We start from the raw sequence: 56,294 nt of genomic DNA, 5'->3' as shown, positions 1-56,294 counted from the left end.
ACACCGCGTTTCTCGATGCACAGGGTGATGACGTTGCCCAGGTGCTCCTGGGGCACAAGGATGGTCGCCCGGCAGATCGGCTCGCGCATCTCGTCGATGGACGAAAGGTCGGGAAGCTTGGACGGGTTGTCGACGTAGAGGATCTCGCCGTTCTTCTGCACGATCTCGAAGATCACCGTCGGCGCCGTGGTGATCAGGTCCAGGTCGTATTCGCGCTCCAGGCGCTCCTGGATGATCTCCATGTGCAGCATGCCGAGGAAGCCGATGCGGAAGCCGAAGCCCAGGGCCTCGGAGCTTTCCGGCTCGTACTGCAGGGCGGCGTCGTTCAGGGTCAGCTTCTGCAGCGCTTCGCGGAAGTCCTCGAAGTCGTCGGAGCTGACCGGGAACAGGCCGGCGTAGACCTGCGGCTTGATGCGCTTGAAGCCCGGCAGCACGTCCACGTCGGGGGTGTTGCTGAGGGTCAGGGTGTCACCCACGGGGGCGCCGTGGATGTCCTTGATGCCGGCGATGATGAAGCCCACTTCGCCGGCCTTGAGGTCGGGCATCTCGGTGTGTTTCGGGGTGAATACACCGACGCTGTCCACCTGGTGCAGCTTGCCGGTGGACTTCACCAGGATCTTGTCGCCCTTCTTCACCCGGCCGTGCTTGACGCGCACCAGCGAGACCACGCCCAGGTAGTTGTCGAACCAGGAGTCGATGATCAGCGCCTGCAGCGGCGCGTCGATCTCGCCCTCGGGGGCCGGGATGGTCGTCACCAGGCGCTCGAGCACCTCGTCCACGCCCATGCCGCTCTTGGCCGAGCAGGCCACGGCGTCGGTGGCATCGATGCCGATGATGCTCTCGATCTCGTCCTTCACGCGGTCCGGGTCGGCCTGCGGCAGGTCCATCTTGTTCAGCACGGGCATGACTTCCAGGCCCTGCTCGATGGCGGTGTAGCAGTTGGCCACCGACTGCGCCTCGACGCCCTGGCCGGCGTCCACCACCAGCAGCGCGCCCTCGCAGGCGGCCAGGGAACGGCTGACCTCGTAGGTGAAGTCGACGTGGCCGGGGGTGTCGATGAAGTTCAGCTGGTAGGTCTTACCGTCCTGCGCCTTGTAGTGCAGGGTGACGCTGTGGGCCTTGATGGTGATGCCGCGCTCGCGCTCCAGGTCCATGGAATCCAGGACCTGAGCCTCCATCTCGCGGTCGGAAAGACCACCGCACATCTGGATGAAGCGGTCGGCCAGGGTCGACTTGCCATGGTCGATGTGGGCGATGATGGAGAAATTGCGGATATGACTCAGGTCACTCACGGCTTGACACACTCGGAAGGCTGAAGGCGGCGATCCGCCGAAAAATAGCCGGGGAGTTTACCTGAATCCGCCGCCACGCGTCACCCTGCGACGCAGCGCAGCCGACGCCCAGTGGCCGCCATCCAGTACGTTGGTACGAGCCGTCCGCCTCCAACGTAGGATTTTCCCACCCCGCCCACGGCCCTAGTGTCCTTCGTGCAGCCGCACGCCGACCAAGGCCACCCTCCCCACCGAGCGATTCCGCACCTGGCCCAGGCGCGGCGGAGCGATTCGGCCGCGCCGCCCCACAACGCCAACAAGAACCAGGAAGCACCGCCATGCCCAGACGCCACCCCTTCGGCCCGAGCGCCCTCGCCCTGCTCGTGGCCCATGCCGCCGGCCTCGCCCTGCCCGCCCGGGCCGCGGACGGCACCGAGCCCCTGTCGCTGGGGCAGACCGAGGTGATCAGCAGCCTGCCGCTGCCCTCCCAGGGCGTTTCCCGCGACCAGATCGCCGCGCCGGTACAGACCTTCACCGGCGCGGACCTGCAGAAGAGCCAGGCGCTGGACCTGGCCGACTACCTCAAGCGGCGGAGCGCCGGGGTCTACGTCAACGAGATCCAGAACAACCCGCTGCAGCCGGACATCAACTACCGCGGCTTCACCGCCTCGCCGCTGCTCGGCACGCCCCAGGGGCTGTCGCTGTACCTCGATGGCGTGCGCATGAACCAGCCCTTCGGCGACGTCGTCAGCTGGGACCTGATCCCCGACAACGCCATCGCCAGCGCCCAGCTGATGCCCGGCAGCAACCCGCTGTTCGGCCTGAACACCCTGGGCGGCGCGCTCGCGGTGCAGACCAAGAACGGCCGCGACAACCCCGGCGGCGCCGTCCAGGCCACCCTGGGCTCCTACGGGCGCAAGATCGGCGAAGCCGAGTACGGCGGCAGCGAAGGGCAATGGGACTGGTTCTTCGCCGCCACCCACTTCGAGGAGGATGGCTGGCGCGAGCATTCCGACTCCGACGCGCAGAACCTCTTCGGCAAGCTCGGCTGGCAGGGCGAGGCCACCGACCTGAAGCTGACCTACAGCTTCGCCGACACCGACCTCAACGGTAACGGCATGGTGCCCGAGAGCTTCCTACGCCGCGACCGCGACAGCGTGTACACCTACCCGGACAACACGCAGAACACCGCCAGCTTCCTCAACCTGCAGTGGAACCACGACTACAGCGACGACCTGAGCGCCTCCGGCAACCTCTACTACCGCCATATCGATACCGACACCTTCAACGGCGACATCAACGACGAGTCCCTGCCCGAGGGCATCGGCGAGCCCGGCCAGAACATCCTGCCGGCGGCCGGCGGCTACACCACCGCGGCGAACCTGGCGGCCTGCGTCGCGCAGTTCGAGCCGGGCGGCGAACCCGGCGAGAAATGCACCGGGATGATCAACCGCACCCGCACCACGCAGAGCAACATCGGCCTGTTCGAGCAGTTCTCGCTGCGCAACCGGCTGTTCGGCAAGGACAACCTGCTGTCCCTGGGCGGCGGCTTCGACTACAGCCAGGTACGCTTCCGGCAGTCGGCCGAATACGGCGCGCTCACCGCCGACCGCGGCATCGTCGGCACGGGCATGTACGCCGAGGCCGGCAACGCCTTCAACCTGGACGGCGAGCTGGACGACCGGGCCGCGCGCCTGAAGGGCAACACCCGCACCTGGAGCCTCTACGGCAGCGACACCCTGAGCCTGGCCCCGACGCTCGACCTCACGCTGTCCGGGCGCTACAACGCCATCTCGGTGCGCAACCACGACCAGCTCTCCCACTACGAACTCGATGGCGACGCCCTGGGCGACAGCGTCGACGAGAACGCCTCGCTCAGCGGCAAGCACAGCTTCAACCGCTTCAACCCGGCCGTCGGCCTGACCTTCCACCCGACCCGCAGCCTGACCGCCTATGCCGGCTACAGCGAAGGCAGCCGGGCCCCGACCACCATCGAGCTGGGCTGCGCCAACCCGGAATCGCCCTGCCGCCTGCCCAACTCCATGGCCGGCGATCCACCGCTGGAACAGGTGGTGACGCGGACCTGGGAAGCCGGCCTGCGCGGCCTGATCGGCGACAACGTGCAATGGAACGCCGGGCTGTTCAGCGCGCGCAACAGCAACGACATCATGTTCGTGTCCTCCAGCACCAGCGGCAGCGGCTACTTCGCGAACTTCGGCGAAACCCGCCGGCGCGGCATCGAAACCGGTATCTCCGGGAGCTGGGGCGACTGGGCGCTGGCCGCCAACTACACCTTCGTCGACGCCACCTACCGCTCGGGCGAGACCTTCCTGGGCGAGGCCAACAGCAGCGCGGACGACGGCAACATCAGCGTGAAGTCCGGCGACCGCATTCCGCTGGTGCCGCGCAACATCCTCAAGCTGTCGGCCGACTACGCGGTGACCGAGCGCCTGAGCATCGGCGCCGACGCCATCAGCGTCTCCGGCTCCTACGTGCGCGGCAACGAGAACAACGACCATCAGAGCGGCGGCCTGTACCAGGGCGGTGGCGAGATCGGCGGCTACACCGTGTTCAACCTCAACGGCGCCTACCAGCTCACCCCGGCCTGGCGCATCTTCGCCCAGGTCGACAACCTGTTCGACCGCGAGTACGCCACCGCCGGCATGCTCGGCGCCAACCCGTTCGACGCCAATGGCGTGATGCGCACTGACGGCGCCGCCGGCAACGGCACGGTCAACGGCAGGCGCAGCAACTCCGTGGGTGAAACCTTCGTCGCCCCGGGGGCGCCGCGCACCGCCTGGCTGGGCGTGCGCTGGGCGTTCCTCTGAGCCGCGCTGAATGCACCCAAGAAAAAACGCCGCTTCCTGATGGGGAAACGGCGTTTTCGTGGGGGTCAGCTCGGTGTAACGCGCCGCTCCGGATGCTCGAATGTTGCTCCGGCGTTATCCGCCGAATCGCGGACAGAGTCCGCTCCTACGCTTACAGGGAAGCACGGGCGTAGGAGCGGACTTTGTCCGCGATTGGACTCACCGACCACGCCGGACACTCCCGCGGCACGGCCGACGGCGGATAACCGCGAACGGTTATTCGCCCTACACGGGAATGACATACGGTTCCAGGCAAGCACGGGTGTAGGAGCGGGCCCTGCCCGCGAATCGCGCGCAGGGCGCGCTCCTACAGGTGGGCAGCGGTGGTTGGGGTAGGAGGACCTTGTCCGCGATTGGATTCACCGGCCACGCCGGACACTCCCGAGGCACGGCCGACGGCGGATAACCGCGAACGGTTATTCGCCCTACGCGGGAATGACATACGGTTCCAGGCAAGCACGGGTGTAGGAGCGGGCCCTGCCCGCGAATCGCGCGCAGGGCGCGCTCCTACAGGTGGGCAGCGGTGGTTGGGGTAGGAGGACCTTGTCCGCGATTGGATTCACCGGCCACGCCGGACACTCCCGTGGCACGGCCGACGGCGGATAACCGCGAACGGTTATCCGCCCTGCCTACCCCTACCCGCCGGTCATTCGTCCAGCTTGAAGGTGATGAAGCTGGCACGGCCCTGGCGCAGAACGCGCATGGACACCGACTTGCCCTTCGGCAGCGCCTTGGCGATCTCGGAGAAGGCCTTGGCGGATTCCACCGTGCGGTTGTTCAAGTGGGTGATGACGTCGCCCGGACGCAGGCCGATCATCGCCGCCGGACCGTCCTGGACGTCCTTGATCACCACGCCGCCCTTGATGTCCAGCGACTTGCGCTGCTCGGCGGTGAGGTCGGCGACGGTCACGCCCATGCGGTTGCTGCTACGCTCGGCGCCCTGCCCTTCGACGGCGGCGACTTCCTCGTCCTCGTCCGGCAGGTTGCCGATGGTCATGTTCAGGGTCTTGCGCGAGCCATCGCGGAACACGTCCAGGGCCGCCTTGTCGCCCGGCTTCATGCCGCCGACCAGGTGCGGCAGGTCGGCCGACTCGTTGATGGTCTGGCCGTTCAGGCTGAGGATCACGTCGCCGACCTGCAGGCCGCCCTTGGCCGCCGGGCCGTCCTGTACCAGCTGGGCCACCAGGGCGCCGGCCGGCTTGTCCAGGCCGAGGGATTCGGCGAGGTCCTTGCTGACTTCCTGGATCACCACGCCCAGCCAGCCGCGGCTGACCTTGCCGCCTTTCTTCAGTTGGTCGGCCACGTTCATGGCGACGTCGATCGGGATGGCGAAGGACAGGCCCATGAAGCCGCCGGAGCGGGTGAAGATCTGCGAGTTGATGCCGACCACCTCGCCCTGCAGGTTCAGCAGCGGGCCGCCGGAGTTGCCCGGGTTGATGGCCACGTCGGTCTGGATGAAGGGCACGTAGTTCTCGTTGGGCAGGCTGCGGCCCTTGGCGCTGACGATACCGGCGGTCACCGAATGGTCGAAGCCGAAGGGCGAGCCGATGGCCAGCACCCACTCGCCCACCTTCAGCTTGTCCGAATCGCCCAGCTTGAGGGTCGGCAGGCCCTTGGCGTCGATCTTCAGCAGGGCCACGTCGCTGCGCGGGTCGGCGCCGATCAGCTTGGCCTTGTGCTCGCTGCGGTCGGACAGGCGCACGACGATCTCGTCGGCGTCGGCGACCACGTGGTTGTTGGTGAGCACATAGCCATCATCGGAAATGATGAACCCCGAACCCAGGGACTGTGCCTCGCGCTGCGCCCCACGCGGCGGGCGCTGGCCACGCGGCATGCTGCGCTCGATGAAGTCGCGGAACATCGGCGGCAGGCCTTCCAGGTCGGGCATCTGCCCGCTGGCGACCTGGTCCGGCACTTTCTGGGTGGTACTGATGTTCACTACGGCCGGCGAAGCCTTCTCCACCAGCGGGGTGAAATCCGGCAATTCGGCGCGGGCGACCACCGACAGGCTCAAGGCCAGCAGGGCGACCATCGCGGCCATACTGCGTTTCAGGGTTTGCATGGACTACTGCTCCCGTATTCAAAGGGAAGTGGACTTAGGCGGGACCTTCGGCCCCTGTGACCAGCGTACGCAACACAACCGGCTGCAACGCCGGGTCATCCGAATGGCGCCGGGCGTGGCGCCGTACCCACAGCCAGGTCGCCAGGAAACCCGCGAGGCCGGCCAGGATCAACCAGGGCTCGGCGAGGCCGGCGCACCACGCCAGCAGCGTAGCGGCGAACAGGCCGAGCAAGGGGAATAGATAGAACATCAGGGCGCATTTCAACAAGAGGTCCTCGCGCACGCCGAGCACCACCTCGTCACCTACCCCGAGCGGGAAATCAGAAAGGGCGCGGACTTCGCCGCGCCCCGTGGTGGAGCCCAATTGCTGCAGCAACCCCTGGCCGCATCCGGCTTTGGCGCTACAGGCCGAGCAGGTGCTCTGGCGCAGCGTCTGGACCCGCACCGCTGCGGTTTCGACGCCGATCACCCGCCCCCGCTCTTCGATCACTGCGCGGCGGCTCCCTGGGCGGGCGCCTGCGGCCGCACCGACATGGCGATGCGTTCGGCGGTCCCCGTGGGGATCTCGCCGACAACGGTGACCATCATGCCGCCATCCTCGGTACTGAGGCGCTTGGACACCACCGAGGTCGGGCCCAGCTGGGTGCGCGCGTCGTCGATCCTGGCGCCGTGCAGCGGCTCGATGAAGATCGAGAAACGCGCCAGGCCGTCGCCGTAGTCCATGCTGACGACCCGATCGTCCGATACCGGGCTGCGGCGCTCGTAGGTGTTGTTGAGGGTGAAGCCCGGCGGCACCCATTCCGAGCGCCAGCTGCTGGCCACCGGGGCGTCCGGCTTGCCGGCGGGGACCGCCTGGCAGGCGTCGGAGGGCTGCAGGCCGCCGTCGTCCGGCGCCGCGGTGCTGAACTGGGTGAACTGCAGGCGCTCCAGCGCCTGGCCCTTCTCGTTGAGCAGCAGCGACTTCAGCGGCAAGCCGGTTTCCTGGTCCAGGTGCAGCTCGAAGCCGTAGCGGTACTGGTCGCGGGGGATCAGCCCGATCACCGTGGCCTCGCGCCCGGCGATGCGGGACTGGCCGACCACGCGGATGTCGTACCAGGAGCCGAGGTCGCCCGAGGCCAGCTTGCGCACCGGCCACAACTGCCCGGCACCCAGTTGCCCGGCCATGCCGCCGGCGATGCACTGGGTCACGCCATCGAGCTTGACCACTTCCTGGCGCGGGCCATCGAGTTGCAGCCAATGCTCGCGCACCGAGCCGTCGGGCTCGACCAGGCGCCAGACTTCATGGGTGGAGAAGATGCCGTTGCGCTCGTAGACGAAGGTACCCTGGAAGCTTTGTCGCTGCTGGCCCTCGGTCAGCCGCTTGACCCACGCCTGGACGTCGGCGGCCTGTACTGGCATTGCCAGCAGACCGCCCAGGAAAAACAACAGGAAAGTGGCGCGCATGACGCTCCTTAACGGGTTTCAGCGACTTTCCAGGCTGGCGGCTCGCGCGTAAGGCAGGGCGCTGTCGGTACCGTTCACCGCCGACTGCTGGGCATGCTGGCGGAGATACCCCGGAAGACGCTGTTCATGCCAGGTGGTGGGGCTGCCCGAACCACCAGTGATGACCTGCGGTGCATCCTCGTCCTGGTTGTAGCCGGCCAGTACCGCCGGGCCCTGCACCTGCGGCAGGGTGATCTGCGGCGTGGCGCCTTGCTGGGCCAGGCTCGGAGCAACGCTATCATTTTGATGGTATAGACGAACACCCGCCAGGACGGCCAGTGTCACCGAAGCGGCGACCGCCACGCGCCCGACGTTGCGCCACGGATTGCGCCGCGGCTGGGCCGGGGCGGCCTCCTCGGCCAGCGCCGCCGATACCGCCGCGGCGATATCCAGCTTGGGCAGTACCGGCTCGCGGTGCATCACCGACCGGGCCAGTTGATAGCGCGACCAAGTGGCACGCATTTCCGCATCTTCACCGCAGGCTGCGAGCACCCGGCGCAGTTCGAGTTCGTCCGCTTCGTTATCCATCAGTGCGGACAGCGACTCCTGCAGGGCTTCACGACTCATGGCGTACCTCTCTTGGCTGTTCCGCCGTATTCAGGGCTGTTCATCATGCAGCAACGGCTGCAAGGCTTTGTCTATCGCTTCCCGCGCACGGAAGATCCGTGAGCGGACCGTACCCACCGGGCATTGCATCACGGTGGCGATATCCTCGTAGCTCAATCCCTCGAATTCACGCAGGGTCAATGCCGTGCGCAGGTCCTCTGGCAGTTGCTGGATGGTGCGATGGACCGTTTCCTCGATCTCGTCCCGCAACATTGCCCGTTCCGGCGATTCGATGTCCTTCAGGGCGTGGTCGCCATCGAAGAACTCCGCATCCTCGGCTGTCACATCGCTGTCCGGAGGCCGCCGACCGCGCGCCACCAGGTGGTTCTTCGCGGTATTGATGGCGATCCGGTACAGCCAGGTATAGAAGGCACTGTCACCGCGGAAGTTGCCCAAGGCGCGATAGGCCTTGATGAAAGCTTCCTGCGCAACGTCCTGGGCTTCCTGGGCGTCGTGCACGAACCGCACGATCAGCCCGAGTATCTTGTGCTGGTACTTCAGCACCAGCAGATCGAAAGCCCGTTTGTCTCCGCGCTGTACCCGTTCAACCAGTTGCTGATCCTGTTCCTGGGTTAGCATGCATGCTCCTCAACAAGCCCGGAGGAGCTGCGAGCACCCTGCAGAATCGCTCTGCCAAGATAGACTCGGATGTCTTGCAAAAGTTCTCCCCTCCAAGCGTACGCCGCACAGTTTTTTTGTCGCTTTGCCGCGACTCGGCCGGACCCATTGTCCAAGCCCTTGAAAATCCACTGCAATCGGCGAACAACCACTGCCTTCTCGCCCTTCGGGAACCCCGCTGGAAGAAGGCTTCGGACATTCACCGTTAGAACCGGAAAGACTGAAATAGTTCCGCCTGCCGCCCCTGGCGCATGAACGCCGGGGCTTGCGCCAGAAATACGGCGGCAGGCACAGGGCCGCTATTGTGCCGATCCCCCCTTCTATATACTAGGCCGCCACCAATCGGAATCCGGGCATGAGCGAGCACTTTCATCACGACGTCCTAGTGATCGGCAGCGGGGCCGCGGGCCTCAGCCTGGCCCTGACGCTGCCGCAGCACCTGCGCATCGCCGTGCTGAGCAAGGGGGAGCTGTCCCAGGGCTCGACCTTCTGGGCCCAGGGCGGCGTCGCCGCGGTGCTGGACGACACCGACACCGTCGAGTCCCACGTGCAGGACACCCTGGACGCCGGCGCCGGCCTGTGCCGCGAAGACGCCGTGCGCTTCACCGTCGAGCACAGCCGCGAGGCCATCCAGTGGCTGATCGACCAGGGCGTGCCCTTCACCCGCGACAACGAGGCCGGCCGCGAGGACAGCGGCTTCGAATTCCACCTCACCCGCGAGGGCGGCCACAGCCACCGGCGCATCATCCACGCCGCCGACGCCACCGGCGCCGCCATCTTCAACACCCTGCTGGAACAGGCCCGGCAGCGCCCGAACATCGAGCTGCTGGCGCAGCGGGTGGCGGTCGACCTGATCACCGAACGCAAGCTCGGCCTGCCCGGCCAGCGCTGCCTCGGCGCCTACGTGCTGAACCGCGACAGCGGCGAGGTGGACACCTTCTCGGCGCGCTTCACCGTGCTCGCCTGCGGCGGCGCCAGCAAGGTCTACCTCTATACCAGCAACCCGGACGGCAACTCCGGCGACGGCATCGCCATGGCCTGGCGCGCCGGCTGCCGCGTCGGCAACCTGGAGTTCAACCAGTTCCACCCCACCTGCCTGTACCACCCGCAGGCCAAGAGCTTCCTCATCACCGAGGCGCTGCGCGGCGAAGGCGCCTACCTGCGCCTGCCCAGCGGCGAGCGCTTCATGAAGCGCTTCGACCCGCGCGCCGAACTGGCCCCGCGGGACATAGTCGCGCGCGCCATCGACCACGAGATGAAGCGCCTGGGCGTGGACTGCGTGTACCTGGACATCAGCCACAAGCCGGCCGAGTTCATCAAGGAACACTTCCCCACGGTGTACGAGCGCTGCCTGACCTTCGGCATCGACATCACCCGCGAGCCCATCCCGGTGGTGCCGGCCGCCCACTACACCTGCGGCGGCGTGCTGGTGGACGAGCACGGCCACACCGACGTGCCGCACCTCTACGCCATCGGCGAGACCAGCTTCACCGGCCTGCACGGCGCCAACCGCATGGCCAGCAACTCGCTGCTGGAATGCTTCGTCTACGCCCGCTCCGCCGCCGCCGACATCCAGGCGCGCCTGGAAAGCACGCCGGCCACCCCGGCGCTGCCGAGCTGGGACGCAAGCCAAGTCACCGACTCGGACGAGGACGTGATCATCGCGCACAACTGGGACGAACTGCGGCGCTTCATGTGGGACTACGTCGGCATCGTGCGCACCAACAAGCGCCTGCAGCGCGCCCAGCACCGGGTGCAGATGCTGCTCAGCGAGATCGACGAGTTCTACAGCAACTACAAGGTCAGCCGCGACCTGATCGAGCTGCGCAACCTGGCCGTGGTCGCCGACCTGATCATCCGCTCGGCCATGCAGCGCCACGAAAGCCGCGGCCTGCACTACACCCTGGACTACCCGGGGCTGCTTCCCGAGGCGCGCGACACCCTCCTCAGCCCCCGCTAGAGCGCCCCGCCCGCCACCGCGGGCGGCCTTCGCAGCGGCCAGCCGGCAGCCCCGACAACCCCGCGAGACCGCCATGAAACCGACCGACCGCCAGCGCGCCATCCTCGACCTCGTTCGCCACCGCGACACCAGCGTGGAAGAACTGGGCGCCGCCCTGGGCGTTTCGGAAGCCACCGTGCGCCGCGACCTCAGCCTGCTGGCCCGGCAGCGGCGGCTGGTGCGGACCCACGGCGGGGCCACCGCGCTGATCGGCACCCACGAGCCGGAAGCGACCCTGGAGCAGCGCAACGCCAGCCACCGCGAGGAAAAGATGGCGATCGCCCGGGCCGCGGCCGCGCACATCCGCGAGGGCGACAGCATCTTCCTCGACAGCGGCACCACCTGCGCGGCGCTGGCGGCGCACCTGCGCGCGCTGCAGGACGTGCACGTGATCACCAACAACCTGCTGGCGGTCGGCGCGCTGGCCAATGCGCCGGGCGTGCGGATCACCCTGATCGGCGGCGACCTGCGCAGCACCGGCATGAGCACCTTCGGCCCGCTGGCGGAACTGTCGCTGAGCCGGCTGAGCTTCGACCGCGCCTTCCTCGGCGCCGACGGCGTCGTCGCCGAGCTGGGCCTCTGCGAAGCCAGCGCCCAGCAGGCCTACCTCAAGGAATGCGTGATCAAGCGGGCCGCCGAAGTGTACATACTGGCCGACGCCGAGAAGCTGGGGCGCGCGCGCCAGCAGCACTGGACGCCGCTGGAGCGGGAATGGCGCCTGATCACCTCGGCACCGGACGACAGGACGCTCGAACCCTTCCGCCTGCTCGCCACGGCCACCGTCGAACTGGCCCCCGTCGCCGGCGCCTGAGCCAGCCCGCCCGCCGAGGCGGGCCCCTCCCTCTTCGCCCCCGCAGTCCACCAGCCCTCTTCCCTTGATCGAAATGCGCAAACTCATGATTGACTTGCGCAGTTCTTGTCCTTTAAATCGCATCTTGATGATCGATTCGATCAAATGCATGAGCGTTTCGATCAAACACTCCCCATAACAAGTCGAACAAGAACGAACAGGTACCTGCCCATGATCCAGATCCCGATCAAGCGCACGATCGAGCGCATCCCCGGCGGCATGATGATCGTCCCGCTGCTGCTCGGTTCGCTGGTGGCCACCTTCGCGCCGGACACGCCGAAATTCTTCGGTTCCTTCACCAACGCCCTGTTCACTGGCGCGCTGCCCATACTCGCGGTGTTCTACGTCTGCATGGGCGCGAGCATCAACGTGCGCACCACGCCCTACCTGCTGAAGAAGGGCGGCGCGCTCTTCGCCACCAAGGTCGGCACGGCGATGCTCCTGGGCATCCTGCTCGGCCAGTTCCTGGGGGAACAGCCCGTCTCGGCCGGGTTCTTCGCCGGCCTGTCCACATTGGCCGTGGTGGCGGCGATGAACGACACCAACGGCGGCCTGTACATGGCGCTGATGGGGCAGTACGGCCGCCCCGAGGACGTCGGCGCCTACTCGGTGATGTCGCTGGAGTCCGGCCCCTTCCTGACCATGCTCACCCTGGGCGTCGCCGGGCTGTCGGCGTTCCCCTGGCCGACCTTGCTGGGGGCGATACTGCCGCTGCTGCTGGGCATTCTCATTGGCAACCTGGACCGTGAAATGCGCGAATTCCTCGGCAAGGCGGTACCGGTGCTGATCCCCTTCTTCGCCCTCGCCCTGGGCGCCAGCCTGGACCTGCACAAGGTCTGGCAGGCCGGCGTGCTCGGCCTTCTGATGGGCGTGGCCGTGGTGGTGCTGACCGGCATCCCGCTGTACTTCGCCGACCGCCTGACCGGTGGCACCGGCGTCGCCGGCGCCGCGGCGGCCACCACGGCGGGCAATGCCGCGGCGGTGCCGGCCCTGGTCGCCGCCGCCAACCCGGTCTACGCCCCGGCCGCCGCCAGCGCCACCATGCTCGTCGCCTCCTGCGTGGTGGTCACCGCCATCCTCACGCCCATTCTCGTCTCGACCCTCGCCAAGCGTGTCAGGCAGCGGGCCGAAAGCGCCGGGCAGCACGCCTCGATGGCGCCGGAGTCGCCCCGATGAACATGCTGATCATCGCCGACGACCTGTCCGGCGCGGCGGACTGCGCCGTAGGGTTCGCCAGCCTGGGCTGGCCGACCCTGGTGATGCTCGATGCCCGGCCGACGCAGGCGCAGGTCCAGGTCATCGCCGTGGATACCGACAGCCGCCGCCTGGACGCGGCACAGGCCGCGCAGCGCAGCGTCGCGGCCTTCCATGCCCTGGCAAGGCCATGCCAGCGGCTCTACAAGAAGATCGACTCGACCCTGCGCGGCAACTGGGCCGCGGAAGTCGCCGCGCTGCATCCCCTGGCGGGCCTGGCGCTGGTCGCCCCGGCCTTTCCGGAAATGGGCCGCACGGTGCGCGACGGCCAGGTGCGGGTGCACGGTGCGCCGCTGGAAAGCACCGACACCTGGCGCCTGGAGCATGCCGATGCGCCGGCCGACATGGCCAGGATGCTCGGCGACGCCGGGCTGCGCGTGGAACACTGCGCCCTGGAGCAGTTGCGCCAGTCGGCCGGGCAACTGCCCCGGCTCATCCAGTCGGCCCAGGAACGCGGTGTCCAGGCCCTGATCTTCGACGCCGAGACACCCGAGGACCTGCGCCTGCTGGCCCGGGAAACCGCGCAGCCGGAGCTGCGGGCGTTCTGGGTCGGCTCCGGGGGCCTGGCAAGGCAGATAAGGGACGTGCCGCCGCCCTCTTCTACTCCGGCCCCAAGCAAGGCCGAGCCTGCCCCCTCGCAGTTGGCGACCGTGGTGCTAGCCGGCAGCCTTTCCGCCGTCGCCGACCGCCAATGCGAGGAGCTGCAACGGCGCAGCGACACCCTCCCGCTCAGCCTGCCGCCAGCGGTGCTGCGCCAGGGCAGCGACCACCCCGCCTGGCCGGAGTGGCAGGCGCAGGTGGGCGCGCTGCTCGAACAGGGCCTGGACCTGCTGCTGCGCATCGGCCGCGACGAGCAACCCGACCCCGCCGAAGGCGCCCTGCTCTCGACCAACCTCGCCGCCCTGCTGAAGCCGCACTTCCACCGCGTCGGCGGCCTGGTCGCCACCGGTGGCGAAACGGCGCGGGCGATGCTCGGCGCGGTCGGCATCGACGGCCTGCAGCTGGTCGGCGAGATCGAGGCCGGCAGCGTCCTCAGCCACCCTCTGGCCCCGGCGGGCGGCCACCGCCCCGGCATCGTCACCAAGGCCGGCGCCTTCGGCAGCCCCGAAGCCCTCTATCTCGCGTGGCGCCACCTGCACGACGCGCAACAGTCCCCCTCCTGAATTCAGAGTGTCCCACCCATGAACAACTATCTTCCCGTAATCGGCATCACCATGGGCGACGCGGCCGGCGTCGGACCGGAGATCATCGTCAAGAGCCTGGCCAGCGCCGGGCTTCACCGATTCTGCCGCCCCCTGGTGATCGGCGATGCGCAGCGCCTGGAGAAGGCCGATCGCCTGCTCGGCGGGCTGGCCCGGGTAAGGCGCATCGAGGACGCCGACGACGCCCGCTTCGAGCCGGGCGTGATCGACTGCATCGACCTCGGCCTCATTCCCGACGACCTGCCGTTCGGCGCGCTGTCCCCCGTGGCGGGGGATGCGGCCTACCAGTTCATCGCCCGCGCGGTGGAGCTAGCCAAGGCCGGGAAGATCGACGCCATCTGCACCGCCCCGCTGAACAAGGAGGCCCTGCACGCCGGCGGCCACAAGTTCCCCGGCCACACCGAGCTGCTCGCCCACCTGACCAATGTCGACGAGGTCTCGATGATGCTGGTGGCTCCCAAGCTGCGGGTCATCCACGTCACCACCCACATCGGCATCATCGACGCCATACGCCGCATCGAGCCCGGCCTGGTGCAGCGCACCATCGAGCGCGGCCACGCGACGCTGGTACGCTCCGGCATCCCCCGGCCGCGCATCGGCGTCTGCGGCATCAACCCCCACGCCGGGGAGAACGGCCTGTTCGGCTACGGCGAGGAGGAAGAGAAGATCATCCCCGCCGTCAGCCTGTTGCAGGCGCAGGGCCTGGACGTCACCGGCCCGCTGCCGGCCGACACCCTGTTCTACCGCGCCGGCCGCGGCGACTTCGACCTGGTGGTGGCCATGTACCACGACCAGGGGCACGGCCCGGTGAAGGTGCTCGGGCTGGAAGCCGGGGTGAATGTCACGGTCGGCCTGGACGTGGTGCGCACCTCGGTGGACCACGGGACCGCCTTCGACATCGCCGGCAAGGGGCTCGCCGACGAACGCAGCCTGCTGGAGGCGCTGCGCCAGGGCGCGGAACTGGCGAACAGGCCGCGCTGAGGCTAGCGCGGCGGCGCCCAGCGGCCGCGGCTGAAGCGCAGCCGCACGCGCAGGCGGCGGTGGGCCTCCGCCGCCAGGCTGTCGGGCGGCAGACACAGGCCGCGGCCCAGGCGGCTACCCGGCAGGTGGAAACGCAGCACGATCAGCGCCGGCAGCGCGAGGCTGTCGGCGCGCAGTTGCACCGCCTGCCAGCCGCCGGCCGGGCTCCACAACTGCCAGCCGTCGGCGTCGTGGCGCAGGGCGCGGTAGGCATGGCGGCTACGCAGCAGGACCTGGCGCGGCAGCACCCACAGGGCGTGGCCCAGGCAGAGCAGCAGGCCCAGGGCCTGCCAGAAGGCGGAAAGGGCGGCCAGGCTCAGCGCCGCCACGGCGAGCGCCAGGCTCGCCAGGTAGGCCGCCAGCAGCCGTCGGGACGGCCGCCAGCGGCATTCGAAGGCCTCAATCCGGTTGGACACGGGCCAGGATCATGCGCACGATGTGGCGCAGGTCGGCGTCTTCCGGCTCGCCGCGCTGCATGAACCAGCCGAACATGTCCTGGTCCTCGCACTCGAGCAGCTTGCGGAAACGCGCCTGGTTCTCGGCGTCCAGGCCCGGGTAGACCTCCTGCACGAAAGGCACCAGCAGCACGTCCAGCTCCAGCATGCCGCGGCGGCTGTGCCAGAAGAGTCGTTTCAGTTCGATTTCGTCGGTCATTCTGCGGGTCCTCGGCGCTACATCGGAAACCCCACGGTGCGGCGCCTGCCGGATTCCGTGAAGCGAGCGGCATTATACGCATGCCCTCGCCCGGCGGCACCCGCTGACAAGCGCGGGCCCCGGCTCTATCATGACAAGCCTGACTTTCTTCCAGCGACCCGCAATGGCCGATTCCGCGTTCTACACCGCCCTGACCCACGAAGGAGTCCTCGCCGTCCGTGGCGTGGACGCCGCCAAGTTCCTGCAGGGCCAGCTGACCTGCAACCTCAACTACCTCGACGCCAGCACCTCGAGCCTGGGCGGCCGCTGCACGCCCAAGGGGCGCATGACTTCCAGCTTCCGCATCGTCGCCGAGGGCGACGGCTACCTGCTGGCGCTGGCCGCCGAGCTGCTGGAAGGGCAACTGGCGGAGCTGAAGAAATACGCCGTGTTCTCCAAGGCCAGCCTGGGCGACGCCAGCGCCGACTGGGTCCGCTTCGGCCTTAGCGGCGGCGAAGCCGTGCTCGCCGGCCTCGGCCTGGACCTGCCCGCCGAGGCCGACCGCGTAGCGCGCAACGGCGACCTACTGGCGATCAGCCTTGGCCATGGCCGCGCCGAACTCTGGGTACCGGCCCCGCGCACCGGCGAAGTGCGCGAGGCACTGGACGCCGGCCTGGGCGAAGGCAGCCTCAACGACTGGCTGCTGGGCCAGGTGCGCGCCGGCGTCGGCCAGGTCTTCGGCGCCACCCGCGAGCTGTTCATCCCGCAGATGATCAACCTGCAGGCGGTCGGCGGCGTGAGCTTCAGGAAGGGCTGCTACACCGGCCAGGAAATCGTCGCGCGCATGCAGTACCTCGGCCGCCTCAAGCGCCGCCTGCACCGCCTGGCGCTGGACGCCGCCGAGCTGCCCGAGCCGGGCGCCGAGCTGTTCTCGCCGGTGCACGGCAGCAGCGTCGGCGAAGTGGTACTGGCCGCCCGTGCCGCCGAAGGCATCGAGCTGCTGGCGGTGCTGCAGGACGACGCCGTGGCCGACGGCCGCGTGCGCCTCGGCCAGGCCGAGGACGGCCCGACCCTGCGCCTGCTGACGCTGCCCTACGTGCTGGACAGCGACCGCGAGATCCAGCGCTGACCGAATCGCCTGCCGGGTGGGGAGCCCGGCGTCCCTCAAGGAAACGCCATGAGCAAGCTTGCCGAAAAAGTACAACAGGAACTGCTGCGGGCCATCGACAACGACGAACTGGTGCTGCCCACCCTGCCCGAGGTGGCGCTGCGGGTCCGCGAGGCGGCGGAGGACCCGGACGTCAGCATCCATGACCTGGCCCGGGTGATCGGCAACGACGCCGCGCTCACCGCGCGCATCATCAAGGTGGTGAACAGCCCGCTGCTGCGCACCAACAAGGAAATCACCGACCTGCAGATGGCCATCGGCCGCCTGGGCATCAATTACACCAGCAACCTGGCCACGGGCCTGGCCATGGAGCAGATGTTCCAGGCCACCTCCGACGTGGTCGACCGCAAGATGCGCGAGGTGTGGAACAAGAGCGTCGAGGTCGCCGGCATCTGCCACGCGCTGTGCCGCCACTACACCCGGCTGATGCCCGACCAGGCGACCCTCGCCGGCCTGGTGCACCAGATCGGCGTGCTGCCGATCCTCACCTACGCCGAGGAGAATGGCGAGTTGCTGGCCGACTCCATCAGCCTCAACCACGTGATCGAGCGCATCCACCCGGTCATCGGCGACCGCATCCTCAAGGCCTGGGAATTCCCCGCGCCCATCGCCGAAGTGCCCGGCCACTACCTGGACTTCACCCGCGACTCCGCCAAGGCCGACTACGTGGACATCGTCCAGGTCGCCACCCTGCAGAGCTACCTGGGCAGCCAGCACCCCTTCACCGAGTTGGACTGGAGCAGCATCCCGTCCTTCGCCAAGCTGGGCATCGACCCCCGGGCCAACCTCAACGAGGACGAGGACCTGTCGGCGGCCATGGAAGCGGCGATGGGGATGTTGCAGTAACGGGCCGGCAGCGGTCTTCCCACGCGGAACGGCGTTTCCCTTGTAGGAGCGCGCCCTGCGCGCGAAATCGCGGGCAGGGCCCGCTCCTACAGATTGCTGTGAGGCATGGCATTCCTCCCCGTAGGAGCGGAACTTTTCCGCGATAGCCGGGCGCTCCGGCGCGATTCGCGGATAAGATCCGCTCCTACACCACCCCACCGCACCGTCCCCCTGTAGGAGCGCGCCCTGCGCGCGAAATCGCGGGCAAGGCCCGCTCCTGCAGATTGCTGTGAGGCATGGCATTCCTCCCCGTAGGAGCGGAACTTTTCCGCGATAGCCGGGCGCTCCGGCGCGATTCGCGGATAAGATCCGCTCCTACACCACCCCACCGCACCGTCCCCCTGTAGGAGCGCGCCCTGCGCGCGAAATCGCGGGCAAGGCCCGCTCCTGCAGATTGCTGTGAGGCATGGCATTCCTCCCCGTAGGAGCGGAACTTTTCCGCGATAGCCGGGCGCTCCGGCGCGATTCGCGGATAAGATCCGCTCCTACGCCACCCCACCGCACCGTTCCCCTGTAGGAGCGCGCCTGAGCGCGAAATCGCGGGCAGGGCCCGCTCCTGCAGATTGCTGTGAGGCATGGCATTCCTCCCCGTAGGGCGCATAACGCCTACAGCGTTATCCGCCATTCCGGTGTTCCAGCCAACGATGGGGCCTAGACGGCCTGCTGCTCTTCGGCGGGAAAACTCACCCGCACCAGCAACCCGCCCAACTCGCCATGGGCCAGTTCGATGCGCGCCCGGTGCGCGGCGCAGATCTCGCCGACGATCGCCAGGCCCAGCCCGGTGCCCTCCTGGCGCTTGCGGTAGAAGCGGCCGAAGACCTTGTCGCGCTCCTCCGCCGGGATGCCCGGGCCGTCGTCCTCGACCTCCAGCACGCCCGGCGGGCCGACGCGGATCACCACGTTGCCGGCGGCATGGGCCAGGGCGTTGCCCACCAGGTTGTCGAGCAGTTCGTGGAGCAGCGTCGGGTCGCCCTTGATCCACACCGGCCGCTCGGCCTCCAGGGCCAGGGCCACGCCGCGCGCGTGGGCCAGCGGCGCCAGCACCATGCCCTGCTCCCGCGCCAGGCTCCCCAGTTCGATGGCCTCGCCACCGCCCTCGGCGATGGCCCGCGCGCCGCTTTCCACCCGCGCCAGCGACAGCAACTGGTTGGCCAGCCCGGTGACGCGGTCGGTGTACTGCACCGCCTCTTCCAGGGTCTCGCGCCAGCGCCGTGGCTCCTGCTCGCGCAGGCCCAGCTCCAGCCGCGCCTTGAGCGCCGCCAGCGGCGTGCGCAATTCGTGGGAGGCTTCGGCGATGAACTGCGATTGGCGCTCGAACAGGCTACGCAGGCGCACGGTGAAATGGTTCAGCGCCGCCACCAGCGGGCGCAGTTCGCGCTGCACCGCCACCTGCGGCAAGGGCCGCAGGTCGTCCGCCTGGCGCTCCTCCACGGCCGCGCGCAGGCGGTCGAGGGGGCGCAGGCCGGCACTCACCGCGTACCAGACCATGACCAGCGCGGCCAGCGCCGACAGCGCCAGGTTCAGCAGGGTGTCGGCGAGCAGCTCGCGGGCCAGGCGCTCGCGCGCGCCGAGGGTCTCGGCCACGCGAATCTCGGCCATGCCGTTGACCGTCGGCTGGCTGACCGGCTGCAGCAGGCTGACCACGCGCACGCCCTGGCCCTGGTATTCGCTGTCGTAGAAGCGCGCCAGCGCCGGGTAGTCGTCGGTGCGCGGGGTGCCGGAGGGCGGCGCCGGCAGGTTCTCGTAGCCGGAGATGGACTGCCCGCGGGTGTCGATCACCTGGTAGAAGATGCGCCCGGCGCTGTCGTAGGCGAAGCTGTCCAGGGCCACGTAGGGCACGTTGGCGCGCAGCATGCCGTCGCTGTCGTAGAGGCCGTCGGCGATGTCCCGCGCCGAGGCCAGCAGGGTGCGGTCGTAGGCGATGTCCGAGGCGTGGCGGGCACGCTGGTAGGTGGTCAGGCTGCCCAGCAGCAACAGCACCAGCAGCAGCCCACCCAGGCGCCAGAGCAGGCGCCAGCGCAGGCTGCCGGAACCGGGCAGGGCCAGGCGCCGCGGCGCCTCAGGCATCGACCGCCTCGAGCAGATAGCCCAGGCCACGGAAGGTGACGATGCGCACCGCTCCGCCTTCCAGCTTCTTGCGCAGGCGGTGCACGTAGATCTCGATGGCGTCGGCGCTGGCGTCCTGGTCCAGGCCGAACACCTGGGCGGCCAGCTGTTCCTTGCTCAGCACCCGCCCTGGGCGGGCGATCAGCGCTTCCAGCACGGCCTGCTCGCGGGAGGTCAGGGTCAAGGGCTCGCCGGCCAGGCTGAAACGCCGCGCGCCCAGGTCGTAGACCAGCTCGCCGCAGCGCTGCTGCTGTTCGCCGCCGAGCACGCTGCGCCGCAACAGGGCCTTCACCCGCGCCTCCAGCTCGCTCAGCTCGAAGGGCTTGGCCAGGTAGTCGTCGGCGCCGAGGTTCAGGCCATGGACGCGGTCCTTGACCTCGCCGCGGGCGGTCAGCATCAGCACCGGCAGGGTCTTGCCGCGGCCGCGCAGGCGCGCCAGCACCTCGAAGCCGTCCAGCCGCGGCAGGCCGACGTCGAGAATGGCCAGGGCGTATTCCTCGCTGGCCAGGGCCAGGTCGGCAGCCACCCCGTCACGCAGCAGGTCGACCGTCCAGCCCGCGCCCTTGAGCGCCTGCTGCACGCTGTCGCCCAGTTGCGGATGGTCTTCGACCAGAAGGATGCGCACGGCGGTCTTCCTCGTTCGGCAGGGGTTGGAACGCGCAGTGTAACCGCATGTGATCACCTGTGAACGGCTGAAAGCCTGGTGAAAGGCAGCGGCGCTAGGATCGGCCCCCAGACGACGAAGATCGTCCCCAAATCGGTTGGCGGCGTGGCGCCATCCAGACAAGAACAAGAAATGGAGTCCACCGATGCTGACTGTCCAGCACCCGGCCCGTGGGGCCAATCCCGTCTTTTCCCGTGTCTTCCCCGCCGGTTTCGGCGCGGCCCTGGCCCTCGGCGGCCTGGCCGGGGAAGCCGACGCTGCCGGCTTCGTCGAAGACAGCAGCCTGAAGCTGCAGACGCAGAACATCTACTTCAACCGCGACTTCCGCGACGGCGCCGGCCAGTCCAAGCGCGAGGAGTGGGCGCAGGGTTTCATCCTCGACTTCCAGTCCGGCTATACCGACGGCACCCTCGGCGTCGGCCTGGACGCCCTGGGCATGCTCGGCCTGAAGCTCGACTCCAGCCCCGATCGCACCGGCAGCGGCCTGCTGCCCACCCACGACGACGGCCGCGCCGCCGACGAGTACAGCAAGCTCGGGCTGACCGCCAAGTTCAAGGTCTCGCAGACCGAACTCAGGCTCGGCAGCCTGGTCCCCGACCTGCCCACCCTGCAGCCCAACGACAGCCGCCTGTTCCCGCAGATCTTCGAGGGCGGCCTGCTGGAGTCCCGCGACCTGCCCGGCCTGGCCTTCACCGGCGGGCGTCTGGAGAAGGCCATCGACCGCGACTCCACCGACGCCCAGGACCTGGCGCTGAACAACAAGAACAAGCGCTTCACCGGCACCGTGGCCGGCGAGCACTACGACCTGGCCGGCGGCGACTACAAGTTCGACGACCACTTCACCGGCCGCTACCACTACGCCGAGCTGGACGAGGTGTACCGCCAGCACTTCGTCGGCCTGCTCACCAGCCACAAGCTGGGCGACGGCAAGCTGACCAGCGACTGGCGCCTGGCGATCAGCGACGACGACGGCGCCGCCCGCGGCGGCAGCATCGACAACCGCGCCTTCAACGCCATGCTCGGCTACGCCATCGGCGCCAACAAGTTCAGCGTCGGCTGGCAGCAGATGGACGGCGACAGCGCCTTCCCCTACATCGACGGCAGCAACCCCTACCTGGTGAACTTCGTCCAGGTCGGCGACTTCGCCGAAGCCAAGGAACGCTCCTGGCAGCTGCGCCACGATTTCGACTTCGCCGTGCTCGGCCTGCCCGGCCTGACCCTGATGAACCGCTACCTCAAGGGCGACAACGCCGAGATCAACGGCCGCGCCGGCGAAGGCCGCGAGTGGGAACGCAACACCGACCTCAAGTACGTGGTGCAGAGCGGCCCGCTGAAGGACTTCGGCGTGCGCCTGCGCAACGCCACCTACCGTTCCAACTTCGCGCGCAACGCCGACGAAACCCGCGTCTATCTCACCTATTCCCTGGCGATCTGGTAAACAACAACAAGAAGAGGCCCCGAAGATGACCAAGCTCCATACCCTTCCCCTGCTCCTCGCCGCCGCCGCGCTGCTCGCCGGCGCCGCCCAGGCCGAGCCCAAGCGCCCGGAATGCATCGCCCCGGCCGCCCCCGGCGGCGGCTTCGACCTGACCTGCAAGCTGGCGCAGAGCGCCCTGCTGGACGAGAAGCTGCTGTCCAGCCCGATGCGCGTCACCTACATGCCCGGCGGCGTCGGCGCGGTGGCCTACAACGCCGTGGTGGCCCAGCGCCCGGCCGACGGCAACAGCATCACCGCCTTCTCCAGCGGTTCGCTGCTGAACCTGGCCCAGGGCAAGTTCGGCCGCTACGACGAGAACGCGGTGAAGTGGCTGGCGGCCATCGGCACCAGCTACGGCGCCATCGCCGTGCGCAACGATTCGCCCTACAAGAACCTCGCCGACCTGGTGGCCGCGCTCAAGGCCGACCCGGGCAAGGTGGTGATCGGCTCCGGCGGCACCGTCGGCAGCCAGGACTGGATGCAGACCGCGCTGATCGCCAAGGCCGCCGGCATCGACCCGAAACGGCTGCGCTACGTCGCCCTGGAAGGCGGCGGCGAGATCGCCACGGCGCTGCTCGGCGGGCACATCCAGGTGGGCAGCACCGACATCTCCGACTCCATGCCGCACATCCGCGCCGGCAAGATGCGCCTGCTCGCGGTGTTCTCCGAGGAGCGCCTGCAGGACGAGGGCATGGCCGACATCCCCACCGCCAAGGAGCAGGGCTTCGACATCGTCTGGCCGGTGGTGCGCGGCTTCTACGTCGGGCCCAAGGTCAGCGACGAGGACTACCAGTTCTGGAAGGCGTCCTTCGACAAGCTGCTGGCCTCGGAGGACTTCGCCAGGCTGCGCGACCAGCGCGAGCTGTTCCCCTTCGCCATGACCGGGCCGGAGCTGGACAGCTACGTCAAGCAGCAGGTCGCCCGCTACCGCCAGATGGCCCATGACTTCGGCCTGATCCAGTAAGCTGCGAGGTTCCCGACATGCACGCCCCCCACTCGCTGCCGCAGCGGCTGTTCGCCGGTGCCTGGCTGCTGGCCTGCCTCGGCCTTGCGGCCATCGCCTGGGACTACCAGGCGCCCTTCTCCTACGAACCGGTGGGCCCGCGCGCCTACCCGCTGCTGTGCCTGGCGCTGATGGCGATCGGCCTGGCCTGGCTTATCCTGCGGCCCACGCCGGTGCGCCACGACGACGAGCAGCCGCTGGAAGGCGCGCTGCTGCGCAAGGTGGTGGCGTGCGTCGGCCTGCTGCTGGTCTACGCCGGGCTCTTCGAGCCGCAGGGCTTCATCCTCGCCAGCGCCCTGGTGGGCAGCTTCATCGCCCTGCTCTACGGCGGCAGGCCGGCCGTCAGCGTGGTCACCTGCACGCTGCTGAGCATCGGCCTGTACCTGCTCTTCGACCGCACCCTGGACGTCCCGCTGCCGCGGGGCGTGCTCGACTTCCTGCCCTTCTGAGGACACCGTCATGGATACCCTGAGCTATCTCGGGCAGGGCTTCGGCGTCGCCCTGAGCCCCTACAACCTGATCACCGCGCTGATCGGCACCCTGATCGGCACCGTGGTCGGCCTGCTCCCGGGCCTTGGCCCGATCAACGGCGTGGCCCTGCTGATCCCGGTGGCCTTCGCCCTCGGCCTGCCGCCGGAGTCGGCGTTGATCCTGCTGGCCGCGGTGTACCTGGGCTGCGAATACGGCGGGCGGATCTCCTCGATCCTGCTGAACATCCCCGGCGAGGCCTCCACCGTGATGACCACCCTCGACGGCTACCCCATGGCGCGCCAGGGCCTGGCCGGCGTGGCCCTGTCGCTGTCGGCCTGGAGCTCGTTCATCGGCGCCTTCATCGCCACCTGCGGCATGGTGCTGTTCGCCCCGCTGCTGGCGAACTGGGCGATCGCCTTCGGCCCGGCGGAATACTTCGTGCTGATGGTCTTCGCCATAGTCGCGCTCGGCGGCCTGGCCGGCGACCGCCCGCTGAAGACGCTGCTGGCGGCGCTGCTCGGGCTGTTCCTGTCCAGTGTCGGCATCGACGCCAACAGCGGCGTGTACCGCTTCACCTTCGACAGCATCCACGTGGCCGACGGCATCCAGTTCGTGGTCCTGGTGCTGGGCCTGTTCTCGGTCAGCGAGATCCTCCTGCTGCTGGAGAAGACCCACCACGGGCACAAGGCCGTGGAAGCCAGCGGGCGCATGCTGTTCAACCTCAAGGAAGCCGCCTCGGTATTCGTGGTCAACCTGCGCTGCGGCCTGCTCGGCTTCGTCATGGGCGTGCTGCCCGGCGCCGGCGCCACCCTGGCCAGCGCGGTGGCCTACATGACCGAGAAACGCTACGCCGGCGAGAAGGGCAAGTTCGGCCAGGGCGACATGCGCGGCCTGGCCGCCCCGGAAACCGCCATCGGCGCCTCCGCCTGCGGCGCCCTGGTGCCCATGCTGACCCTCGGCGTGCCCGGCTCGGGCACCACGGCGGTGATGATCGGCGCGCTCAGCCTGTACAACATCACCCCCGGCCCGCTGCTGTTCCAGGAGCAGCCGACCATCGTCTGGGGCCTGATCGCCTCGCTGTTCATCGCCAACCTGATGCTGATCATCCTCAACGTGCCCATGGTCCGGGTGTTCACCCGCATCCTCGCGGTGCCGAACTGGGCGCTGGTGCCGGGCATCGCGATCATCACCGCGATCGGCGTGTACGCCGTGCACGCCACCACCTTCGACCTGTTCCTGATGGTCGCCATCGGCATCCTCGGCTACATCCTGCGCAAGCTCGACTTCCCGCTCTCGCCGCTGCTGCTGGGCTTCATCCTCGGCGGGCTGATGGAGCAGAACCTGCGCCGCGCGCTGTCGATCTCCAACGGCGAGCTGGGCATCCTCTGGTCCAGCCCCATCGCCATCGGCACCTGGGCCCTGGTGGCGGCGATGCTCTGCCTGCCGCTGTACCGCGCCTGGCGCCGCCGCCTGGCCCGCCGCGGCGCGCAGCCGGCCAGCGCCTGAGCCCGGAAGAAGAACCACGCTCGCCGCGTTCTCTCCTGCGGCGATTTCAGACCCGCCTTGCGCGGGTCTCTTTTTGTCTGCAGCTGGCGCTCGTAAACCCTGCGATGGGAGGCGCTGGCGGGTCAGCGCGGCGCCAGGTGCACCACCATCAGCTGCACGCTCTCGTTGCCGCGGAATTCGTTGACGTCCAGCTTGTAGGCCATCTCCGCCCAGCGCACCGTCGGGTTCGGCCAGACCTCGCGGTCGACGTTGAAGGCGATGCCGTCCAGTTGCAGCGAGCCGCACTCGGTCTTGAGCACCAGCTTCAGGTGGCGTTCGCCGACGATGCGCTGCTGGACGATCTGGAACACCCCATGGAACAACGGCTCGGGGAAGTGCTGGCCCCAGGGGCCGGCCTGGCGCAGGGCGCGGGCCAGTTCCAGGTGGAACTCGGTCAGGCTCAGCTGGCCGTCGGAGAGGATGCGCCCGGTGAGGTCGTCCTCGCTGAGCTGGCGGCGCACCTCGGCGTCGAAGGCCGCGGCGAAGGCGCCGAAATGCCCCTGGGGCAGCGACAGGCCGGCTGCCATGGCATGGCCGCCGAACTTGCTGATCAGCCCCGGGTGGCGCGCGGCCACCGCGTCCAGGGCGTCGCGGATATGCAGGCCGGGCACCGAGCGGGCCGAGCCCTTGAGGCTGCCGTCGCCGGCGTCGGCGAAGGCGATGGTCGGGCGGTGGTAGCGCTCCTTCAGGCGCGAGGCGAGGATGCCGATCACCCCCTGGTGCCAGTCCGGGTCGAACAGGCACAGGCCGAAGGGCATTTCCTCCACCGGCAGTTCCTTGAGCTGGGCCAGCGCCTCGCGCTGCATGCCCTGCTCGATGGCCTTGCGGTCCTGGTTGAGCTGGTCGAGCTGCACCGCCATGTCGCGGGCCAGGGCCTCGTCCTCGCAGAGCAGGCACTCGATGCCCAGGGACATGTCGTCCAGGCGCCCGGCCGCGTTGAGCCGCGGGCCAAGGATGAAGCCCAAATCCGTGGAGGTGATCCGCCGGGCGTCACGCCCCGCCACTTCCAGCAGCGCGCGCAGGCCCGGGCGGGCGCGGCCGGCGCGGATGCGCGCCAGGCCCTGGTGCACCAGGATGCGGTTGTTGGCGTCCAGCGGCACCACGTCGGCGACACTGCCCAGGGCCACCAGGTCGAGCAGCTCGGCCAGGTTCGGCTCCGGCGTGCCGCTGCGGGCGAACCAGTCCAGCTCGCGCAGGCGCGCGCGCAGGGCGAGCATCACGTAGAAGATCACCCCGACCCCGGCCATCGCCTTGCTGGGGAATTCGCAGCCCGGCTGGTTGGGGTTCACGATGGCGTCCGCCGCCGGCAGTTCCGGGCCCGGCAGGTGATGGTCGGTGACCAGCACGCGCAGCCCGGCGGCCTTGGCCGCGGCCACGCCGTCGATGCTGGAGATGCCGTTGTCCACGGTGACCAGCAGCTCCGGGCGTTTCTCCAGGGCGACCGCGACGATTTCCGGGGTCAGGCCGTAGCCGTATTCGAAGCGGTTCGGCACCAGGTAGTCGACCCAGGCCGCGCCGAGCAGGCGCAGGGCCAGCACGCCGACACTGCTGGCGGTGGCGCCGTCGGCGTCGAAGTCGCCGACGTAGAGGATGCGCTGGCGCTTCTGCAAGGCGTCGACCAGCAGCGCCACGGCGGCGTCGATGCCCTTGAGCTGGCGGTACGGGATCAGCCGCGCCAGGCCCTTGTCCAGCTCCTCGGCGGACTTCACGCCACGGGCGGCGTACAGGCGGGTGAGCAGCGGCGGCAGGTCGCCGAGGTCGGGCAGGGTTTCCGGCAGCGGGCGGGGGTCGATGCGCATCGGTCGTACAGTGTCCTTTCCGGCGGCTTTTATCGCTCGCCCATCAGCCATTCCAGTTGCAGTTCGTGCTGGCCGTTCTCGTCGGTGACGAAGATCGTCCCCTCGCTGATCATCACGGTCCAGTTGATCGAACGCGGCAGGTCGCGGGCCAGTTCCTCCAGGGGCTCCTGGGGGACGGCGGCGACATTGAGGTTCTTCAGGTGGCGCACGCCGTCGAGGACCTTGGTGGTCCATACGCGCAGGTTGCCGTAGGCCAGCAGCGAGAGTCTTTCGCAACGCCGCGAGCACCACACCAGGCGCTCGCTGTCCGGCTGGCCGACCTCGATCCAGTGCAGGATGCGGTCGTCCAGGCTCTTCTCCCACAACGACGGCTCCTCGACGTCCGACAGGCCCCGGCCGAAGGCCAGCTGCTCGTTGTACCAGAGCACGAAGGCAAGCAGGCGGACCGCCAGGCGCTCCTCGGTTTCCGAGGGATGGCGGGCGACAGTGAAGCGCAGTGTCTCGTAGACGCCGCGGTCCAGGTCGGTGAGGCTGATGTCGGCCTTGTAGGGGGTGGCGGAGAGGGCCATGGTCTATCCCAGCGATGCGAAGGCGGCAAGTCTACCCCGATTGCGCCCGCCCTGCCGCCCCCGTCGCGCTCAGCGGTGGCCGCGGCCTTCGTGCCCCGGGCGGGAGGCCGACAGCTCGATGCGGTTGCGGCCCTTGGCCTTGGCCAGGTACAGCGCCTGGTCGGCCAGCGACAGCAGCCGCGCCAGCTCGTAGCCGCCCTCCTCGCTGGTGGCCACGCCGATGCTGACGCTGAACAGGCCCTCACCGACGAACGGAACCTCGGCGAACTCCCGGCGGATGCGTTCGGCCACCTGGCAGGCGGCCTCGGTGCCGGCCCTGGTCAGCAGGCAGGCGAACTCCTCGCCGCCGATGCGCCCGAACACGTCCTGGCGGCGCATGCGCGAGGCGGTGATGCGGCTGAACTCCTGCAGGGCGCGGTCGCCCACCGGGTGGCCGTAGGCGTCGTTGAGGCGCTTGAAGTTGTCCAGGTCGCAGACCAGCAGCGCCACCGGCTCGCCGCGTTCGGCGCACAGGCGCAGCAGGCGCTCGCCGGAATCCATGAAGGCGCGGCGGTTGCCGATGCCGGTCAGGGGGTCGCTCAGGGCCGCCGAGCGGAACTTCAGCTCGGCACGGTCCTTGACCATGGTCAGGGTGGTGAAGGCCAGGCCGACGGCGACCAGCATGGTCTCGAACACCAGCAGGGTGAACAGGGTGGTGTAGGTGCCCGAGGGCTCGCCCGGCACCGCGCCGCGGTCGACGAAGATGCGCAGGGTATAGAAGCCCGCGTGGAACAGCAGCAGGGCCAGGGTCGGCCGCAGCGGCACTTCCAGGCGCCGGCGGCTGCGCCACAGCTCGGCGGCGGCGAGCAGGCAGTAGACCACGGTCAGCGCCGAGTGGACCTGGATGCGCGCGACCATCGTGTGCAGGAAGGCCGGCCACAGGCACAGCAGCAACCAGAGCACGGCCCCCGCGGCCACGCCGGGCCAGTAGGGCGCGCGCCCGGCGAACACGCGCATGCTGGTCCACAGCAGCGCGCAGGAAAGCATCACCACCACGTTGCCGGCGACGATGGCCAGCATCTCCAGGCCGAAGCTGCGCAGGGCGATGAGGAAGGTGGACAGCGCCCCGAGCAGGAGCATGCCGGCCATGTAGCCGAGGGTCGGCTCGCGGCGCCCGCCGTACCAGGCGAAGAACATCAGCACCCCGACCAGGGCGAGGATGTAGAGGTCCACCAGCAGCAGGGTGGGCAGGCTCAGCGACATGCGCCCTCCTTCGGCATCCGGGGCGCAGGCGGCATGGGGTCGGCAGAAGGAGGAAGATCAACGGCACGCATGAGCGGATACCCGGGCCGGCCTGAAAAAAGTGTGGGAATGCTCCCTACTCTACGCGCCCGGAGCCGATCGCGGAACGCCTTCACAACCGATCGGTCAGCTTTGCCCGCGCCGCCGGGCTACCCGTCGGCCGCGAGCCACGCTAGAGTCGCCCCACACTGCCCGACCGACGGAACACCCGATGAACGCCACCGCCAAACCCCTCGCCGGCCTCAAGGTCGTGGAGCTCGGCACCCTGATCGCCGGCCCCTTCGCCGCGCGCCTGTGCGCCGAGTTCGGCGCGCAAGTCACCAAGATCGAATCGCCCGACGGCGGCGACCCGCTGCGCAAGTGGCGCAAGCTCTACGAAGGCACCTCGCTGTGGTGGTTCGTGCAGGCGCGCAACAAGCGCTCGCTGACACTCAATCTCAAGCAGGAAGCCGGCCGCGAGGTACTGAAGAAGCTCCTGGCCGAGGCCGACATCCTGATCGAGAACTTCCGCCCCGGCGTGCTGGAGAAGCTCGGCCTGGGCTGGGACGTGCTCCACGCGCTTAACCCCAGGCTGGTGATGGTGCGCCTTTCCGGCTTCGGCCAGAGCGGCCCCTGCAAGGACCAGCCGGGCTTCGGCGCGGTGGGCGAATCCATGGGCGGGCTGCGCTACATCACCGGCTTCGAGGACCGCCCGCCGGTGCGCACCGGCATTTCCATCGGCGACTCCATCGCCGCCCTGTGGGGCGTCATAGGCGCGCTCATGGCCCTGCGCCACCGCGAGGTCAACGGCGGCCAGGGCCAGGTGGTGGACGTGGCGCTGTACGAGGCGGTGTTCGCCATGATGGAGTCCATGGTCCCGGAGTTCGACGTGTTCGGCTTCATCCGCGAGCGCAGCGGCAACATCATGCCCGGCATCACCCCCTCCTCGGTGCACACCACCGCCGATGGCAGGCACGTGCAGATCGCCGCCAACGGCGACGCCATCTTCCGCCGCTTCATGCTCGCCATCGGCCGCCAGGACCTGGCCGACGACCCGCAGCTGGCCGGCAACGACGGCCGCGACGCCCGGCGCGACGAGCTGTACGGGGTGATCGACCGCTGGGCCCGCTCACTGCCTCAGGAAGAGGTGCTGAAGGTGCTGAACGCGGCCGAGGTGCCGGCCAGCCGCATCTACTCCGCCGAGGACATGTTCAGCGATCCGCAATTCCTCGCCCGCGAGATGTTCCTCTCGGCGAAGCTGCCGGACGGCAAGCCCTTCAAGATGCCCGGCATAGTGCCCAAGCTCTCGGAAACCCCCGGCTCGGCCGAGTGGATAGGCCCGAAGCTGGGCGAGCACAACGACGCGATCCTGGCGGAACTGGGCTACGACGCCGAACAGATCGCCGCGCTGCGGCGTGATGGATCAGTTTGAGCCGCGCCCCTGTAGGAGCGAGCTTGCTCGCGAACGGGGCTACCGGCTGACTGCGTGGCCACTCGTTCTGCCCAACGGTCCCCCTCTCCCGCTTGTGGGGGAGGGTTAGGGAGGGGGTGCGGAGTCAAGCCCAGCATCGGTGTGTCGTCGACGTCCGCAACCCTCTCCCCAGCCCTCTCCCTGAAGGGAGAGGGAGCCGTTCGGCGTCAAGCGAAACCAAGCAGTCATCCTGCACACCCGCCCGCTCTTGTAGGAGCGAGCTTGCTCGCGAACGGGGCTATACCGGCTGACTCCATGGCCTGTCGTTCTGCCCAACGGTCCCCTCTCCCGCAAGCGGGAGAGGGGGCTGTCCGCAGCGGCCTGGCAGATCGTCACTCGCCGGTTGGCTCGGAATCGCTCACGGATGCCTCCGGCTGACGCCAGGGCCTTTCGTTCTACCCAACGGTCCCCTCTCCCGCTTGCGGGGGAGGGTTAGGGAGGGGGAGCGGATCCAAGCCCAGCACCAGTGTGTCGTCGAAGTCCGTTGCCCTCTCCCCAGCCCTCTCCCGCAAGCGGGAGAGGGCGCTGTCCGCAGTGGCCGAACAGCACGTCGCTCGCCGGCTAGGCTGGCGTGCGGGCCGGGCTTGGGTTCGCGAGCAAGCTCGCTCCTACAGGGAAAAGCGATCGGGCCGACTGATCCGCACCAGGAAATCCACTACCTGATCCTTTCGGCGTCCATTCCGGACGCTCCGCAGAGGAGACGGCTTCATGGAAACGAACCCGCATTGCCTGGACACGCTGCGCAAGCTGGCCCACGGCCTCGATCCGCGCACCGGGCAAGCCCTTCCCGGCGGCGATGCCTGCCAGGCGCCGGAGGTGATCCGCGCGCTGTTCCAGGCCATCCAGGCCCTCGAAGCCCAGGGCAAGGTGCGCCCGAGCCCGGAGCAGGCCGGCAAGCCCTGGAACGAGGAAGAGGAACAGGCCCTGTTGCAGCGCTTCGACGAGGGCGAACCTGTCACCGCCATCGCCCGCGCCCATGGCCGCACCACCGGGGCCATCCGCGCCCGCCTGGTGCAGTGCGGGCGGCTATAGAAACGCGAATGCCGCCGCCCCGGGCCGGGGCGGCGGCATTCTCGATGGAGCTGGCGGGCTCAGGCGTCGTAGCTGAGCACCTGGGCGGCGCGCTGGCGCAGGGCGTGGATGACGTCGTTGCAGATCCGCCCCTCCTGGACCGCCAGGTCGCGGCTGATGGCCTCCAGCGCTTCCTGGCAATTGCGCTCGTCGGCCAGTTGGTCGCCACTGAGGACGCGACGCAGGACGACCTCGCCTTCGGAGGTGCTCAGGCTCAGCACCCGGCCACCGTCCGGACGCGCGGGTCCGAGATCGTGGGCGTATTGGCTGAAGATGGCTGCGAGCAGGGGCTCGAGTCGGTCCATGGGGTTCTCCTGGGATACAACGGATACGTCAGGAAAAGACCCCTTTCTGCAGGAAAAAGTTCAATAACCTCAGATATTTGCCCCGGAAACGAAAAAGCCCGCCAAGCTGGCGGGCTTTTCTTTCGACCGGCTTAGAGCGGTTTGCCGCGGTTGCCGTGGGCGCTGACGAAGGCCTGGACCTTGGCCAGTTCGTTGGGCAGCACGGTGCAGCGCTCTTCGCGCTGGAACAGGTCGGCCAGGTGCGCCGGCAGCGCCGGGACGGCCTCGATGCCGGCCTTCTCCACCGCTTCCGGGAATTTCACCGGGTGCGCGGTGCCCAGGGTGACCATGGGGATGGCCAGGCTGCGGCGGCATTCGCGGGCGGCGCGCACGCCGATGGCGGTGTGCGGATCCAGCAGTTCGCCGCACTCGGCGTAGACCTCGGCGATGGTCTGGCAGGTCTGCTCGTCGTCCACCGCCAGGGAATCGAACAGGCGGCGCGCCTCGGTCCAGCGGTCGTCCTCGACGGACAGCTTGCCGGTGGCCTTGAAGGCGTCCATCAGCTCGGCGATGGCCTTGCCGTTGCGGCCGTGCAGGTCGAACAGCAGGCGCTCGAAGTTGGACGAGACCATGATGTCCATGGACGGCGACAGCGACGGGTGCAGGGTGTCCTTGTCGTAGCGGTTGCCGGACATGAAGCGGTGCAGGATGTCGTTTCGGTTGGTCGCCACGATCAGCTGGCTGACCGGCAGGCCCATGTTGCGCGCCAGGTAGCCGGCGAAGATGTCGCCGAAGTTGCCGGTGGGCACCGAGAAGGCCACCGAGCGGGCCGGCGCGCCGAGCTGCAGGGCGGCGTGGAAGTAGTAGACGATCTGGGCCATGATCCGCGCCCAGTTGATCGAGTTGACCGCCACCAGGCGGGTGCCCTTGAGGAAGCCCTGGTCGGCGAAGCTGGCCTTGACCATCTCCTGGCAGTCGTCGAAGTTGCCTTCGATGGCGATGTTGTGGATGTTCTCGCCGAGGATGGTGGTCATCTGCCGGCGCTGCACCTCGGACACGCGGTTGTGCGGGTGCATGATGAAGATGTCGACGTTTTCGCAGGCCTTGCAGCCCTCGATGGCCGCCGAGCCGGTATCACCGGAGGTGGCGCCCATGATCACCACGCGCTCGCCGCGCTTGGTCAGCACGTGGTCGAGCAGGCGGCCGAGCAGTTGCAGGGCGAAGTCCTTGAAGGCCAGGGTCGGGCCGTGGAACAGCTCCAGCACCCATTCGTTGCCATTGAGCTGGCGCAGCGGCGCCACGGCGTTGTGGGCGAAGACGCCGTAGGTCTCTTCGAGGATCTTCTTGAAATCGGCATCGCTGATGCTGCCGGCGACGAACGGGCGCATCACCCGGAAGGCCAGCTCGTGGTACGGCAGGCCGGCCCAGGAGGCGATCTCCTCGACGGTGAAGCGCGGCAGGTTTTCCGGCACGTAGAGGCCGCCGTCGCTGGCCAGGCCCGCCAGCAGCACGTCTTCGAAGTTCAGCGCGGGCGCCTGGCCGCGGGTACTGATGTAGCGCATTTGTTCAAAACCTTCGGTTTTGGCTTCAGGCCTCAGGCGGCAGGCTTCAGGCTTTTCCGCCTGGCGCCTGCAGCCTGTAGCCTGCAGCCCGATTAGTTGAGCTGTTCGACGCGAATGCGTACGACATTGCCGACCACGTCATCCAGCGCTTCCAGCGCGGCGATGGCTTCGATGATGCGGGACTCGAGCACGCGGTGGGTAACCAGGATCATCGGCACCAGACCGTCATGCTCTTCGACTTCCATCTGCATGACCGATTCGATGTTGATGCCGCGCTCGGAGAGGATGGTCGCCACCTGGGCCAGTACGCCCGGGTGGTCCTTGGCCTGGATGCGCAGGTAGTAGGCGCTTTCGCAGGCGTCGATCGGCAGGATCGGGTGGTCGGAGAGCGCGTCCGGCTGGAACGCCAGGTGCGGCACGCGGTTCTCCGGGTCGGTGGTGAGCACGCGGACCACGTCGACCAGGTCGGCGACCACCGAGGAAGCGGTGGGCTCCATGCCGGCGCCGGCGCCGTAGAACAGCGTGGAGCCGGCGGCGTCGCCGTTGACCATGACGGCGTTCATCACGCCGTTCACATTGGCGATCAGGCGGTCGGCCGGGATCAGCGTCGGGTGCACGCGCAGTTCGATGCCCTTGTCGGTGCGGCGCGCCACGCCCAGGTGCTTGATGCGGTAGCCCAGGGCCTCGGCGTAGTTCACGTCGGCGGTGGTCAGCTTGGTGATGCCCTCGGTGTAGGCCTTGTCGAACTGCAGCGGGATGCCGAAGGCGATGGACGCCAGGATGGTCAGCTTGTGCGCGGCGTCGATGCCCTCGACGTCGAAGGTCGGGTCGGCCTCGGCGTAGCCCAGCGCCTGGGCTTCCTTGAGCACGTCGGCGAAGGCGCGGCCCTTCTCGCGCATCTCGGTGAGGATGAAGTTGCCGGTGCCGTTGATGATGCCGGCCAGCCAGTTGATGCGGTTGGCCGCCAGGCCTTCGCGAATCGCCTTGATCACCGGGATGCCGCCGGCCACCGCGGCCTCGAAGGCGACGATCACGCCCTTCTCGCGGGCCTTGGCGAAGATTTCGTTGCCGTGCACGGCGATCAGCGCCTTGTTCGCGGTGACCACGTGCTTGCCGTTCTCGATGGCCTTGAGCACCAGCTCATGGGCCAGGGTGTAGCCACCGATCAGTTCGATGACCACGTCGATTTCCGGGTTGTTCGCCACGTCGAAAATGTCGGCAGTGATGGGGGTGCTGCCGGTTTCGCATTTCGGGTTGGGGCGACGGGCGGCAATCTGCGCAACCTCGATACCACGCCCGGCACGGCGGGCAATCTCCTCGGCGTTGCGTTTGAGTACATTGAAGGTACCGCCACCGACGGTCCCCAACCCACAGATTCCCACTTTCACCGGTTTCACGCTGAAACTCCCCATCATCGCGGCAAACGGGGTACGCCCCGGCACGCGGCGCGCAGGCGGCGAGGACGGGGACGTACCGTACGAAGGCCGGGCGAGCGCCCGGCCTCATGGTTAAAGGAACCGCACATTACGAAGCGGCTCCCCATTAGTCAAATCAGGCGCAGGGCCCGATTCACTTGGTGTCCAGCACCAGCTTGGCGATTTCGCCGGCGCTCTGGTAGCCCGGCAGCATCTGGCCGCTTTCGAGGATGATCGCGGGGGTGCCCTGCACGCCGACCATCTGCCCCAGCTCGAACTGCTTGTCCACCGGGTTGGGGCACTGCGCGGCCTTGATTTCCTTGCCGTGGAACATGTCGGTCATGGCCGCGGCGCGGTCCTTGGAGCACCACACCGCCTGCAGCTGCTGGTCACCCGGGGACTTCGGCCCCTGGCGCGGGAAGGCCAGGTAGCGCACCTCGATGCCGCGCTTGTTCAGCTCCGGCACCTCGGCGTGCAGCTTCTGGCAGTAGGGGCAGGTGGTGTCGGTGAACACGGTGATGTGGGCCTTGGCCTTGCCCTGGGCGGGGAACACCACCATGTCGCTGGCGGGCAGGGCATTGATGGTCTTGGCCACGCCGGCCGCCTCGGCGACCTCGGTGATGTTGGTGGCCGCGCCATCCTTCACCTGGTAGATGCTGCCCTGCACGACGAAGTTGCCGTCGGTGCTGGCGTAGAGCACGCGGCCACCCTTGAGCTGGACCTGGTACAGGCCCTGCACCGGGCTGGCGCTGATGGCTTCGATGGGCAGGTCGGGCTGCAGCGACTGCAGGGTCTTGCGGATGGTCTGGTCGGGCTCGGCGGCCAGGACGAGGGTGCTGGCCAGGCCCAGGGCCGCGGCAACCAGGAATCGGGACAGACGCATGGAAAACTCCTGTGGATGAACCCCGAAGACTATCACAGGGCGGCCCTCCACCGAACCGCACGCTTGTAGCACGAGGCTACAGGCCGCAGGCGGCAGCCGGTTTAGGTCAAGCGGCGGATAACCGCGAACGGTTATTCGCCCTACGGATGCGCGAACGTAGCGGCAACCTGTAGGAGCGGATTTATCCGCGATGACGGCGCGCGGGATCGGCCCATCGCGGACGAAGTCCGCTCCTACGCTGGCCGAGCCATGCCATTCTCCTGTAGGAGCGCGCCCTGCGCGCGAATCGCGGGCAGGGCCCGCTCCTACAATGGGGCGACATGGGAGACGCGAATTTCGATCCAGTCACCCCCGCGAACGAGGGAGCCCAGAAGACAGTTGCTCCTACGCTCAACCGCGCGGGTGGTGCTGGGCGTGCAGCTCCTGCAGGCGCGCACGGGCGATGTGGGTATAGATCTGGGTGGTCGACAGGTCGCTGTGGCCCAGCAGCATCTGCACCACGCGCAGGTCGGCGCCGTGGTTGAGCAGGTGGGTGGCGAAGGCGTGGCGCAGGGTGTGCGGCGACAGCGACTTGCCGATGCCGGCCACCCTGGCGTGGTGCTTGATGCGGTGCCAGAAGGTCTGGCGCGTCATCTGCTCGCCGCGCAGGCTGGGGAAGAGCACGTCGCTGGGGCGGCCGCCGAGCAGGTCGCCGCGGGCATTGCGCATATAGCGCTCGATCCACAGGATGGCTTCCTCGCCCAACGGCACCAGGCGTTCCTTGCTGCCCTTGCCGAACACCCGCACCACGCCCTGGCGCAGGTTGAGCTGTTCCAGGGTCAGGCCGACCAGTTCGCTGACGCGCAGGCCACAGGCGTAGAGCACCTCCAGCATGGCGCGGTCGCGCAGGCCCAGCGGGTCCTCGGTCTCGGGCGCGGCCAGCAGCGCCTCGACGTCGGCCTCGGACAGCGACTTGGGCAGCGGCTTGCCCAGTTGCGGCAGTTCCACCTGCAGGGTCGGGTCCTCGGCGATGAGGTTCTCGCGCAGGCAGTAGCGGTAGAAGCCGCGCACCCCGGAGAGGAAGCGCGCGGTGGAGCGGGCCTTGTAGCCCTGGGCCAGGCGCCAGGCCAGGTGGTCGAGGATCAGCTCGCGGCCGGCGCGCTCCAGACCCACGCCCTGTTCTCCCAGCCAGCCGTTGAACAGCGCCAGGTCGCTGCCGTAGGCCAGGCGGGTGTTGTCGGAGAGGCCTTTCTCCAGCCACAGGGCGTCGAGAAAACGGTCGATCAGGGGATGGGGAACGGGTGTCATGCGCTGGCGGTTTCTAAAGCGGTCGGGGCGCGGCTAGTCTTCCACAGGCGGGCCGTCCGCGGCCAGCCAAACCCTCGTCAAGGAACCCCATGCATGGATGAAACCCGCGTTCTGCTTTCCCTCGGCGGCATCGGCGCCGGCGCCCTGCTCTGCCAGTGGCTGGCCTGGCGCCTGCGCCTGCCGGCGATCCTCTTCCTGCTGCTGTCCGGCATCCTCGCCGGCCCCCTGCTCGGCCTGCTCGACCCGCAGGCGCTGTTCGGCCCGCTGCTGTTCCCCCTGGTCTCGCTGTCGGTGGCGCTGATCCTCTTCGAGGGCAGCCTCACCCTGCACTTCAGCGAATGGCGCGAGATCGGCAAGGTGGTGCAGCGCATGGTCACCTGGGGCGCGCTGCTGACCTGGGGCGTGATCGCCCTGGCGACGCACTGGCTGCTGGACTTCAGCTGGGAGATGGCGCTGCTGTTCGGCACCCTCACCCTGGTCACCGGCCCCACGGTGATAGTGCCGATGCTGCGCGTGGTGCGGCCGAAGGCGACCATCGCCAACATCCTGCGCTGGGAAGGCATCGTCATCGACCCGCTGGGCGCGCTGCTGGCGGTGGTGGTGTACAGCTTCATCGCCGCCAGCGACGCCGGCAGCGGCTGGCGCGACAGCCTGCTGACCTTCGCCGCGGTGATCGCCTGCGGCAGCGCCTTCGGCATCCTCGGCGGCCTGGCCCTCGGCCAGGTGCTACGCCGCCAGTGGCTGCCGGACTACCTGCACAACCTGGCCGCGCTGTCGGCGGTGCTCGGCATCTTCATCGGCGCCAACCTGACGGTGCACGAGTCCGGCCTGCTGGCGGTGACGCTGATGGGCATGTGCCTGGCCAACATGAAGGGCGTGGACGTGCGGCAGATCCTGCACTTCAAGGAGAACCTCAGCGTGCTGCTGATCTCCGGCCTGTTCATCGTCCTCGCCGCGCGCCTGGACCTGTCCGCCCTGCTCGGCCTGGGCCCGGCGGCGCTGCTGGTGCTGGCGCTGATCCAGTTCGTGGCGCGGCCGCTGAACGTGCTGGTGAGCAGCGCCGGCTCGTCGCTGGACTGGCGCGAACGCGCGCTGCTGGCCTGGATAGCCCCGCGCGGGATAGTCGCGGCGGCGGTCTCGGCGATCTTCGCCATCCGCCTGCAGGAGGCCGGCCATGAACAGGCCCAGCTGCTGGTGCCGCTGACCTTCCTGGTGATCATCGGCACCGTGGTCCTGCAGAGCGCCACCGCGCGGCCCCTGGCGCGCCTGCTGAAGGTGGCGGAGCCGGCGCCCAGCGGCTTCCTCATCGTCGGCGCCAACCCGGTGGCGCGGGCCATCGGCACGGCGCTGAAGAACGCCGGCAGCCGCGTGCTGCTCACCGACTCCAGCTGGGAGAACATCCGCGCCGCGCGCATGGACAACCTGCCCACCTACTTCGGCAATCCCACCTCGCAGCATGCCGAGGCGCACCTGGACCTGGTCGGCCTCGGCCACCTGCTGGCCCTGTCGCCCTCGGGCGAGCTGAACACCCTGGCCTGCATGCGCTTCCGCCACGAGTTCGGCGCCCGCCTCTACAGCCTGACCAGCGGCCAGGAGAGCCGGCGCAGCGACAAGCACCGCGCCAGCGACCAGCACCGCGGGCAGAACCTGAGCCCGCGCGAGCTGAGCTACCCGCAGTTCGCCGGCCTGCTGTCCCGCGGCGCCGAGGTGCGCAGCACCCTGCTCAGCGAGAGCTTCGGCTGGGAGCGGTACCAGGCGCTGTACGGCAACGCCGCCACCCTGCTGTTCGCCCGCGACCCGTCGGGCTGGATGCACGTGGCCAGCAGCACCCGGCCCCTGACCCCCGGGGAGGGCTGGCTGGTGATAGCGCTGATCGAAGAAGGCGCCGACGCCGCCGGCAAGGAGGGCGACCGATAGTCGGAATGCCCCGGGATCGGCTGGCGAATCCTTCGTCAGCCTATCCTAAGATGGGTGACAGGCGGCGTGCCGGAAGCAATGATTGCACCACGCCATCATTCTTTGCCTACGTGGTCCACCACCATGTCCAATACCCAGAATTCCCGCCTCGGCCAGATTCTCGTCAACAAGGGCCTGATCAGCGCCGCCCAGCTGGACCAGGCGATCCAGTTGCAGTTGCGCAACGGCCTGCGCCTGGGGGAAACCCTGATCGCCCAGGGCTGGATCAGCGAGCGCCAGGTCAAGCGGGCGCTGAAGAAGCAGAACAACCTGCGCCTGGCCGCCACCCTGGTGGCGGCCCTGCTCGGGCCCTTCCAGCTGGCCAGCGCGGACATCCAGCGCCAGCCCCCGGCGATCGGCCAGAGCCACCAGCCGCGCGGGCTGAAGCCGCTGAGCGACAGCGAGATGAGCGGCATCAACGCCCAGGGCTTCGACGAGACGCTGCAGAGTCTGTTCGTCAGCGCCGAGGCCGGCGACGGCGTGGGCACCATGAAGCAGCTGGCGCGCCTGGTGCTGCCGGTGGTGGACAGCCTACAGGCCGAGACCTCGATGAAGGACGTGGTCTACGACACCGAGCACCTGGCCTCCAACGTCAACCCCGACGGCTCCATCAGCCTGCGCCTGCCCAGCTCCATCGGCGAGATGCGCTTCGACAACATCCGCGTCGCCGGCGCCCCGCAGAGCCAGAGCATGGGCAGCCTGAGCCTGCAGGACATCGACCTGTCCCAGGCTTCGCTGCGCGTCAGCATGCGGCCGTGAGGCGGCCGGGAAGCCGGGAAACCGGGAGTCGTCTGTTGGCCTGATCGCGGACGGAGTCCTACGCACGCGCCCCACGGTTCCGGAGGCACAGTTGTAGGAGCGCGCCCTGCGCGCGAAATCGCGGGCAGGGCCCGCTCCTACAGGTTGCCATCACCTTCCCACCAAATCCCAGGCATGAAAAAAGCAGCCCGAGGGCTGCTTTTTTCCGGATCGACTGGGAGTCGTGGACTCAGACCAGTTTTTCCTTGATGCGCGCTGCCTTGCCGGACAGTTCGCGGAGGTAGTACAGCTTGGCCTTGCGCACGTCACCGCGACGCTTGACGCTGACGCTGTCGACCAGCGGGCTGTAGGTCTGGAAGGTACGCTCTACGCCTACGCCGTTGGAGATCTTGCGAACGGTGAACGCGCTGTTCAGGCCGCGGTTGCGCTTGCCGATCACGACGCCTTCGAAGGCCTGCAGACGCTGACGGTCGCCTTCCTTCACTTTCACCTGGACGATTACGGTGTCGCCGGGGGCGAACGCCGGAATCTCTTTGTTCATCTGTTCAGCTTCGATCTGCTGAATGATCTTGTTGGTCATCTCAGTGCTCCTAAGACAAGCGCTCGGCGCTCGCCATCGATACGTTAACTATCGTCCCGCTGGCGGATGTATTCCTCCAGCAGCTTCTTCTCTTCTCCAGAAAGCGAGCGGCAATCCAGAAGATCGGCACGTCGTTCCCAGGTCCTGCCTAGGGACTGCTGCAAACGCCAGCGCCGGATGTGTTCGTGGTTGCCGCTGAGCAGCACCTCGGGAACACGTTTGTCTGCGTACACCTCGGGGCGGGTGTAGTGCGGACAGTCGAGCAGGCCATCCGTGAAGGAGTCCTCCTCGGCGGAGTCCACGTGGCCCAATGCACCGGGCAACAACCGCGTGACCGCGTCGATCAGCACCATGGCCGGAAGCTCACCCCCGGACAGGACATAATCGCCAATCGACCATTCCTCATCGACATGCTCTTCAATGAAGCGCTCGTCGATGCCTTCGTAACGCCCGGCGATCAGGATCAGTCGTTCCTCGTTCGCCAGTTCCTTCACGGCCGCCTGCGTCAGCTTGCGACCTTGCGGCGACAGGTAGATCACCTTCGCCGGTCCGCCTGCGGCTTGCCGGGCATCGCCCAGTGCGCCTTCCAGCGGCCTGATCTTCATCACCATGCCCGGACCACCGCCGAAGGGCCGGTCGTCCACCGTCTGGTGACGGTCATCAGTGTTGTTGCGTGGGTTGAAACACTCGAGCCGGATCAGCTCCTGTTTCACCGCACGGCTGGTGATGCCGTAGTCACTGATGGCGCGGAACATCTCCGGAAAGATGCTGATGACCCCGATCCACATGGGTTGAAACTCCTACCCTGCGGGTCAGAAATCCGCGTCCCAGTCCACCCTGATCTCGCCGGCTGCCAGGTCCACCGATTGCACGCATTGCTCCGTATAGGGCAACAGGCGCTCGCGGTCGTCCAGGCTGCCCGCACAGGGCTTGACCACCATCACGTCGTTGGCGCCGGTCTCCAGCATGTGGTCGAGTATCCCGAACAGTTGCCCGTTCGTATCGATCACCTTGAGACCTTCCAACTGGCTCCAGTAGAACTCACCGTCATCCAGCTCCGGGAGCTCGCTGCGCGGCACCAGGATCTCGAAATCCGCATAGGTGCGGGCGACTTCGCGATCATCCAGGCCCTTCAGCTTCGCCACCAGGACATTGCCCTGCACGCGGCCACTGACCAGTTCAGCCTGTCGAACCTCGGTGCCACGCCGTAGCGTCCAGCGCCGGTAGTCCAGCAGGTTGTCCAACGGGTCGGTAAAGGAATACACCTTCACCTCGCCACGAATGCCATGCACGGAAACTATCTTGCCGAGTACGATCATTTCCTCGGCCGCAGGCATCGTGTTCATCGACTTCAGGCAGCCTTGGCGGCTTCCTTGATCAGCTGGGCTACGCGCTCGGACGGTTGGGCGCCCTGGCTCAGCCAGTAGTTCAGACGTTCCTGGTTGACCGAGAGCTTGACTTCGGCGCCAGTGGCGATCGGGTTGAAGAAGCCGACGCGCTCGACGAAACGGCCGTCGCGAGCGTTGCGGCTGTTGGTCACGGTCAGGTGATAGAACGGGCGCTTCTTGGAGCCGCCACGAGCCAGACGAATGGTTACCATGCGTACATTGTTCCTATGGTTTGCTTGCAAAAAAGAAATGCAGCCCCCGGGCACGGAGCCCGAAAGGCCGCATATTCTATGAGCTAAAGCCCCGCGCCGCAAGCCGCAGCACGTCGGCCCGCCAGGCAGGCGGGCCTGCGGCTCACATCTTCGGCATGCCGCCGGGGAACATGCTCCCCATGCCGCGCATCATCTTGGCCATGCCGCCCTTGGCGGTGACCTTCTTCATCATCTTCTGCATCTGCTTGTGCTGCTTGATGAGACGGCCCACGTCCTGCACCTGGGTGCCCGAACCCAGGGCGATGCGGCGCTTGCGCGAACCGCTGATCACTTCCGGGTCGCGGCGCTCGGCCGGAGTCATGGAATTGATGATCGCCTCCATCTGCTTGAACTGCTTCTCGGCCGCGCCCTGGGCGTTGCCCATCTGTGCCAGGTTGACGCCGCCGAGCATCGGCAGCTTGTCCATCAGGCTGCCCAGGCCGCCCATGTTCTTCATCTGCTGCAACTGGTCGCGGAAGTCTTCGAGGTCGAAGCCCTTGCCCTTCTTGATCTTCTTCGCGAGCTTCTCGGCCTTCTCGCGGTCGAGGGTCTGCTCGGCCTGCTCGATCAGGCTGAGCACGTCGCCCATGCCGAGGATGCGCGAGGCCACGCGGTCCGGGTGGAAGGGGTCGAGCGCTTCGCTCTTCTCGCCCATGCCGAGGAACTTGATCGGCTTGCCGGTGATGGCGCGCACCGACAGCGCGGCGCCGCCACGGGCGTCGCCGTCGACCTTGGTCAGCACCACGCCGGTCAGCGGCAGGGCGTCGTTGAACGCCTTGGCGGTGTTGGCGGCGTCCTGGCCGGTCATGGCGTCGACCACGAACAGGGTTTCCACCGGCTGGATCGCCGCATGGACCTGCTTGATCTCGTCCATCATATCGGCGTCGATATGCAGTCGACCGGCGGTATCGACGATGACCACGTCGATGAACTTCAGCTTCGCCTCGCGGATCGCCGCCTCGGCGATGGCCACCGGCTTCTGGCTGGTGTCCGAGGGGAAGAAGGTCACGCCGATGTCGCTGGCCAGGGTTTCCAGCTGCTTGATCGCCGCCGGGCGGTAGACGTCCGCCGAGACCACCAGCACGGACTTCTTCTTGCGCTCCTTGAGGAAGCGCGCCAGCTTGCCGGCGGTGGTGGTCTTGCCCGCGCCCTGCAGGCCGGCCATCAGGATGACCGCCGGCGGCGCGGCGTTGAGCGCCAGGTCCTCGTTGGCCGCGCCCATCAGCTCGACCAGCTCGGCCTGGACGATCTTCACGAAGGCCTGGCCCGGGGTCAGGCTCTTGGACACCTCGGTGCCGACCGCGCGCTCCTTGATGCGGTTGACGAAGTCCTTGACCACCGGCAGGGCCACGTCGGCCTCGAGCAGGGCCATCCGCACTTCGCGGAGCGTATCCTTGATGTTGTCCTCGGTCAGCTTGGCTTTGCCGGTGACCTGGCGCAGCGTTTGCGAGAGGCGGTCTGTAAGGTTTTCGAACATGCGCGTTCCTATCGGGCCGTGGCCGGCCGGGGTGGGCGTGGCAGCAAGCGCGGGATTATAACCAACTGCGAAGGCCACAGACACCGCCGATGATCCCGCTGCAGCGAGAAAGCGAAGCGTTCCCGGCTGCTTTCTAGGCACGGCCGTTCTGTGCCAAACTCGGCACCTTTCGAAGGATTCGCCCAAGAAGCTATGCACCCTCTGCTGCCCAGCCTGCTCGCCGCCCTCCTCTACCTGGGCGCCACGGCCTACCACGGTGTCTGCCTGGCGCGCCGCGCCGCGCCGAACAAACCCCTGCTGCTGGCGCTCGGCCTGGCCGCGCTGATCGCCCAGTGCCTGGGCCTGGCGCCGCAACTGCTGACCGACGCCGGGCTGGTGCTGGACTTCTTCAACGCCGCCAACCTGATCGCCGCGGCGGTGATCGCCCTGACCCTGCTGGCCTGCCTGCGCATCCCGGTGGAGAACCTGCTGCTGTTCCTCTTCCCCCTGGGCATGCTGACCGCCGCGCTGTCGGTGCTGGTGCCCCACGGCACCCTGGAGCCGATCAACGAGCAGCCGGGCATCCTCGCGCACATCCTGCTCTCGGTGCTGGCCTACGGCCTGCTCACCATCGCGGTGTTCCAGGCCCTGCTGCTGCTGGTGCAGGACCACCGCCTCAAGCACAAGCACCCGGCCGGGCTGATCCGCAACTTCCCGCCGCTGCAGACCATGGAAAGCCTGCTGTTCGGCTTCCTCTGGGGCGGCTGGGTGCTGCTCTCGCTGTCGCTGGTCTCCGGCTGGCTGTTCCTCGACAACCTGTTCACCCAGCACCTGGCGCACAAGACCATCCTCTCCTGCTTCGCCTGGGTGGTCTTCGCCGTGCTGCTGTGGGGCCGCCACCAGCTCGGCTGGCGCGGGCACAAGGCGATCCGCTGGACCCTGGCCGGCTTCTGCCTGTTGATGCTGGCCTACTTCGGCAGCAAGCTGGTCAAGGAATTCATCCTGCACATCTGAGCCCGGCGGCGCCTGGGCGCCCCGGAACGCTGAGGGAACCCGACGCATGGGCGACATCCATCCCGGCTACCTGATCGGCCTGCTGGTCGTCCTGCTGCTGTGCTCGGCATTCTTCTCCAGCGTCGAGACCGGGGTGCTCAGCCTCGACCGCTACCGCCTGCGCCACCAGGCCAAGCAGGGCAACCGCGCGGCGCGGCGCACCAGCTGGCTGCTGCTGCGCACCGACCGCCTGCTGGGCACCATCCTCATCGGCAACAACCTGGTCAACGTCATCGCCTCGTCCCTGGCCACCGTGCTGGCCCTGCGCCTGTGGGGCGACTTCGCGGTGGCGCCCACCGCCCTGGCGCTGACCCTGGTGCTGCTGATCTTCGGCGAGATCACCCCCAAGACCTACGCCACCCTGCGCCCGGAGCGCGTGGCCTTCCCCGCCAGCCTGCCGCTGCTGTGGCTGCAGCGCCTGTTCAGCCCGCTGCTGTGGCTGATGAATGGGGTGAGCAACGGCATCCTGCGGCTGTGCGGCCTGGACCCGGCGCAGCGCCGCAGCCGGCCGCTGAACAACGACGAGCTGCGCAGCGTGGTCAGCGAATCCAGCGAGAAGCTCAGCGCCAACCGCCAGGACATGCTGCTGAGCATCCTCGACCTGGAAAAGATCACCGTGAACGACCTCATGGTGCCGCGCAACGAGGTGCAGGGCATCGACCTGGACGACGACGTGGAGAGCATCATCGGCCAGCTGCGCAACACCACCCACACGCGCCTGCCGGTGTTCCGCAACGACATCAACCAGGTCGAGGGCATCGTCCACATGCGCCAGATCGCCCGCCTGCTGACGCACAACCAACTGACCAAGGACAGCCTGCGCGCGGCCTGCCTGGAACCCTACTTCATCCCCGAGAGCACGCCGCTGGCCACCCAGCTGATCAACTTCCAGAAGCAGAAGCGGCGCATCGGCATCGTCGTCGACGAGTACGGCGAGGTGATCGGCATCATCACCCTGGAAGACATCCTCGAGGAGATCGTCGGCGAGTTCAGCAACGCCGACGCCCTGCGCAACCCGGACATCCACCCCCAGGCCGACGGCACCTACGTGATCGACGGCTCGGCGAACATCCGCGAGCTCAACCGCGCCCTCGGCTGGCAGCTGCCCAGCGAAGGCCCGAAGACTCTCAACGGCCTGGTCACCGAAGCACTGGAGCAAATCCCCGACTGCCCGGTGTGCCTGCGCATCGGCCCCTACCGCCTGGAAATCCTGCAGTCCGGCGAGAACCGCGTGAAGAGCGTGCGCGTCTGGCTCACCGGGCGCGCCGCCGCAGCGGCGCCGGGCAGCGCCGACGGGCTTGCCTGAGCGGCCGGCCCGCGCCCTATAATCGCCCCCTGCTTACCCAGCATCCCGCGCCAGGGCCTGCGCTACCCGCGCAACGCCCGGCGCCAGTCGACCGCCCGCCAGTCCGAGCCCGGCCCCGCGCCTGCGCCCGGCGAAGCGCCCGGCCTCGTCCCGACCCGCCGCGAGGTTCCCGCGCCTGCCCCTACCCGGGTGGCGCTTCCCGCCTCGCGCACGGGCGACGCATCCATCGCCGCCGGACACGCCCGCAGAGCCGTGCCGGCCATGACTGACAGGGATATCCCCCATGACCACCGCCAGCCTTGCCGCTGCCGCCGAACAGCAACCCGCCAACTCCACCGCGCGGGTCGCGGTCGCCAGCTTCATCGGCACCGCCATCGAGTTCTACGACTTCTACGTCTACGCCACCGCCGCCGCTCTGGTGATCGGCCCGGTGTTCTTCCCGCAGACCTCGGGCACGGCGCAGATGCTCAGCGCCTTCATCACCTTCGGCATCGCCTTCCTCGCCCGGCCGCTGGGCTCGGCGCTGTTCGGCCACTTCGGCGACCGCATCGGGCGCAAGTCGACGCTGGTCGCCTCGCTGCTGCTGATGGGCCTTTCCACCACCCTGATCGGCCTGCTGCCGGGCTACGACAGCATCGGCGCCTGGGCCCCGGCGCTGCTCTGCCTGCTGCGCTTCGGCCAGGGCCTGGGGCTGGGCGGGGAATGGGGCGGCGCCGCGCTGCTGGCCACGGAGAACGCGCCCAGGCACCGCCGCGCCTGGTTCGGCATGTTCCCGCAGATGGGCCCGTCGATCGGCTTCCTCGCCGCCAACGGCCTGTTCCTCGGCCTGGCCATGACCCTCAGCGAGGAGCAGTTCCGCGCCTGGGGCTGGCGCATTCCCTTCATCCTCAGCGCGCTGCTGGTGCTGGTCGGCCTCTACGTGCGCCTGAAGCTGGCGGAAACCCCGGTGTTCGCCAAGGCCATGGCGCGCCAGGAACGCTCCAGCCTGCCGATCGCCGAGCTGTTCGCCCACCACTGGCGCCCGGTGCTGCTGGGCGCCCTGGCCATGGTGGTGTGCTACGCCCTCTTCTATATCTCCACCGTGTTCTCGCTGAGCTACGGGGTGACCAGCCTGGGCTACAGCCGCGAGCAGTTCCTCGGCCTGCTGTGCTTCGCCGTGCTGTTCATGGCCGCGGCCACGCCCATCTCCGCCTGGCTGAGCGACCGCTTCGGGCGCCGCCCGGTGCTGATCGTCGGCTGCGTCGCGGCGATCCTCTCCGGCTTCACCATGCAACCGCTGCTGAGCCAGGGCTCGTCGGTGGAAGTGGCGGCCTTCCTGGCCCTGGAGCTGTTCCTCATGGGCGTGACCTTCGCCCCCATGGGCGCCCTGCTGCCGGAACTCTTCCCCACCCGCGTGCGCTACACCGGCGCCTCGGCGGCCTACAACCTGGGCGGCATCCTCGGCGCCTCGGTGGCGCCCTACATCGCCCAGAAGCTGGTGGGCATGGGCGGGCTGAGCTGGGTCGGCGGCTACGTATCGGTGGCGGCGGCGCTGAGCCTGATCGCGGTGCTGTGCCTGCACGAGACGCGGGAGCAGGAACTCTGATCGGCGGCGATCCCTGTAGGAGCGCGCCCTGCGCGCGAATCGCGGGCAGGGCCCGCTCCTACAAGAGCAGCGGAAATACCATCGTAGGAGCGGATCTCATCCGCGAATCGCGCCGGAACCCCCGGCTATCGCGGACAAGGTCCGCTCCTACGGGGAAGGAATACCGTGTCTCCCGGGGACCTGTAGGAGCGGGCCCTGCCCGCGAAATCGCGCGCAGGTGAATGGCGTGGGTGGGGCAGCGTAGGAGCGGATTCCATCCGCGATCCGGCATCAGGCGCGGTCCGCGGCCACCAGCCAGTCCGCCAGATGCTCGCCCCACACCTGGTAGCCCAGCGCCGACGGGTGATAGCCATCGATGGCCAGGTACTGCGGCTGCATCTCCAACCCCACCGCGCAGTAGCCGGCGCCTTGCGCCTGGGCCAACGCCTGTAGCTGGCAATCCAGCAGGGCCGCGCGCCAGCCCAACAACTGCCGCAGCAGCCAGGGTAATGCGGAAAAATGCCGCAGCGGCGGCACGGCGGTGCACACCACCCGCGCGCCACCGGCCTGGAAATGCCCGACCAGGCGGGCGATGGATGCCTGCCAGCGCTCGCTGGAACTGAAATGGGTGGTGTCGTTGACGCCGAAGACCAGCGCCACCAGGTCGTAGCGCCCGTCGGCCAGCGGCAGCAGGCGCTCGCAGGCTTCGCTCGCGGTGATGCCGTTCTCCCCCAGCGCCCGCCAGGCCACCGGCCGCTGCAGGCGCGCCGCCAGGGCAATAGCCAGGCGGCCGGCCAGGGCGAAGTCGAGGCAGGAGGCGCCGACGCCGGCGACGGTCGACTCGCCGAGCAACAGCAGCCGCAACGGTTCGCCGGGAAGTTCGGCGCCGGCCAGTCCCTCGCGGGAACCGGCCGCCGGCGCCAGGCGCAGGGCCGTGCGCCGGGTGCGCACGGCCAATGGCAGGGCCAGCGGCATCAGCGGCAGCGCCGCCGCCCACCAGGCCAGCCCCGCCAGGCGGTTCACAGCTCGATGACCACCGCCTCGGCCGAACGGGTGGCCTTGGCCCGCGCTTCCTCGACGGACTCGGCGCGCGCCAGGGCCACGCCCATGCGCCGCTGGCCGGAGACTTCCGGCTTGCCGAACAGGCGCAGGGCGCTGTCCGGCTCGGTCAGCGCGGCGCCCAGGTTGCCGAAGCTGACCTGCCGCGACTCGCCTTCCACCAGGATCACCGCCGAGGCCGAGGGCCCGAACTGGCGGATCGCCGGGATCGGCAGGCCGAGGATGGCCCGCGCGTGCAGGGCGAACTCGGAGAGGTCCTGGGAGATCAGGGTGACCAGGCCGGTGTCGTGGGGGCGCGGCGAGACTTCGCTGAACCACACCTGGTCGCCCTTGACGAACAGCTCCACGCCGAACAGGCCGCGGCCGCCCAGGGCCTCGGTGACCGCCTTGGCCACCCGCTCCGACTCGGCCAGGGCCTTCGGGCTCATGGCCTGGGGCTGCCAGGATTCGTGGTAGTCGCCCTTCACCTGGCGGTGGCCGATGGGCGCGCAGAAGGTGGTGCCGCCGACGTGGCGCACGGTGAGCAGGGTGATTTCGTAGTCGAAGTCGATGAAGCCCTCGACTATCACCCGGCCCTTGCCGGCGCGGCCGCCTTCCTGGGCGTAGTCCCAGGCGGCCTTGAGGTCGGCGTCGGACTTGAGCACGCTCTGGCCCTTGCCCGAGGAACTCATGATCGGCTTGACCACGCAGGGGTAGCCCACGGCGGCGACACCGGCGGCGTAGTCCTCGTAGCTGTCGGCGAAGTGGTACGGCGAGGTGGGCAGGCCCAGTTCCTCGGCGGCAAGGCGGCGGATGCCCTCGCGGTTCATGGTCAGCTGCGCGGCGCGGGCGCTGGGCACCACGGTGTAGCCTTCGGCCTCCAGCTCGACCAGGGTGGCGGTGGCGATGGCCTCGATTTCCGGGACTATGTAGTGCGGCTTCTCCTGCTCGATCACCGCGCGCAGGGCGGCGCCGTCGAGCATGCTCAGCACGTGGCTGCGGTGCGCCACCTGCATGGCCGGGGCATCGGCGTAGCGGTCGCAGGTGATCACTTCGCAGCCCAGGCGTTGCAGCTCGATCACCACTTCCTTGCCCAGCTCGCCGGAGCCACAGAGCAGTACGCGGGTCGCGGTGGGCGACAGGGGGGTTCCAATACGGGGCATTGCGTGCAACCTCGGGAAGGGGATGTTCTTCGGCGCGCTAGAGCAGCACGCCCTGTTCGCGGGCGCGCTCGTGGCACTGGCGCAGCACCTCGCGGCGCTCGTCGTTGTCCATGCGGCCCCAGCGGGTGATCTCGTCCGCCGTGCGCTGGCAGCCGATGCACAGGTCCTGCTCGTCCAGGGTGCAGACGTAGACGCAGGGCGAGGCCACCGGGCGTTCCTGGCTCATTCTTCCTGCTCGGCCAGGTCGCGGGCATAGCGCTGGGCGTTGTGCACGTAGTGGGCGGCGCTGGCCTCGAGCATCTTCTTCTGCGGCTCGGTCAGCTCGCGCACCACCTTGCCGGGCGAGCCCATGACCAGCGAGCCATCGGGAATCACCTTGCCCTCGGGGATCAGCGAATTGGCGCCGATGATGCAGTACTTGCCGATCTTCGCGCCGTTGAGCACCACCGCGTTGATGCCGATCAGGCTGTAGTCGTCCACCGTGCAGCCATGCAGCATGACGTTGTGGCCGATGGTCACGCCCTTGCCGAGGGTGAGCGGGAAGCCCATGTCGGTGTGCATCACGGTGCCGTCCTGGACGTTGCTGTTCTCGCCGATGTGGATCAGCTCGTTGTCGCCCCGCAGCACGGCGTTGAACCAGACGCTGGCGCCGGCGTCCAGGCGCACCTTGCCGATCACCGCGGCGTTCGGCGCTATCCAGCTGGCGGGGTGGGTTTCGACTCGGGCATCGCCCAGGCGGTATTTCATCGGTGGCTCCTCAGGCATCTTGTTGTCGTACCGCGCCGCTCAGCTGAGCTTGATGAATTGCGGCGGCGCTTGGTGCAGGTCGATGTGGTCATCGAACAGCAGGTTGACCAGCTCGACGACCATGATCGCCGACAGGCCCCAGATCTTGTACTCGCCGAAGCGGTAGCTGGGCACGTACCAGCTGCGCCCGAAGTAGTCGATGCGGTGGGTCATCTCGCGCGGGTCGCCGCGGAAGAACTCCAGCGGCACCTTGAACACCGCGGCGATCTCGCCGTCGTTGGGGGTGTACTCGACGAAGTCGGGTACGAAACCGACGAACGGCGTCACCTTGATGCCGTGGCGCGAGACCAGGGTGCTCAGCGGCCCGACCACGTCCACCAGGCTCGGCGGCAGGGCGATCTCCTCCTCGGCCTCGCGCAGGGCGGTGTGGATCAGGTCGACGTCCTCGGGGTCGCGCCGCCCGCCGGGGAAGGCCACCTCGCCACTGTGGGTGGACAAGCCGGTGGCGCGCAGGGTCAGCACCAGCTCCTCGCTCCGGGTGATGGGCAACAGCACCGCGGCTTCGGGGAAGCCGTGTTCGCTGTTCAGGTCCTGTGGGGTGTGCGCCGTGATACGCCGGCGCAGCTCGTCCAGCATGCGGACATCCTGCGTGTAAGGCATTCGCTCAATTATGGAATCATGGCACGAAAGACGGCCTCGCCCCAAGCCCCACCCCCTTGCTGCGCGGGCCTTCCGGCGAGCAAGATGGCAAGATCGATTCCCAGGGAAAGTGCATGAAATTCTGCAGCCAGTGCGGCGCCAGCGTGAGCCTGCGCATCCCCAGCGGCGACAACCGGCCACGCTATGTCTGCGACCAGTGCCAGACGGTGCATTACCAGAACCCGCGCATCGTCGCCGGCTGCCTGCCGGTGTGGGAGGGGCGCATTCTCCTGTGCCGCCGCGCCATCGCCCCGCGCCAGGGCTTCTGGACGCTGCCGGCGGGCTTCATGGAGAACGGCGAGACCCTCGAGCAGGCCGCCGCCCGCGAGACGCTGGAGGAAGCCTGCGCCCGCGTCCGCCAGTTGCAGCTCTATACCCTGTTCGACCTGCCGCACATCAGCCAGGTGTACATGTTCTTCCGCGCCGAGCTGGCCGACCTGGACTTCGCCGCCGGCGAGGAAAGCCTGGAGGTGGGCCTGTTCGAAGAATCGGCGATTCCCTGGTCGGAGCTGGCTTTCCCCACCGTGGGCCGTACCTTAGAATGCTACTTCAGCGACCGGCAGAGGCAGGACTTCCCGGTGCGCAACGAGGCCATAGCACCCATGCTGGGCCACCATAAGAAGACCTGAACACTTTGCAGGGCCGTGCATCGCGGCGCTTTATCGAACATCCGGGGGATCGTCTTTCCATGCGCTGGCTGCTTGCCTTTCTGTGCCTGACCTTTGCCGCCTTCTCGCAGGCCAATGCGACGCCGACCCTGGAAGGCCGCATCGACAAGGTGCTGGTGCTCAAGTCCGAGCACAAGCTGCACCTGCTGAGCAACGGCAAGATCCTCAAGAGCTACCGCATCTCCCTGGGCAAGAGCCCGCGCGGCACCAAGCTGGCCGAGGGCGACAACCGCACGCCGGAAGGCTTCTACTGGATCGACTGGCGCAAGACCAGCGACAAGTTCAACCTGTCCATGCACATCTCCTACCCCAACGCCCGCGACGTGGTGCGCGCCCGCGAGAAGAACCTGTCGCCCGGCGGCATGATCATGATCCACGGCACCCCGCAGAGCGACGAATACCCGGAGTGGTACTTCTCCACCCTGGACTGGACCAACGGCTGCATCGCCATGACCAACCCGGACATGCAGGAGGTCTGGAGCCTGGTCAAGGACGGCACGCTGATCGAGATCCGCCCCTGAGCGGGAAACGAAAAGGCGCCCGAGGGCGCCTTTTTCATGTCCGCGGCGGCTAGAACACCATGTCCGACAGCCGCCACACTTCGAAGGCCGGCGTCTCGTAGGGGTGCGCGGCCTTGAGCGCCTTGACCGAGTCGTGGATCAGCTCGTCGGCCACCACCATCTCCACCTTCCACTCGGCCACCTGCTCGACGAGGCCGGCCGCGCCGAGGAAGGGGTTGCTGCCCTGCAGCGGGCGGAACTGGCCCTGGCCGAGGGCCTGCCAGCAGCAACTGTCATAGGCACCGATGCGTCCTGCACCTGCGGCGAACACCGCTTTCTTCACCGTCTCCAGGTGAGTCTCGGGAACATAGAAGCAGAGTTTGTACATCGGACGCTCCGTGGCGGAAAACTGGACCGGGTGGGGAGTCGAGGAGCGAATGCTGCCACAGATAGTGGCATTTTGCCTCCAGTGACTCGACGGTCATGCTCGGCAAATTTCGACAGCGCGATTGCCTTCACGTTCTGGAGGAAAATTCCCAAGATTTGTAAAACGTGATGGAGTGCAGATTCAGTCGAAATCACTTTCCGATAAAGCGCCGCCAGCGCCCAGCCCAACCTTCGGTGGGGGGCGCGTGGCTGCCGTCGCAGTAAGGCAGGTCGGCCGAACGGCCGCAGCGGCAGAGCAGCAGGAACTGCTCGCGCGGCGCGACCCACGCCAGCGCCCGGGCGCAGTCCGCCGGGCAATCCGGCAGTGTCGGCGAACGGCCGCAACGGCACAGGCGCAGGGCCTGGCCGGCCTCCACGTGGCGGACTTCGGGAAGGATCTCCGACTCGGCCAATGCCCCCTCCTCTTCCTGGATTCCCGTAGCAGTGATTATCGCGGACGGAGTCCGCTCCTACACCCGCGCTCGACCGTAGGGCGCATAACCGTTCGCGGTTATCCGCCGCCGGCCAATGCACCGAAGCCCGATGAAAAATGGCGGATAACGCTTTAGGCGTTATGCGCCCTACGCCATCCCCACCCACGCCACTCCCCCGTAGGAGCGGACTCCGTCCGCGATGGCCCGCCCCACGCGCCATCGACCCGGGAAAAACGGCGCCACAACGAAAAAGGGGAAGGCCGAAGCCTTCCCCTGTTCCCGTCCCGGGCTCGAACTCAGCCCACCCAGACGCGGGCATTGCGGAACATGCGCATCCAGCCGCCGTCTTCCTGCCACTCGTCCGGGCGCCAGGAGTTCTGCACGGCGCGGAACACCCGCTCCGGGTGCGGCATCATGATGGTCACGCGGCCGTCGCGGCTGGTCAGGCCGGTGATGCCGCGTGGCGAGCCATTGGGGTTGGCCGGGTAGGTCTCGGTGACCTTGCCGTGGTTGTCGACGAAGCGCAGCGCCACGCAGCCGGACAGGTCGGACTCCAGCAGCGCCTCCTCGCTCTCGTACTCCGCATGGCCCTCGCCGTGGGCGATGGCGATCGGCAGGCGCGAACCAGCCATGCCCTGCAGGAAGATCGACTGCGACTCCTGCACCTGGACCATGGCCACGCGCGCCTCGAACTGCTCGGAGCGGTTGCGCACGAAGTGCGGCCAGAACTCGGTGCCGGGGATCAGCTCGTGCAGGTTGGACATCATCTGGCAACCGTTGCACACGCCCAGGGCGAAGCTGTCCTTGCGCTCGAAGAAGGCCTGGAAGCCGTCGCGGGCACGGGCGTTGAACAGGATCGACTTGGCCCAGCCTTCGCCGGCGCCGAGCACGTCGCCGTAGGAGAAACCGCCGCAGGCCACCAGACCCTTGAAGTCTTCCAGGCTGACGCGGCCGGCGAGGATGTCGCTCATGTGCACGTCCACCGCGGCGAAGCCGGCGCGGTCGAAGGCCGCGGCCATTTCCACCTGGCCGTTGACGCCCTGCTCGCGGAGGATCGCCACCTGCGGACGCACGCCCTTCTTGATGTAGGGCGCGGCGATGTCGTCGTTGACGTCGAAGGAAAGCTTGACGGACAGGCCGGGGTTGTCTTCCTCCAGCAGGCCGTCGAACTCCTGGTCGGCGCAGGCGGCGTTGTCGCGCAGGCGCTGGATCTGGTAGCTGGTCTCGCTCCAGATACGCTGCAGCAGGCGGCGCTCGGCGCGGTAGACGATCTCGCCGCTGAAGCTCAGCTCGACTTCGTCGCCGTTGACCGGCTGGCCGATCACCGCCACGCAGTCGTCCAGGCCGGCGGCGCTGAACTGCGCCAGCACTTCCGGGGTGGCACCTTCGTGCACCTGGATGATCGCCCCCAGCTCCTCGCTGAACAGCGCGGCACCCAGCTCTTCACGGCTGGCGGCCAGGGCGTCGAGGCGCAGCGACAGGCCGCAGTGGCCGGCGAAGGCCATTTCCACGGCGGCGGCCAGCAGACCGCCGTCGGAACGGTCGTGGTAGGCCAGCAGGTGGCCGTCGGCGTTCAGGCCCTGGATCACTGCGAAGAAGGCCTTGAGGTCCTCGGCGTCGTCGACGTCCGGGGCCTGCTGGCCGAGCTTGCCGTAGGTCTGCGCCAGGATCGAGCCACCCAGGCGGTTCTTGCCGCGGCCGAGGTCGATCAGGATCAGGTCGGTCTCGCCCTTGTCCAGGCGCAGTTGCGGGGTCAGGGTGCGGCGCACGTCGGTCACCGGGGCGAAGCCGGAGATGATCAGCGACATCGGCGCGGTCACGCTCTTCTCCACCTCGCCATCCTGCCAGCGGGTCTTCATGGACATGGAGTCCTTGCCCACCGGGATGGTGATGCCCAGCGCCGGGCACAGTTCCATGCCCACCGCCTTGACGGTGTCGTACAGGCGCGCGTCCTCGCCCGGGTGGCCGGCGGCGGCCATCCAGTTGGCGGACAGCTTGATGTCGGCGATCTTGTCGATGCTCGCGGCGGCCAGGTTGGTGATGGTCTCGCCGATCGCCATGCGCCCCGAGGCCGGGGCGTCGAGCAGCGCCAGCGGGGTGCGCTCGCCCATGGCCATGGCTTCGCCGGTGTAGACGTCGAAGCTGGTGGCGGTGACGGCGCAGTCGGCCACCGGTACCTGCCAGGGGCCGACCAGCTGGTCGCGGGCCACCAGGCCGGTGATGGTGCGGTCGCCGATGGTGATCAGGAAGTTCTTGCTGGCCACGGCCGGGTGGCGCAGCACGCGCTCGGCGGCTTCGGCTAGGTCCAGGCCGGCGGCGGCGAAGTCGTCGCCGACCTCCGCTTCACGGCTGACCGAACGGTGCATGCGCGGCGGCTTGCCGAGCAGCACGTCGAGCGGCATGTCCACCGGCTTGTTGCCGAAGTGGCTGTCGGCGACGGTCAGGTGTTTTTCCTCGGTGGCCTCGCCGACCACGGCGAACGGGCAGCGCTCGCGCTCGCAGATGGCCTTGAAGGTCTCGAAGTCGGCGGCGTCGACCGAGAGCACGTAGCGCTCCTGGGACTCGTTGCACCAGATTTCCAGCGGGCTCATGCCCGGCTCGTCGTTGGGCACCGCGCGCAGTTCGAAGCGGCCGCCGCGGCCGCCGTCGTTGATCAGCTCCGGCAGGGCATTGGAGATGCCGCCGGCGCCGACGTCGTGGATGAACTTGATCGGGTTCTGCTCGCCCAGTTGCCAGCAGCGGTCGATGACCTCCTGGCAGCGGCGTTCCATTTCCGGGTTCTCGCGCTGCACCGAGGCGAAGTCCAGGTCGGCGGCGCTGGCGCCGGTGGCCATGGACGAGGCGGCGCCGCCGCCCAGGCCGATGAGCATGGCCGGGCCGCCGAGCACGATGAGCTTGGCGCCGACGCTGATCTCGCCCTTCTGCACGTGGTCTTCACGGATGTTGCCGAGGCCGCCGGCGATCATGATCGGCTTGTGGTAGCCGCGCACTTCCTCGCCACGCGGAGTGGCGACGGCCTGCTCGAAGGTACGGAAGTAGCCGGTCAGGTTCGGGCGGCCGAACTCGTTGTTGAAGGCCGCGCCACCCAGCGGGCCTTCGATCATGATGTCCAGCGCGGTGACGATGCGCTCGGGCTTGCCGTAGGGCACTTCCCAGGGCTGCTCGAAACCGGGGATGTTCAGGTTGGAGACGGTGAAGCCGACCAGGCCGGCCTTGGGCTTGGCGCCGCGGCCGGTGGCGCCCTCGTCGCGGATTTCGCCGCCGGAGCCGGTGGAGGCGCCGGGGAACGGGGCGATGGCGGTCGGGTGGTTATGCGTCTCGACCTTCATCAGGATATGCACCGGCTGTTCGCTGGCGGCGTACTGGCGGGTCTGCGGGTCGGGGTAGAAGCGCCCGGCGACCGAGCCGGTCATCACCGCGGCGTTGTCCTTGTACGCGGACAGCACGCCTTCGCGGTGCATCTCGAAGGTGTTCTTGATCATGCCGAACAGGCTCTTGTCCTGGGCCTGGCCGTCGATGTCC

52 protein-coding genes (2 of these 52 running past the window's edge) are annotated in these 56,294 nt (G+C 68.3%); 21 read left to right on the top strand and 31 right to left on the bottom strand.

The genetic code is table 11. The annotated features are described in order from the left end of the window. On the bottom strand, positions 1-1,292 hold the 5' portion of the coding sequence (gene lepA, locus VV867_RS04425) for a translation elongation factor 4 (protein ID WP_109936864.1). 508 nt of this gene lie to the left of the window's left edge; only the first 1,292 of its 1,800 coding nucleotides appear in the window; the start codon lies at positions 1,290-1,292; its stop codon lies beyond the left edge, outside the window. Between the two features lie 317 nt (positions 1,293-1,609). On the opposite strand from lepA, the gene VV867_RS04420 reads away from it, so the two are divergent. Continuing rightward, the gene (locus VV867_RS04420) at positions 1,610-4,099 is read left to right on the top strand and encodes a TonB-dependent receptor (RefSeq protein ID WP_328565706.1); all 2,490 of its coding nucleotides are present in this window, start codon (positions 1,610-1,612) and stop codon (positions 4,097-4,099) included. Between the two features lie 685 nt (positions 4,100-4,784). Here VV867_RS04420 and VV867_RS04415 read toward each other — a convergent pair. The 5 genes from VV867_RS04415 to rpoE are packed head-to-tail and all read right to left on the bottom strand — an operon-like array spanning position 4,785 to position 8,867. Further along, positions 4,785-6,200: a DegQ family serine endoprotease gene (locus tag VV867_RS04415; RefSeq protein ID WP_089391467.1), complete on the bottom strand. Its 1,416-nt coding sequence runs from the start codon at positions 6,198-6,200 to the stop codon at positions 4,785-4,787. Between the two features lie 34 nt (positions 6,201-6,234). Beyond that, entirely contained in the window at positions 6,235-6,690 is a 456-nt protein-coding gene (locus tag VV867_RS04410) for a SoxR reducing system RseC family protein (protein WP_109935048.1), read from the bottom strand. Continuing rightward, positions 6,687-7,643, bottom strand: a complete 957-nt coding sequence (locus VV867_RS04405; RefSeq protein ID WP_109935047.1) for a MucB/RseB C-terminal domain-containing protein — start codon at positions 7,641-7,643, stop codon at positions 6,687-6,689. The genes VV867_RS04410 and VV867_RS04405 overlap by 4 nt, the downstream gene beginning before the upstream one ends. 18 nt (positions 7,644-7,661) lie before the next feature. Then, a complete protein-coding gene (locus VV867_RS04400) occupies positions 7,662-8,249 on the bottom strand; it encodes a sigma-E factor negative regulatory protein (protein ID WP_089391464.1) in 588 nt (195 codons plus the stop codon). A 30-nt stretch (positions 8,250-8,279) separates the two neighbouring features. Next, complete coding sequence (gene rpoE, locus VV867_RS04395) at positions 8,280-8,867, bottom strand: RNA polymerase sigma factor RpoE (RefSeq protein WP_009616435.1); 588 nt, start codon at positions 8,865-8,867, stop codon at positions 8,280-8,282. Between the two features lie 394 nt (positions 8,868-9,261). Between rpoE and nadB the strand changes: the two genes are divergently transcribed. From nadB to pdxA, 5 genes are all read left to right on the top strand, one after another. Continuing rightward, positions 9,262-10,866, top strand: a complete 1,605-nt coding sequence (gene nadB, locus VV867_RS04390; protein ID WP_089391463.1) for an L-aspartate oxidase — start codon at positions 9,262-9,264, stop codon at positions 10,864-10,866. A gap of 73 nt (positions 10,867-10,939) precedes the next feature. After that, on the top strand, positions 10,940-11,716 hold the full coding sequence (locus tag VV867_RS04385; RefSeq protein ID WP_328565705.1) for a DeoR/GlpR family DNA-binding transcription regulator: 777 nt from the start codon (positions 10,940-10,942) through the stop codon (positions 11,714-11,716). A 210-nt stretch (positions 11,717-11,926) separates the two neighbouring features. Next, entirely contained in the window at positions 11,927-12,931 is a 1,005-nt protein-coding gene (locus tag VV867_RS04380; RefSeq protein ID WP_328565704.1) for a 2-keto-3-deoxygluconate permease, read from the top strand. Next, positions 12,928-14,172: a four-carbon acid sugar kinase family protein gene (locus VV867_RS04375; RefSeq protein ID WP_328565703.1), complete on the top strand. Its 1,245-nt coding sequence runs from the start codon at positions 12,928-12,930 to the stop codon at positions 14,170-14,172. Before VV867_RS04380 ends, VV867_RS04375 begins: the two co-directional genes overlap by 4 nt. An 18-nt stretch (positions 14,173-14,190) precedes the next feature. Continuing rightward, a complete protein-coding gene (gene pdxA, locus VV867_RS04370) occupies positions 14,191-15,192 on the top strand; it encodes a 4-hydroxythreonine-4-phosphate dehydrogenase PdxA (RefSeq protein WP_328565702.1) in 1,002 nt (333 codons plus the stop codon). 2 nt (positions 15,193-15,194) lie between these two features. Here the strand turns inward: pdxA and VV867_RS04365 are convergent, their stop codons facing one another. Together VV867_RS04365 and VV867_RS04360 are read right to left on the bottom strand one after the other, a co-directional pair. After that, positions 15,195-15,647, bottom strand: coding sequence for a protein YgfX (locus VV867_RS04365; RefSeq protein ID WP_089391458.1), 453 nt, complete (start codon positions 15,645-15,647; stop codon positions 15,195-15,197). After that, positions 15,631-15,885 carry an FAD assembly factor SdhE gene (locus VV867_RS04360; protein WP_089391457.1) on the bottom strand — a complete coding sequence of 85 codons (255 nt, stop codon included), beginning with the start codon at positions 15,883-15,885 and terminating at the stop codon, positions 15,631-15,633. The genes VV867_RS04365 and VV867_RS04360 overlap by 17 nt, the downstream gene beginning before the upstream one ends. 163 nt (positions 15,886-16,048) lie before the next feature. Here VV867_RS04360 and ygfZ point away from each other — a divergent pair, with 163 nt between their 5' ends. Both ygfZ and VV867_RS04350 read left to right on the top strand, forming a co-directional pair. Continuing rightward, positions 16,049-16,993, top strand: coding sequence for a CAF17-like 4Fe-4S cluster assembly/insertion protein YgfZ (ygfZ, locus tag VV867_RS04355; protein WP_109935043.1), 945 nt, complete (start codon positions 16,049-16,051; stop codon positions 16,991-16,993). A 48-nt stretch (positions 16,994-17,041) separates the two neighbouring features. Beyond that, positions 17,042-17,878, top strand: a complete 837-nt coding sequence (locus tag VV867_RS04350) for an HDOD domain-containing protein (RefSeq protein WP_328565701.1) — start codon at positions 17,042-17,044, stop codon at positions 17,876-17,878. A gap of 690 nt (positions 17,879-18,568) precedes the next feature. Here VV867_RS04350 and VV867_RS04345 read toward each other — a convergent pair. Together VV867_RS04345 and VV867_RS04340 are read right to left on the bottom strand one after the other, a co-directional pair. Beyond that, the gene (locus tag VV867_RS04345) at positions 18,569-19,984 is read right to left on the bottom strand and encodes a sensor histidine kinase (protein ID WP_371921164.1); all 1,416 of its coding nucleotides are present in this window, start codon (positions 19,982-19,984) and stop codon (positions 18,569-18,571) included. After that, positions 19,977-20,648: a response regulator gene (locus VV867_RS04340; protein ID WP_089391454.1), complete on the bottom strand. Its 672-nt coding sequence runs from the start codon at positions 20,646-20,648 to the stop codon at positions 19,977-19,979. Before VV867_RS04340 ends, VV867_RS04345 begins: the two co-directional genes overlap by 8 nt. Before the next feature lie 184 nt (positions 20,649-20,832). Here VV867_RS04340 and VV867_RS04335 point away from each other — a divergent pair, with 184 nt between their 5' ends. From VV867_RS04335 to VV867_RS04320, 4 genes are read left to right on the top strand one after another with little or no spacing between them, the layout of a single operon-like run. Further along, the gene (locus VV867_RS04335) at positions 20,833-22,125 is read left to right on the top strand and encodes an OprD family porin (RefSeq protein ID WP_328565700.1); all 1,293 of its coding nucleotides are present in this window, start codon (positions 20,833-20,835) and stop codon (positions 22,123-22,125) included. A 25-nt stretch (positions 22,126-22,150) separates the two neighbouring features. Continuing rightward, positions 22,151-23,128 carry a Bug family tripartite tricarboxylate transporter substrate binding protein gene (locus tag VV867_RS04330; protein WP_328565699.1) on the top strand — a complete coding sequence of 326 codons (978 nt, stop codon included), beginning with the start codon at positions 22,151-22,153 and terminating at the stop codon, positions 23,126-23,128. 17 nt (positions 23,129-23,145) lie between these two features. Next, positions 23,146-23,616: a tripartite tricarboxylate transporter TctB family protein gene (locus VV867_RS04325; RefSeq protein WP_328565698.1), complete on the top strand. Its 471-nt coding sequence runs from the start codon at positions 23,146-23,148 to the stop codon at positions 23,614-23,616. A gap of 10 nt (positions 23,617-23,626) precedes the next feature. Then, positions 23,627-25,144 carry a tripartite tricarboxylate transporter permease gene (locus VV867_RS04320; RefSeq protein WP_109935038.1) on the top strand — a complete coding sequence of 506 codons (1,518 nt, stop codon included), beginning with the start codon at positions 23,627-23,629 and terminating at the stop codon, positions 25,142-25,144. 122 nt (positions 25,145-25,266) lie between these two features. Here VV867_RS04320 and recJ read toward each other — a convergent pair whose 3' ends face one another. The 3 genes from recJ to VV867_RS04305 form a co-directional block, all read right to left on the bottom strand. Then, the gene (recJ, locus tag VV867_RS04315; protein ID WP_109935037.1) at positions 25,267-26,982 is read right to left on the bottom strand and encodes a single-stranded-DNA-specific exonuclease RecJ; all 1,716 of its coding nucleotides are present in this window, start codon (positions 26,980-26,982) and stop codon (positions 25,267-25,269) included. A 29-nt stretch (positions 26,983-27,011) separates the two neighbouring features. Then, positions 27,012-27,551 carry a YaeQ family protein gene (locus tag VV867_RS04310; protein WP_109935036.1) on the bottom strand — a complete coding sequence of 180 codons (540 nt, stop codon included), beginning with the start codon at positions 27,549-27,551 and terminating at the stop codon, positions 27,012-27,014. Positions 27,552-27,620: 69 nt separating this feature from the next. After that, positions 27,621-28,793 (bottom strand): GGDEF domain-containing protein, encoded by a 1,173-nt coding sequence (locus VV867_RS04305; protein WP_328565697.1) that lies wholly within the window; start codon positions 28,791-28,793, stop codon positions 27,621-27,623. Positions 28,794-29,043: 250 nt separating this feature from the next. Between VV867_RS04305 and VV867_RS04300 the strand changes: the two genes are divergently transcribed. After that, on the top strand, positions 29,044-30,243 hold the full coding sequence (locus VV867_RS04300) for a CaiB/BaiF CoA transferase family protein (protein WP_109935034.1): 1,200 nt from the start codon (positions 29,044-29,046) through the stop codon (positions 30,241-30,243). A gap of 747 nt (positions 30,244-30,990) precedes the next feature. After that, on the top strand, positions 30,991-31,314 hold the full coding sequence (locus tag VV867_RS04295; RefSeq protein WP_089391445.1) for a hypothetical protein: 324 nt from the start codon (positions 30,991-30,993) through the stop codon (positions 31,312-31,314). 59 nt (positions 31,315-31,373) lie between these two features. Here VV867_RS04295 and VV867_RS04290 read toward each other — a convergent pair whose 3' ends face one another. The 5 genes from VV867_RS04290 to xerD all read right to left on the bottom strand — a co-directional run bounded on the left by VV867_RS04290 (position 31,374) and on the right by xerD (position 36,784). Beyond that, entirely contained in the window at positions 31,374-31,658 is a 285-nt protein-coding gene (locus VV867_RS04290; RefSeq protein ID WP_089391444.1) for a DUF3509 domain-containing protein, read from the bottom strand. Between the two features lie 131 nt (positions 31,659-31,789). Continuing rightward, positions 31,790-33,199 (bottom strand): threonine synthase, encoded by a 1,410-nt coding sequence (thrC, locus tag VV867_RS04285; protein ID WP_109935033.1) that lies wholly within the window; start codon positions 33,197-33,199, stop codon positions 31,790-31,792. Between the two features lie 92 nt (positions 33,200-33,291). Beyond that, positions 33,292-34,596, bottom strand: coding sequence for a homoserine dehydrogenase (locus tag VV867_RS04280; RefSeq protein ID WP_328565696.1), 1,305 nt, complete (start codon positions 34,594-34,596; stop codon positions 33,292-33,294). A 172-nt stretch (positions 34,597-34,768) separates the two neighbouring features. Then, entirely contained in the window at positions 34,769-35,497 is a 729-nt protein-coding gene (locus VV867_RS04275; RefSeq protein ID WP_109935032.1) for a thioredoxin fold domain-containing protein, read from the bottom strand. A 390-nt stretch (positions 35,498-35,887) separates the two neighbouring features. Then, positions 35,888-36,784 (bottom strand): site-specific tyrosine recombinase XerD, encoded by an 897-nt coding sequence (gene xerD, locus VV867_RS04270; protein WP_109935031.1) that lies wholly within the window; start codon positions 36,782-36,784, stop codon positions 35,888-35,890. 93 nt (positions 36,785-36,877) lie between these two features. Between xerD and VV867_RS04265 the strand changes: the two genes are divergently transcribed. Together VV867_RS04265 and VV867_RS04260 are read left to right on the top strand one after the other, a co-directional pair. Further along, positions 36,878-38,701, top strand: coding sequence for a cation:proton antiporter (locus tag VV867_RS04265; protein WP_109935030.1), 1,824 nt, complete (start codon positions 36,878-36,880; stop codon positions 38,699-38,701). 123 nt (positions 38,702-38,824) lie between these two features. Next, on the top strand, positions 38,825-39,499 hold the full coding sequence (locus VV867_RS04260; RefSeq protein ID WP_109935029.1) for a hypothetical protein: 675 nt from the start codon (positions 38,825-38,827) through the stop codon (positions 39,497-39,499). 229 nt (positions 39,500-39,728) lie between these two features. Here VV867_RS04260 and rplS read toward each other — a convergent pair whose 3' ends face one another. From rplS to ffh, 5 genes are all read right to left on the bottom strand, one after another. After that, a complete protein-coding gene (rplS, locus tag VV867_RS04255) occupies positions 39,729-40,079 on the bottom strand; it encodes a 50S ribosomal protein L19 (protein WP_009616363.1) in 351 nt (116 codons plus the stop codon). Positions 40,080-40,123: 44 nt separating this feature from the next. After that, on the bottom strand, positions 40,124-40,867 hold the full coding sequence (trmD, locus tag VV867_RS04250; protein ID WP_089391436.1) for a tRNA (guanosine(37)-N1)-methyltransferase TrmD: 744 nt from the start codon (positions 40,865-40,867) through the stop codon (positions 40,124-40,126). A gap of 24 nt (positions 40,868-40,891) precedes the next feature. Next, positions 40,892-41,425, bottom strand: coding sequence for a ribosome maturation factor RimM (gene rimM / locus VV867_RS04245; RefSeq protein WP_371921163.1), 534 nt, complete (start codon positions 41,423-41,425; stop codon positions 40,892-40,894). A gap of 5 nt (positions 41,426-41,430) precedes the next feature. After that, positions 41,431-41,679, bottom strand: a complete 249-nt coding sequence (gene rpsP / locus VV867_RS04240; protein WP_089391435.1) for a 30S ribosomal protein S16 — start codon at positions 41,677-41,679, stop codon at positions 41,431-41,433. A 142-nt stretch (positions 41,680-41,821) separates the two neighbouring features. Next, positions 41,822-43,195: a signal recognition particle protein gene (ffh, locus tag VV867_RS04235; RefSeq protein WP_109935028.1), complete on the bottom strand. Its 1,374-nt coding sequence runs from the start codon at positions 43,193-43,195 to the stop codon at positions 41,822-41,824. A gap of 192 nt (positions 43,196-43,387) precedes the next feature. Here ffh and VV867_RS04230 point away from each other — a divergent pair, with 192 nt between their 5' ends. From VV867_RS04230 to VV867_RS04220, 3 genes are all read left to right on the top strand, one after another. After that, the gene (locus VV867_RS04230; RefSeq protein ID WP_089391433.1) at positions 43,388-44,188 is read left to right on the top strand and encodes a cytochrome C assembly family protein; all 801 of its coding nucleotides are present in this window, start codon (positions 43,388-43,390) and stop codon (positions 44,186-44,188) included. Positions 44,189-44,234: 46 nt separating this feature from the next. Further along, on the top strand, positions 44,235-45,533 hold the full coding sequence (locus tag VV867_RS04225; protein WP_328565695.1) for an HlyC/CorC family transporter: 1,299 nt from the start codon (positions 44,235-44,237) through the stop codon (positions 45,531-45,533). A 283-nt stretch (positions 45,534-45,816) separates the two neighbouring features. After that, positions 45,817-47,118, top strand: coding sequence for an MFS transporter (locus VV867_RS04220; RefSeq protein WP_109933136.1), 1,302 nt, complete (start codon positions 45,817-45,819; stop codon positions 47,116-47,118). A 270-nt stretch (positions 47,119-47,388) separates the two neighbouring features. Here the strand turns inward: VV867_RS04220 and VV867_RS04215 are convergent, their stop codons facing one another. Genes VV867_RS04215 through VV867_RS04195 form a run of 5 tightly spaced genes read right to left on the bottom strand, consistent with a single transcriptional unit; the run spans position 47,389 to position 50,681 of the window. Beyond that, positions 47,389-48,120: an SGNH/GDSL hydrolase family protein gene (locus tag VV867_RS04215; protein ID WP_328565694.1), complete on the bottom strand. Its 732-nt coding sequence runs from the start codon at positions 48,118-48,120 to the stop codon at positions 47,389-47,391. Further along, positions 48,117-49,298: a formate-dependent phosphoribosylglycinamide formyltransferase gene (gene purT, locus VV867_RS04210; RefSeq protein WP_328565693.1), complete on the bottom strand. Its 1,182-nt coding sequence runs from the start codon at positions 49,296-49,298 to the stop codon at positions 48,117-48,119. The genes VV867_RS04215 and purT overlap by 4 nt, the downstream gene beginning before the upstream one ends. A gap of 37 nt (positions 49,299-49,335) precedes the next feature. Further along, the gene (locus tag VV867_RS04205; protein WP_089391428.1) at positions 49,336-49,524 is read right to left on the bottom strand and encodes a DUF1289 domain-containing protein; all 189 of its coding nucleotides are present in this window, start codon (positions 49,522-49,524) and stop codon (positions 49,336-49,338) included. Then, positions 49,521-50,045, bottom strand: a complete 525-nt coding sequence (locus VV867_RS04200) for a gamma carbonic anhydrase family protein (RefSeq protein WP_275628860.1) — start codon at positions 50,043-50,045, stop codon at positions 49,521-49,523. The genes VV867_RS04205 and VV867_RS04200 overlap by 4 nt, the downstream gene beginning before the upstream one ends. Before the next feature lie 39 nt (positions 50,046-50,084). Next, positions 50,085-50,681, bottom strand: coding sequence for a CoA pyrophosphatase (locus VV867_RS04195; protein WP_109934462.1), 597 nt, complete (start codon positions 50,679-50,681; stop codon positions 50,085-50,087). A gap of 137 nt (positions 50,682-50,818) precedes the next feature. On the opposite strand from VV867_RS04195, the gene VV867_RS04190 reads away from it, so the two are divergent. Both VV867_RS04190 and VV867_RS04185 read left to right on the top strand, forming a co-directional pair. Next, positions 50,819-51,373, top strand: coding sequence for an NUDIX hydrolase (locus VV867_RS04190; protein WP_109934463.1), 555 nt, complete (start codon positions 50,819-50,821; stop codon positions 51,371-51,373). A gap of 59 nt (positions 51,374-51,432) precedes the next feature. After that, the gene (locus VV867_RS04185; protein WP_275628859.1) at positions 51,433-51,933 is read left to right on the top strand and encodes a L,D-transpeptidase family protein; all 501 of its coding nucleotides are present in this window, start codon (positions 51,433-51,435) and stop codon (positions 51,931-51,933) included. 49 nt (positions 51,934-51,982) lie between these two features. On the opposite strand, the gene VV867_RS04180 is transcribed toward VV867_RS04185, so the two are convergent. The 3 genes from VV867_RS04180 to purL form a co-directional block, all read right to left on the bottom strand. Continuing rightward, a complete protein-coding gene (locus VV867_RS04180) occupies positions 51,983-52,300 on the bottom strand; it encodes a Nif3-like dinuclear metal center hexameric protein (protein WP_109934465.1) in 318 nt (105 codons plus the stop codon). Between the two features lie 190 nt (positions 52,301-52,490). Continuing rightward, complete coding sequence (locus VV867_RS04175) at positions 52,491-52,751, bottom strand: CDGSH iron-sulfur domain-containing protein (RefSeq protein ID WP_256595871.1); 261 nt, start codon at positions 52,749-52,751, stop codon at positions 52,491-52,493. 317 nt (positions 52,752-53,068) lie between these two features. Further along, positions 53,069-56,294, bottom strand: partial view of a phosphoribosylformylglycinamidine synthase gene (gene purL / locus VV867_RS04170; protein ID WP_275628858.1) — the 3' portion only. Its footprint extends 671 nt past the window's final position; the window shows 3,226 of its 3,897 coding nt (coding positions 672-3,897); its start codon lies beyond the right edge, outside the window; the stop codon is at positions 53,069-53,071.

The sequence above is a fragment of the Pseudomonas sp. JH-2 genome (genome assembly GCF_036231725.1).
Lineage (GTDB): Bacteria > Pseudomonadota > Gammaproteobacteria > Pseudomonadales > Pseudomonadaceae > Pseudomonas > Pseudomonas delhiensis.
The sequence above is the reverse complement of the archived record's forward strand: the minus strand, read 5'-3'. Positions and strand labels throughout refer to the sequence as shown.

Coding starts and splice junctions, on each gene's coding strand:
- VV867_RS04360 (WP_089391457.1), bottom strand. CDS start 15,885: ATGACCGACGAAATCGAACTGAAACGACTCTTCTGGCACAGCCGCCGC.
- VV867_RS04260 (WP_109935029.1), top strand. CDS start 38,825: ATGTCCAATACCCAGAATTCCCGCCTCGGCCAGATTCTCGTCAACAAG.
- VV867_RS04325 (WP_328565698.1), top strand. CDS start 23,146: ATGCACGCCCCCCACTCGCTGCCGCAGCGGCTGTTCGCCGGTGCCTGG.
- VV867_RS04200 (WP_275628860.1), bottom strand. CDS start 50,045: ATGAAATACCGCCTGGGCGATGCCCGAGTCGAAACCCACCCCGCCAGC.
- ygfZ (WP_109935043.1), top strand. CDS start 16,049: ATGGCCGATTCCGCGTTCTACACCGCCCTGACCCACGAAGGAGTCCTC.
- VV867_RS04275 (WP_109935032.1), bottom strand. CDS start 35,497: ATGCGTCTGTCCCGATTCCTGGTTGCCGCGGCCCTGGGCCTGGCCAGC.
- VV867_RS04330 (WP_328565699.1), top strand. CDS start 22,151: ATGACCAAGCTCCATACCCTTCCCCTGCTCCTCGCCGCCGCCGCGCTG.
- VV867_RS04320 (WP_109935038.1), top strand. CDS start 23,627: ATGGATACCCTGAGCTATCTCGGGCAGGGCTTCGGCGTCGCCCTGAGC.
- ffh (WP_109935028.1), bottom strand. CDS start 43,195: ATGTTCGAAAACCTTACAGACCGCCTCTCGCAAACGCTGCGCCAGGTC.
- xerD (WP_109935031.1), bottom strand. CDS start 36,784: ATGACACCCGTTCCCCATCCCCTGATCGACCGTTTTCTCGACGCCCTG.
- VV867_RS04300 (WP_109935034.1), top strand. CDS start 29,044: ATGAACGCCACCGCCAAACCCCTCGCCGGCCTCAAGGTCGTGGAGCTC.
- VV867_RS04405 (WP_109935047.1), bottom strand. CDS start 7,643: ATGCGCGCCACTTTCCTGTTGTTTTTCCTGGGCGGTCTGCTGGCAATG.
- VV867_RS04195 (WP_109934462.1), bottom strand. CDS start 50,681: ATGCTGGACGAGCTGCGCCGGCGTATCACGGCGCACACCCCACAGGAC.
- pdxA (WP_328565702.1), top strand. CDS start 14,191: ATGAACAACTATCTTCCCGTAATCGGCATCACCATGGGCGACGCGGCC.
- VV867_RS04385 (WP_328565705.1), top strand. CDS start 10,940: ATGAAACCGACCGACCGCCAGCGCGCCATCCTCGACCTCGTTCGCCAC.
- VV867_RS04230 (WP_089391433.1), top strand. CDS start 43,388: ATGCACCCTCTGCTGCCCAGCCTGCTCGCCGCCCTCCTCTACCTGGGC.
- rplS (WP_009616363.1), bottom strand. CDS start 40,079: ATGACCAACAAGATCATTCAGCAGATCGAAGCTGAACAGATGAACAAA.
- VV867_RS04185 (WP_275628859.1), top strand. CDS start 51,433: ATGCGCTGGCTGCTTGCCTTTCTGTGCCTGACCTTTGCCGCCTTCTCG.
- VV867_RS04225 (WP_328565695.1), top strand. CDS start 44,235: ATGGGCGACATCCATCCCGGCTACCTGATCGGCCTGCTGGTCGTCCTG.
- VV867_RS04290 (WP_089391444.1), bottom strand. CDS start 31,658: ATGGACCGACTCGAGCCCCTGCTCGCAGCCATCTTCAGCCAATACGCC.
- purT (WP_328565693.1), bottom strand. CDS start 49,298: ATGCCCCGTATTGGAACCCCCCTGTCGCCCACCGCGACCCGCGTACTG.
- rpoE (WP_009616435.1), bottom strand. CDS start 8,867: ATGCTAACCCAGGAACAGGATCAGCAACTGGTTGAACGGGTACAGCGC.
- VV867_RS04350 (WP_328565701.1), top strand. CDS start 17,042: ATGAGCAAGCTTGCCGAAAAAGTACAACAGGAACTGCTGCGGGCCATC.
- VV867_RS04420 (WP_328565706.1), top strand. CDS start 1,610: ATGCCCAGACGCCACCCCTTCGGCCCGAGCGCCCTCGCCCTGCTCGTG.
- VV867_RS04295 (WP_089391445.1), top strand. CDS start 30,991: ATGGAAACGAACCCGCATTGCCTGGACACGCTGCGCAAGCTGGCCCAC.
- VV867_RS04190 (WP_109934463.1), top strand. CDS start 50,819: ATGAAATTCTGCAGCCAGTGCGGCGCCAGCGTGAGCCTGCGCATCCCC.
- VV867_RS04265 (WP_109935030.1), top strand. CDS start 36,878: ATGGATGAAACCCGCGTTCTGCTTTCCCTCGGCGGCATCGGCGCCGGC.
- trmD (WP_089391436.1), bottom strand. CDS start 40,867: ATGTGGATCGGGGTCATCAGCATCTTTCCGGAGATGTTCCGCGCCATC.
- VV867_RS04310 (WP_109935036.1), bottom strand. CDS start 27,551: ATGGCCCTCTCCGCCACCCCCTACAAGGCCGACATCAGCCTCACCGAC.
- rimM (WP_371921163.1), bottom strand. CDS start 41,425: ATGAACACGATGCCTGCGGCCGAGGAAATGATCGTACTCGGCAAGATA.
- VV867_RS04345 (WP_371921164.1), bottom strand. CDS start 19,984: ATGCCTGAGGCGCCGCGGCGCCTGGCCCTGCCCGGTTCCGGCAGCCTG.
- nadB (WP_089391463.1), top strand. CDS start 9,262: ATGAGCGAGCACTTTCATCACGACGTCCTAGTGATCGGCAGCGGGGCC.
- VV867_RS04205 (WP_089391428.1), bottom strand. CDS start 49,524: ATGAGCCAGGAACGCCCGGTGGCCTCGCCCTGCGTCTACGTCTGCACC.
- thrC (WP_109935033.1), bottom strand. CDS start 33,199: ATGCGCTACATCAGTACCCGCGGCCAGGCGCCCGCGCTGAACTTCGAA.
- VV867_RS04375 (WP_328565703.1), top strand. CDS start 12,928: ATGAACATGCTGATCATCGCCGACGACCTGTCCGGCGCGGCGGACTGC.
- rpsP (WP_089391435.1), bottom strand. CDS start 41,679: ATGGTAACCATTCGTCTGGCTCGTGGCGGCTCCAAGAAGCGCCCGTTC.
- VV867_RS04180 (WP_109934465.1), bottom strand. CDS start 52,300: ATGTACAAACTCTGCTTCTATGTTCCCGAGACTCACCTGGAGACGGTG.
- VV867_RS04220 (WP_109933136.1), top strand. CDS start 45,817: ATGACCACCGCCAGCCTTGCCGCTGCCGCCGAACAGCAACCCGCCAAC.
- VV867_RS04400 (WP_089391464.1), bottom strand. CDS start 8,249: ATGAGTCGTGAAGCCCTGCAGGAGTCGCTGTCCGCACTGATGGATAAC.
- recJ (WP_109935037.1), bottom strand. CDS start 26,982: ATGCGCATCGACCCCCGCCCGCTGCCGGAAACCCTGCCCGACCTCGGC.
- VV867_RS04380 (WP_328565704.1), top strand. CDS start 11,927: ATGATCCAGATCCCGATCAAGCGCACGATCGAGCGCATCCCCGGCGGC.
- VV867_RS04305 (WP_328565697.1), bottom strand. CDS start 28,793: ATGTCGCTGAGCCTGCCCACCCTGCTGCTGGTGGACCTCTACATCCTC.
- VV867_RS04415 (WP_089391467.1), bottom strand. CDS start 6,200: ATGCAAACCCTGAAACGCAGTATGGCCGCGATGGTCGCCCTGCTGGCC.
- VV867_RS04335 (WP_328565700.1), top strand. CDS start 20,833: ATGCTGACTGTCCAGCACCCGGCCCGTGGGGCCAATCCCGTCTTTTCC.